Below are 54,286 nucleotides of genomic sequence, written 5' to 3' on the forward strand. Positions count from 1 at the left end.
GCCCCGCTGGGCTTCGATGGGCAGCCGATGAAGGCCCCGGCGGTGCTGGCGTCAACCCGTCGACGAAGCTCCCGCCGGACGGGGACGGTCGCGGTCGTGACCCCGTCTGCCGGGAGCTCCGGAACTGCGCGCGGCGCGGGTGCCCGACGGGCTCCCGCGCCGCTCACTCGGCGGTCGGACGGTTCAGCAGGGGAAGGTGCCGCTGTAGAGCGAGTGCCCGTAGGAGGAAGTCCCGGAGCCGAAGCCGTAGATGCCGTCGTCGCTCCAGACCGCCTCGCGGAAGCCGTTGACGCAGGTGGAGGTCGGCGCGAGCGCGAAGCCCTCCAGGTTGTCGACCGGCATGACGGCGGGGTTCGTGTAGGTCACGTCCGGGACGATCGCGCCCGAGGCGTTGACCTTCAGGAAGGTGTGCGTCTCGCCGCAGGTGTTGTCGCAGGTCGCCACGATGCGCTGGGTCCCGGCGTCGAAGGTCACGTCCATCACGGAGACCTTGCCGGTGGCGACCGTGCCGAAGGTGGTGAAGGTGCCGTCGGAGTTGAGGCCGTAGACGTGCAGCGTGCCGTCCCACTCGAGGCCGGCGAAGAACAGGCCCGCGCCGTGCAGCGGGTAGTTCGCCGGGTTGTAGGCGGCACCGGTGAGCGGGTCGACCCAGCCGTTCGCGGTCAGCCAGCTGTCGGGCACGTAGCCGACGCCCTCGAAGCCCAGGTTGGCGTCGTCCTTGCTGCCGGTGTCGAGCTGCGGGAACTGCGAGGTCATGTCCCACTGGTGGATCGGCGTGAGCGTCGAGCCGGTCGCGGCCGGGTCGAACTCCATGATCGTGTCCTTGGGGACGGTGTTGTTGCCGTTGTCGCGCTCGGAGGTCACGTAGACGTGGCCGTTGGCGCCGACGGTCAGCCCCTCGGAGTCGGGCTGGCCGGTGCCGCCCGCGAAGCGGATCTGCTTGCCGGTCGCGCTCCACGACGGGTCCGGGACCCACTTGCCGTTGCTCTTGACCAGCTTGTACAGCCAGTTCTTGTTCTTCGCGGCCCACAGCACGGACGGGTTCGCCGGGTCGAAGGCCAGGCCGCTCAGGTCACGGCCCTCGGGGCCGGTGGAGGTGGTGAACGCGCAGACGTTGTCGGCGATCGTGACGTCCAGGCCGCCCGGCCAGGCCAGGGTGCCGGCCGGGGTGGAACCCGTACCGCCGGGGGCCTCGGGGGTGCAGCCGCTGGTGAGCGCGCCGCCGCCGCCGAGCAGGTGGCCGGTCTGTCCGCCGCCACCGCCGCCACCGGCGCCCGTGCAGGAGTTGGCGCCGCCGGGCGTCGCGGTCACGGCGGTCCGGAACCAGCCGGTGCCGTTGGCGCAGCGCTCGTCCGAGGGCTTGGCGCCGCCCGTCGCCCAGGTCACCGAGTCCACGGTGGTGCCGTTGCCGTCGAGGAGCAGGACGGAGTCGTTGTCGCCCAGCCCGAGGGTGGAGTTGAAGGTGACGTAGCCGCCCGCGGGGATGCTGGTGGCGCTCGGGGAGGAGGACGAGATCGAGACCGGGGCGTGGGTGGTGTCGTTGTCGACGTACTTCCACGACCCGATGCCGACGGCGCTGGTGCCGCCGTTGTACAGCTCGACGGTGTCGGCGCCGTCCGAGGTGACCTCGTTGATCCGGATGCGGCTCGCCGCCGGGAGGGAGGACGGGCAGCCCGGGGCGTTGGCGCTGCCGAAGGTCGTCGCGGCGGTCGTGGTCACCCACGCGCCGGTGCCGTCGCCGCCGCAGCGGGCCATCGCGGGCTTCGCCGCGCCGGAGGCCCAGTCGACGCGGTCGACCACGGTGCCGTCGGCGGTGTAGATCACCAGCTTGTCCGAGTCACCCAGCCCCTTGGGGGAGTTGAAGGTGACGAAGCCGCCGGCGGCGATGGTGGTGGAGGACGGGCTGAACGACTGCGGGGAGAAGCCGTCGTCCGACATCTTCCAGCCGCTGATGCTCACGGCGGTCGAGCCGGTGTTGAAGAGCTCCACGGTGTCGTTGTTCGACGAGGTGACCTCGTTGATCCGAACGTTCTGGTAGCCGGCCGGGTCCGCGGCGGCCGCGGGCTGCGCGGCGACGAGCCCGGTGGCGACCAGTCCTGAGAACGTCAAAGCCGCGGCGCACACGGAGGCGACGCCGGCACGCGAGTGTGAGGTAGGCACGAGGCCGAACTCTGATGTCACAAGCTTGAAACGGCGTGTACGCCGGCTGAATGCCGTCTGCTGGGCACCGGAACGCCAGGCGTCCGCGGCCCCACCGGGGGTGGTCGGGGCCCCGCCGGGGGCGGTCCGCGGTCCGGAGCGGACCCTGGCCGCACGCCCGTTCGGTCGGCCTCTTACCATCGTGTCGCATTCTTCGACGGACGCTGCCGCCTGCCCGGCCCCGTGCCCGCCGTCCACCGCCCGACAGGACACAGCGACTCCACCGCACGGCGACGGGGTCGTGCACCGAGGAGGACCGTCCATGCAAGCCCGGAAGATCGGCGCTGCCGCCGCCGCGACGGCGGTGGCCCTGCTGGCCGCCCGCGACCTCACCCAGAAGAGGCACGCGCTGCTCCGGAACTTCCCGGTGGTCGGGCACGCCCGCTACCTGCTGGAGCGGATCGGGCCGGAGCTGCGGCAGTACATCGTGACCTCCAACGAGGAGGAGCGCCCGTTCAGCCGGGACCAGCGCACCTGGATCTACGCGTCGGCGAAGGAGCAGAACAACTACTTCGGCTTCGGGACGGAGCTCGACGTCGAGCACGTGCAGGGGCACGCCTACCTGAAGCAGCGGACCTTCGCCGGCGCCCTGCCCGACACCCACGACCCGCAGGCCCCGCTGCCCTCGGCCAAGGTGCTGGGCGGGCCGCGCGGCCGCGCCCGGGCGTTCCGGCCGGCGAGCGTGGTGAACATCTCGGCGATGAGCTTCGGCTCGCTCTCCGGCGCGGCCGTCACGGCCCTCAACAAGGGGGCGGCGCTCGCGGGCACGCTGCACAACACCGGCGAGGGCGGCCTCTCGCCGTACCACCGCAACGGCGGCGACCTCGTCCTCCAGCTCGGCACCTCGTACTTCGGGTGCCGCAACGAGGACGGCAGCTTCAACCTCGACAAGCTCAAGGAGGTCGTCGCCGGCGCCCCGGTCAGGGCGATCGAGATCAAGCTCTCCCAGGGCGCCAAGCCGGGGCTCGGCGGGATGCTGCCGGGTGCCAAGGTGACCCCGGAGATCGCCGCGATCCGCGGCATCCCCGTCGGCGAGGACTGCGCCTCCCCGTCGCGGCACAGCGCCTTCGGCGACGTCGACTCGATGCTCGACTTCGTCGAGCTGCTCGCCACCGAGACCGGCCTGCCGGTCGGCGTCAAGAGCGCGGTGGGCGAGGCGGGTTTCTGGCAGGAGCTGGCCACGCTGATGGCGCGCGGTGACCGCGGGGTCGACTTCGTCACGGTCGACGGCGGGGAGGGCGGCACCGGCGCGGCGCCGCGGATGTTCGCCGACTCCGTGTCGCTGCCCTTCCGGATGGGCTTCTCCCGGGTCTACGGGACCTTCGCCGAGCTGGGGCTCACCGACGAGCTGACCTTCATCGGCTCCGGCAAGCTCGGCCTGCCCGAGAACGCCGCCGTGGCCTTCGCCCTGGGCGTCGACATGATCAACGTGGCCCGTGAGGCGATGCTGTCGATCGGCTGCATCCAGGCGCAGAAGTGCCACACCGACAAGTGCCCCACCGGCATCGCGACCCAGAACCCGTGGCTGGCCCGCGGCCTCGACCCGGCCTCCAAGGCCACCCGGGCCGCCGTCTACCTGCGCACCCTGCGCAAGGAGCTGCTGAAGGTCTCGGGGGCCGTCGGCGTGGCCCACCCGGCGCTCATCACGCCCGACGACGTCGAGATCATGAACGGCGACTACGAGGCCCGCACCCTGGCCGGCGTCTACGGCTACAAGGAGGGCTGGGGCGAGCTCGGCCCGGACCTCCGGGACGCGATCACGGCCCTGGTCACCGGCGGTCCCGCCGTCTGACGCACCGCCCGGGGCGCCGCCCCGGCACCCCGGCATCGAGCGCGAGGGTGGCGAGGGTGCTGGCGGCGAGGGCCGCCGCTGCGAGCGTCCTGCGGGTGGTCATGGTCGTGGTTCCCTTCGTCGGGCGTGCCGGGCTGGTGCGGTGAATCCAGGGAATCCCGGGCCGTTCGGGCCGGTCGAGTGATTCGATGGATTTCGGATGCCGGTGCGGAGGGGGTACGGCCCGTGATACGGATCAGCCTGGGCGCCGAGGGTCTGGGGAGCGTCAGGTTCGCGGTGTCCCCGCTGGATTCGGCGAAGGACCTGCTCTACGCCTTCGGGCGGACGCCGAAGGTGCTCAGCGCCGAGTGGCGGGCCCGGGCCGGGGAGGCGCTGGCACAGGAGCGGCTCGGGTTGCTGGGCGTGGTGGGCGGCGGCGGGCCGTGCGGCTACGCCCCGGACTTCCTGCGGCCGGAGTCGCAGGGCTTCGAGACGAGCCTCGACGCGGCCCTGCACCGGGTCGTCACCACCCCGCCGGAACGGATCGGCTACGAGCTGGGGCTGGCCGTCAACGGCCATGCGTGGGACCCGGATTCGGACCGGCCGTCGCCGCGGCTGCTGCACCGGGCCCTCGAACGCGGGGAGCAGTACCTGGCGCACCGCCTCGCGGACGAGATGACGCAGTTCTGGCGCGCGGCCCTCGCGCCGTCCTGGCCCGGCATCCGGGCCCGGCTGGAGGCGGACGTCAGCGCCCGGGCCACCGACATCGCGCACCACGGGCTCGCCGCCACCCTCAACCGGCTGGCCCCGAACCTGGCGTGGCGCGACGGCGAACTGACGGTCCGGCTCCGCCCGGGCAGTCCGCACGGCCTGACGCTGCGGGCCGACGCGGTGATCCTGGTGCCGAGCGTCTTCGCCAACCAGGCGATCTTCTGCGCGGGTGAGCCGCCGGGCGCGCCCGCACCCCGCACCCCGCTGATCGTCTATCCCGCGGCCCCCGCGGACTGCCTGGCGCCGTCGGGCGGGGCGAGGCTCATCGGCGCGACGAGGGCGCGGATCCTGGCCGAGCTCGGCCACCCCCGGTCCACCGCGGAGCTCGCCCAGCGGCTGTACCTGAGCCCGGCGACGGTCTCCTACCACCTGCAGATCCTGCACCGGGCCGGGCTGGTCACCCGCAGGCGCCACTCCCACCACGTGCTCTACCAGCGCCTCAAGGGGACACCGGGGCTCGGCGGAGACCTGATCTGACGTCAGGACGGGCCGGAGGCAACGGTCCCGTCGGTGTGCGCGTCGTTCGCCGGAACGGGCCAGCCTGCCCGCAATTGGTCCAGACCTATTGACCCGGCCTTGCGGCCCCTCCTACGATCCGGTCCGGCACAGCCCCACATGTCCCCCCACCTCACCCAGAGCCGGGCGTCACGCCCCCACGCGTCGGTCATGTCCATGACGCTCGGCGGGAAGGGAGCACAGCATGTTCCGTCGGAGGTCGCGCACTCCACGCCCGTCGGGCGGGTTCCACCCCGGTCCGGACCTCGTCCGCCCCGACGGCGCCCAGGCCGGCGCCGAGCCGCCCGGGGCTCCCAGCCCGCACCGGGCGGGCGTCGAGCACGGCGCGCGGGCGAACCGCAGCGCCGGCCGCACCGGGCCCGGGCCGACCGTCCTCCGGCGCACCCTCGCCGGGGTGAGCGCCGCCGCCGTCGTCGCCGCGGGCCTCGCCGTGGCCGGTACCGTCACGGCCGGTGCCGCCACCCCCAACCTGCTGGCCAACCCCGGCTTCGAGACCGGACTCTCCGACTGGACCTGCACCGGCGGGTCCGGCGCGGCCGTCACGTCGCCCGTCCACTCCGGGGCCTCCGCGCTCAGGGCCACGCCGTCCGGCCAGGACAGCGCCCAGTGCACCCAGACCGTCAGCGTGCAGCCCAACTCCCAGTACACGCTGAGCGCCTACGTCCAGGGCAGCTACGTCTACCTGGGCGCCACCGGCACCGGCCTGTCGGGCGCCCAGTCGACCTGGACGCCGAACAGCGCGACGTACGGACAGCTCAGCGTCGGCTTCACCACCGGGGCGAGCACCACCTCCGTCACCGTCTACCTGCACGGCTGGTACGGGCAGCCCGCGTACTACGCGGACGACGTGTCGCTCACCGGCCCCGGCGGCAGCACCCCCACGCCGACCGCCACACCGACCACGGCGCCGCCCACCACGGCCCCGCCGACGACCGCCCCGCCCACCACGGCGCCGCCCACCACGGCCCCGCCCACCACCGCCCCGCCCACCACCACGCCGCCCGGTGGTGACACCTGCCCGACCAAGCCCAAGCCGTCCGGCAAGGTCCTGCAGGGGTACTGGGAGAACTGGGACGGCGCCGCGAACGGCGTCCACCCCGGCATGGGCTGGGTCCCCATCACGGACAGCCGGATGGCCGCGCACGGCTACAACGTCATCAACGCCGCCTTCCCGGTGATCCTCTCCGACGGCACCGTCCTGTGGCAGGACGGCATGGACGCCAACGTCAAGGTCTCGACCCCCGCCGAGATGTGCCAGGCCAAGGCGGCCGGGGCGACCGTCCTGATGTCGATCGGCGGAGCCGCCGCGGGCATCGACCTGAGCTCCAGCACCGTCGCCGACAGGTTCGTGGCGACCGTCGTCCCGATCCTGAAGAAGTACAACTTCGACGGCATCGACATCGACATCGAGACCGGCCTGTCCGGGAGCGGCAACATCAACACGCTCTCCGCCTCCCAGGCCAACCTGGTGCGCATCATCGACGGCGTGCTCGCCCAGATGCCGGCGGGCTTCGGCCTGACGATGGCCCCCGAGACGGCCTACGTCACCGGCGGCAGCGTCACCTACGGCTCGATCTGGGGCGCCTACCTGCCGATCATCAAGAAGTACGCCGACAACGGGCAGCTGTGGTGGCTGAACATGCAGTACTACAACGGCAGCATGTACGGCTGCTCCGGCGACTCCTACCAGGCCGGCACCGTGCAGGGCTTCACCGTGCAGACCACCTGCCTGAACAACGGCCTCACCATCCAGGGCACCACCGTCAAGGTGCCCTACGACAAGCAGGTTCCCGGCCTGCCGGCCCAACCCGGCGCCGGTGGCGGCTACATGGCGCCGGGCCTGGTCAGCCAGTCGTGGAACGCCTTCAGCGGCTCGCTGAAGGGGCTGATGACCTGGTCGATCAACTGGGACGGTTCGAAGGGCTGGAGCTTCGGCGACAACGTCAAGGCCCTCCAGGGCCGTTGACCTCCCGGCGGCCTCCCGGACGCCTCCCGCCCGGCATCCACGCCGCGCCGGCCTGACGCAGGGCTCGCCCGGCGCCGCGCCGGCCTGACGCCGGGCTCCGCGGCCCCCGGTCGGCCGGAGCGGAGCCCGGCGGCGATCAGGGCCCGTCCGGCGGCCGACCCTCGGAGCCGAGGCCGTCGAACACGGCCCGCCGGCCCGCCGTGCGGAGGCGGGTGGCGTCCACGGTGCGGGGGAGCAGCGGTTCGAGGGTGCGCCAGGCGTCGGTGTGCAGGCGGTCGGCGTGGTCCTCGCTCGCGGCGACGGCGCCGCAGTCGAGCAGGGTGGTGCGGGCCGCCCGGACGTCGGCCTCGGTCGCGTCGCCGCCGCGGACGGCGGCCCACAGGGCCTCGGCCGTGGGGCGGGGGAGCAGCGTGACGGCGTGGGCGAGCGGCAGGGTGACCTTGCCGTTGCGCAGGTCCTCCGCCACCCGCTTCGTCGGGGTGCCGTTCCGGTCGGTGACGCCGCACAGGTCGGCCACGTCGTCGGTGATCTGGTAGGCGGTGCCGAGGGCCGTCCCCCACTGCAGCAGCGCCCGTTCCAGAGCCGGACCGGCGCCGGCGGTGAGCGCGGCGATCCGGCAGCAGGCGCCGACCAGGGCACCGGTCTTCAGCCGGTGGGTGGCCAGCACCAGTTCCAGCAGCGGGCGGTTGTCACCGGTGGCGACGGCCTGCTCCAGCTCGCGGCCGTGGCCCTGGATGTCGAGGGCCTGCCCGGCGTGGGCCGCCCGCAGCGCGGCGAGGATGATCTCGCGTGTCCGCCCCCGCAGTTCGGGATCGTCGGGGGCGCAGAGGCCGATGGCGTGGTCGAAGGCGAAGTAGGCGCAGGTGCCCGCGGTCAGGGCGGCCGGCAGACCGTAGACCTCGTGCGCGGCGGGCCTCGCGCGGCGCGTCGTCGAGCCGTCCTGGACGTCGTCCACCACCAGGGAGCCGGTGTGGGCGAGTTCCAGGGCCGCCGCCAGTACGCCGAAGCGCTCGCCGTCGCCGCCGAGCAGCTCGATGATCCGCGTCAGCAGTGCGGGGCGCCAGCGCTTCCCGCCGGCCTCGACCACGTGCCGGACGGGTGCGGCCAGGGCCCGGTGCAGGCGTCGGTCGAGGGCCTGTTCGGTCTCGGCGGACAGGTCGCCGACGTGTCCGCCGGGCAGCCACACGTCCAGGCCGCCGGGCGCGGGAGGGTAGAGCCGGTCCAGGTGGCGTTCGACCCCGCGCTCGCGCTCGGGCTCGGACGGGGGCTCGGACGGGGGCCGGGGCTCCGGGGAATGGGGTCGGGGGAGCAGCGGAGCGCCGCCCGGACGGGCGTTCACCGGGGCGGGACCGGGTTCACGGCTCGGGGCGCACGGTCCGGGCACGGGCGGCTCGGGGCCCTCGGCGAATGCCATAACCATGCGCACACCTTAGGGTCGGCCGCGGGGCGGGCCGCGGACGAGACGGCGGGGCGGCGCGGCGTCCGGGCCGAGGTGTTCGCGGTTGCTCTCGTCCGGTGGCGAACCTCCCTTCTCCGAAGGATGGTTGACCGTGCGGGGCGGGCGGCGGAGGTGTTCCCGCCACCGCTTCCACGGACGGTCTAGACAGTCGGGGAATCCTCGGGCTCGCCGCGCACGACGACGACCGGACAGCGCGCGTGGTGGACGCAGTGCTGGCTGACCGAGCCGAGGAGGGCTTCGGTGAAGCCGCCGTGCCCGCGGTTGCCGACGACGAGCAACTGCGCGTCGGCGGCGGCGGTGAGGAGGGCGGTGGCGGGATGGGCCTGGACGACGTGCTGCCGGACCTCGACCTCCGGTGCTTCGATCCCGGCCTGAGCCACGGAATCGGCCAGGGCTTGCCGGGCGTTGGCTTCGAAGTCGAAGGTCTGGAGGACGGGCGAGGGCCAACCGTACCCGACCGGGTACTGCCACGCGATCACCGCGTCCACCGAGGCGTCGGTGAGCCGGGCCTGTCGGACAGCCCACGCCAACGCCGCTCTGGCGGACGGGGAACCGTCCACTCCTACGACGATGCGAAACGCTCGACCTGCTTCCTCACTCATCGGACAACTCCACGGGATTCGGCTCCCCTCCTCGGCGACCGAGGGGGAGCATCGGTGGGTCTCGGGCCGCCCGGGCAGGCCTGGCAGCCCTCGTCCCCGGTGTCGGCCCGCGAGCCGTCGAAGGCCACCCCGCCGCCCGGGGATCACGAGGAGACGGGAACCAGGCCGCCCGAGATCCGGGGACACGGCGACATGCGGCTCTCCTATTGGTACCGCATGGCCGTTGATTCGGAGGGCAAGGACACCGCGGCGCGGCCGGACGTGGTACGGACCGAGGTGGGCACGGACGCTCGTGAGGGGACGTGCCTGCCGCGGCCGGGCACGGCGTCAGCCGGGTTCGGCGAGCAGGCCCTTCCACCGTTCCGCGATGGACGCCCAGGTGGAGGATGGGGAGGTCGCGGTCCGCCGGGCGGCATGTGTCGAACGGTCCCGGAACGCGGCGTCGGTGAGCACCGCGACGAGAGCGGCCGCGTGGTCGGCGGCAGTCGAGAGCCCGTAGCCGTCCACGGCGCCCGCCGCACAGCGCACGAAGGTGGCGGATCCGCCCCAGATCTCACGGAGCGCCGGGTGGTCGGGCATGATCTGCGCGGCGCCGGTCGCGGCGTGTTCCAGCGACACGAGGCCCCAGCCCTCGGCCGACGAGGTGTTCAGCCCGACCTCCGCGCTGTTGTAGTAGAGGTTGAGGGTGGCGTCGTCGGCCGGTGGGCGGTCGGGGACGACGAGGTGGTCGCCGAGGCCCAGCGCACGCGCTCGATCATGCTGACCGGCGCCGTGGGTGAGGACGAGTCGGGCTTCCGGGACGCGGGTGAACGCCGCGGCACAGGCTCGTAGCGTCACGTCGAGACGTTTGCGGGGCGTGTCGCGGTTGGCGTTGAGGATCAAGGGGCCGTCGTCGGGAAGGCCGAGCAGTTGCCGTGCACGGGAAGTCCGCCCCGGAGACGTGCCGGCCTCATCACCCCCGGGCGACCCCAAGGGGCCGAAGACGTTCGGGTCGACGCCGTGCGGGAGAACGCTGAGGCGCGGGCGGTGGGCCCGGGGAGGGTGTCGCCGAAGCCGCTCGGTGATCCAGCGGTGAGCGGTCCGCGTGTAGCAGACCAGGTCGTCCGCCAGGGCGAGACCGTCCACTGTCTCGTCGCAGACCGCCTCGTGTTCGAGTGGAAGGTACAGCACGATCCGGGTCCGCGGGCACTGCTCGCGTATCAGCCGAGCATGGTGCCCCAGTACCGCGGCGTCGTGACAGGCGAGAACGACGTCAGGATCCTGCCGGCGCAGGACGTCCGGCAGCTCCACCGTTCCGAAGGGGTCGCTGATGCGTTCCGGCGCGAGGCACCGGACTCCGGGGAGTTCCAGCCGGGTGCGCGTGTTCATGTGGAAGTAGGACGTCTCGAAGGTGTCGGCCAACAGGGGGGCCAGGGTGCGCAGGACCCGGGCGTACCCGGACGTCCGCGCGCCCTGGCCTACGAGCAGCAGTCGCACGGTGCGGCCTCAGCCCAGTGCCGGTGAGTAGATGCCGTGCAGCGCTTCCCGGTAGAGGTACACGTCGGCCTGACTGGCGACCGGCTGAGACCAGTCCCGGCGCACGACCTCGACCGCGTCATCGCGTTCGCCGCCGAAGACTCCGACGAACGTGAAGACACAGGGGTGTTCCATCCAACTGACGGAATTGCCGCTCTGGCTGCCCGGATCGCAGGTGTCGATCCAGTGGTCGAGGACCTTCCCGGAGCCCGCCGTCCGCAGTTGACGGACGGCGTCGTCGGTCGGAGGCATGTTGCTGCTCCATCCGTAGGTCACCAGCAGGACGACGTCGCCGGCCTTCTGGTGCGCCTTGATGTCCGTGGCAACCTGCTTCCAGAGGTCGACGTAGGCGTCGAACCACACCCGTTCCCTGCGGAGGGAGTAGTAGCGGTCCAGCCGAATCCCGTCGGCGGCCAGAGGGTCCGAGCCGGACAGTACGACCAGTTGTACGCCGGCAGGCGAGTCCGGGGGTGCGTCGGGTTCCACGGCGGTCCCGTTGACCACGACGACCGGCGGTCGGGGCCGGGACCGGTCCACGTCCGGCCAGTGCAGCTCGCGGGACCAGCTCCCGATGCGCGCGCTGGGACGCATGACGCGGGAGTAGCCCTGCCAGGCGTCCTGGACCGCCTGGGCGCGGTCGGGGTCGTCCACCAGCTCCCAGATGCCGGCGAGCTTGAAGTCGAAGAGTGCGGGCTGGACCGCCAGGCTCTCGGTCCACTGGCTCACCAGTTCGGCGCTCTCCTTGCCTCCGGTCCAGGGATCGAGGCCCCCGAGCTTGCTGATCAGTACCTGGTCACCCCCCATGCACCGGATGCTCGCCACGGACTCCTGGCGATACGCCTTCCACGTGGCGGACGCCTCCATGGCGGCGTCCACGCTGCCGGTCGCCACCTTGTTGAAATGCGCGCTCAGCGCCGCTTTCAGCGTGATCGAGGTGAGGTGCTCCGACTTCGCGACCTGATTGCAGAGGGTCAGCCTGCCGCCCAGGGTCGCGGATCGGACGTAGAAGGGGCCGTAGCGGGCGAAGAAGGTGTAGAAGGTCGATCTGGTGGCCTCGGTGAAACCCGCCGGGAGCTTCTCCACGTCCCGGACGAAGTCATCACTGAGCGCGGCTTTCGCAGCATCGGGATTGGTCTCCAGAAGGGCCATTCGAAGGGCCTGCCTCCAGTAGCAGTAGTAGCTCTCCGTCGATGATTTTCTGGAGAAATCGAAGTCTGCCTTCACTTCTCCGGAGAACGCACCGTAAGACGCACTCAGGCCGGCGTGTGCGGAGATCTGCTCCTGAATGTCCTCGCGGTCCTCGCCGACGATTTTGAGAATCTCGCTGTCGTGGCTTTCCACACCCTCGACGTAATCGGGAACCTGATATTCGTTGCCGTTGAGGACGAAGGTGTGCGTCTGTGCCTTGGCGGGATTCGCCAGCGGTCGCGTCAGGCCGTAGGCATCGTACGTGCCATACACGTTGAAGCCCTGGCCGATCGCCTTTGCCTGTGACAGGGTGCCGGCGGTCGACAGTGCGGATCCCTGGATATCGCTGATTCCTGAGGTCTCTTCCATGATCTTCTCCTCGGTGTCGCGAGTGGCCGCCCGGCGCGCACGCGGCGGAGTCCGGGCAAGCGCAGCAGGGCCTTTCCATCGCGACTTGATCGAGCCCATGCGGATAGTCTCAGATTAGTTCGACCACGGTCTTACGCCATTTGGGCTACTCCATTCGAATGACGTCTCGGCGATGTTCCCGAGGCGTGTTCGCCCGTCAATCCAGGCGTCGATCCAGGCCGTCCGGCCGATGTCGCCGGTCGAGATCTCGGGATTTCCCGCCAGCCGTGCTCCCGGTCATTCCGTCCGGTGTGGGACGGCCGGCTCTGCTGCACTGGCCGCGCTCCGGTCGGCGGGCGAGCATGGCGGTTGCGAGGGCGGCCGGTGCGGTACCCGACCTGCGCCGGCCGCCCGGACCGAACCGAAGGAATCGACCGCAAGGAGAGCGGAATGGCTGGCCACTTCATCCTCAACAACATCGTGAGGAGCGATCTCGACGACGCCCAGACGCACAGCGCGACCTGGGGGAATATCCAGCACGCCGAGGTGGGCTGGACCGAGCAGAGCCGGAAGGTCCTGGTTCGGGCGCTCAACAGTCAGTCGATCCCCGGCGATCCCGAACCGCACAACCGCGCGGGCCTGCCGCCCCACCGCTACCTGCAATGGGACAAGACGAATGGAGACCCCGACGCGATCGCGCGGTGGCTGAGTGGCCTCAGGGCGGACTGGGTCGACAAGACGAAGCTGCTCCGGCCGACCGGTGACGGGCTGGGACTGACCGGCCTCTGCAGCGACGCGAAGGCGGCGTGGGCGGCCGGGAAGATCAACGGGGCCATCAGCGCGCAGTTCGCCCAGGGCCACTCGCTCATCCTTGAGATCTACCACCTGGGCGGCAAGGAGATGGCGTGACGCGGTGGGCCCCCGCGCCGCTGGTCAGCGGCTTCGCTACGCCGTGACGAGCACGGCGACCCCCGTGACCCGGTCCGCGGCAAGGTCCGCGAGGGCGGCGTCCGCCCGCTGCAGCGGGTAGCGGGTCACCCGGACGACCGGGCGGGTCCGGGCAGCCTCCGCCAGGAAGGCCGAGCCGTCGGCACGGGTGTTGGCGGTGACGCTGCGCAGCGTGCGTTCCTGGAACAGGTGCCTCTGGTAGTTCATCGCCGGGATGTCGCTGAGGTGGATGCCGGCGACGGAGAGCGTGCCGCCACGGTCCAACGCGGCCAGAGCGACCGGCACGAGTTCGCCGACCGGGGCGAACAGGATGGCGGCGTCCAGCGGTTCCGGGGGCGGGTCGTACGAGTCGCCGGCGAATTCGGCGCCCAGCTCCAGGGCCAGGCGTCGCGCTGGTGCGGCACGGGTGAACACCGCCACCCGTGCGCCCCGGGCGAGGGCGAGTTGGGCGGTCAGGTGTGCGGACGCCCCGAAACCGTAGACGCCCAGCAGGCCGCCGGCGGGGAGCTCGGCCCGTTCGAGGGCCCGGTAGCCGATGATCCCGGCACACAACAGCGGGGCCAGCTCCTCGGCCGGCGGGCCCTCGGGCAGACGGTAGGCGAATCGTGCGGCAGCGGTCAGGTGGCCGGCGTAGCCCCCGTGCCGGTCCCAGCCGGTGTAGCGCGAGTCCGGGCAGAGGTTCTCCCGGCCGCTGCGGCAGTAGGGGCAGGAGCCACAGGTCCGGGCGAGCCAGGCGACGCCGGCCCGGCTCCCGACGGTGAACCCGTCGACCGCGGTGCCGACCGCGCGAACGACCCCGACCACCTCGTGGCCCGGAGTGCACCCCGCGATCCTGGGGGCGAGGTCCCCCTCCGCGAGGTGCAGGTCGGTGCGGCACACCCCGCAGGCCTCCACCTCGACGAGGATCTCGTCCGGCCCGGGAGGGGAGAGCGGACGCCGCTCCCACCGCAGTGGCCCGGGCCGCGCCACGCCGATCGGGCCCGGGCGGGCCACCACCCAGGCCCCGGTGTCGGTGGGGACTGCTTCTGACGTGCTCATCGCGGCCTCCCGCGCGAACCTGCCGGACATCCCGACGCCGCTCCGGCTCCGACGCCGGTCTGCGGCGCGGTGCCTCAGCCGGCCGCCGTACGGTCGTTGGCGGCGGAGTCGGCGAGGCCGGCCCGGAGGAGCTGGTGACCGAGGTCGATCAGTGCGCGGGCGGCGGCGAACTCGTCGCCGATCTCCGGCACGGGCGGGTCGTGAGGGCTGCGCCGGGAGGCGGTACGGGCCTCGAGGACGTTCTCACCGGTGTTCAGCACGGCGTGCACCTTCGTGGCGTCGCCCTCCTCGAAGAGGTCGATTCGCAGGGTCCACTGTTTGGTGCGCACCGGCACCGTGGCGTTGGCGGTCATGTCCGAACCTCCTGGGTCGGGTGGTCCCGGGGCGGCCCCGGGACCGGCGGATGGTGATCAACTGCCCCGTGCGGCCTCGACCGTGCCGTCCACGTCCTGGTCGACGAGGTGATGACCGGCCGGCGGGCGGTGACGGGCCCTGGTGGTCGGAGGGTCCGCCCCCGTGCCGGCCGGTCGGACGGCGTACTCCCGCAGCGTGCTGTGCGAGAACGGCGTCACCAGGTCGAAGAGCCGCTCGACGATGTCGCGCAACAGGTCGTCGACGGTCAGGACACCGACGGGGCGGCCGTCCTGGACGACGGGGAGGCGACGGACGAACGTGCGGCGGAACGTCCGGTAGACGGTGTCGAGGTCGTCCGTGGTGTTCACGGTGATCACCGGTGTGGTCAGCAGCTCGGCCACCGGCCGTCCGAGGTGCTTGCCGTGGGCCAGCCCGCGGACCGCGAGGTCGCGGTCCGTCACGATGCCCTGTAGTCGGCCACTGTCGGTGACGAGGACGCAGTCGACGCCCTCCTCCTCCATCCGCAGGGCCACCTCGAACGCCGTCGCCGTGACGTCGGCCGTGACGGGGGGTGCGGTCATCAGGTCCGAGGCTTTCATGGCGGGTAGTCCTCTCCGGCGCCGTGCAGCGGGACTCGTCACCGCGGGCAGGCGTTTCCAGCGCGTCGTTGACCGTGCGGTGGACGGCCGCCCCTCCGCCCGTCCAGGCCCGGCCGCTTGCACCGGGCCTCTGCTTCCAGGGGACCGCCGGGTGCACCCGAACGGGCAGGGCCGTTCGGCCCGCCACTGGGCCCCGTCGGGCCGGGCGATCGGCTGGGGCGGACAGCGGTCAGGTGCACTGCTACTCCACCGAGCCGGCGAGCGACGGGCCGTCGGGGCGGATGATCCGGCCGGTGATCACGGTGGGCTTGATGCGCATCCAGACGTCCCGCCTTCCGCCGGCCCAGGGATCGGGGTCGGCGTGCTGCCGGAACCACTGGGCGGCGTCCTGGTCGGAGACGACCGAGAGGGTGCCGTTGAGCAGTACGCTCCAGCCGGTGGCGAACGCCTCGTCCAGCCGGTCGACCTCGAAGGCGACCTCATCGCCCGCGGCTCCGGCGAGGGCGCCGCCGGCCGCGGTGCGGCAGACGACGGTCGCGTCCAGCACGCGGTAGTTGACCGGCAGTGCCGCCAGGCCGCCTGGTGCCCTCAACACGACCCGGCCGACGCCGCCGGGAACGAGCTTCGCCCAGCAGGCGGCGCGGTCCAGCTCCTCCACCTGCACGCTGGCGTTGGCCGGGGCCGCGCCGGCCGGTACGCCGCGGCCGCCGCCCAGCAGGTCGGTGACCGTGGTGTCGAGCGCGTCGGCGAGCCGTGTGAGGGTGCCGACACCGACCGGGACCGGGTTCGTCTCCAGATGCTCCAGGAAGCCCGGGTCCAGCCGGGCCCGGTCCGCCACCTGCTTGCGGGTCAGCCCGAGTTCGGTGCGGCGGTGGGTGACCCGGCGTGAGAGGTCGCCTGGGTCGACCGGCCGGTTCTCGTGGGTGTTCCTCATGACGACCTCCGTGGTCGGGCCCCCCGGGGGGACAGTTCGGACGGGCGGCGGCACGGGCGATCAGGCCGCCGCCTCGGCGGCGGCCACGGCGCGTTTGACAGCGGCGAAGCTGTCCGGGGTGACGGAGATGGAGTCGACACCGGCCTGCACCAGGAAGCGGGTGAAGTCCGGGTCGTTGCTCGGGCGTTGGCCGCAGAGGCCGACGTGGCGGCCGGCCGCGTGGGCGGTGGCGACCAGGGACTCGATGCTGCGGGTGACGGCCGGGTCACGTTCGTCGAAGAGGTGTGCGAGCCGGGCGGAGTCGCGGTCGACGCCGAGGGTGAGCTGGGTGAGGTCGTTGCTGCCGATCGAGAAGCCGTCGAAGCGTTCGGCGAACTGGCCGGCGAGCAGGATGTTGGCCGGGATCTCGGCCATGACGTACACCCGCAGACCGTTCGCGCCGCGCGTGAGACCGTTGTCGGCCATCACCGCGAGGACCTGGTCGGCCTCCTGAGGGGTGCGGCAGAACGGGATCATCACCACGATGTTGGTCAGTCCTCGCTCGTCCCGGGCCTGGCGCAGGGCCCGGCACTCCAGGGCGAACCCCTCCCGGTAGCCGGGGTCGTAGTAGCGGCTCGCGCCGCGCCAGCCGATCATCGGGTTGGCCTCGACCGGTTCGAAGGCCGTGCCGCCGACCAGTCGGGCGTACTCGTTCGTCTTGAAGTCGCTGGTGCGCACCACGACGGGGTCCGGCCAGCGGGAGGCGGCGATCCGGGCGACGCCGTGCGCCAGGCGGTCGACGAAGTACTCGGTCCGGTCGGGGTAGCCGTAGGTCAGCTCGTCGACCAGCCGGCGGTCCTCGGCCGAGAGCCGCTCGGGGTGCACCAGGGCCATCGGGTGGACGCGCGCCTGGTGGGCGACCACGAACTCGGTGCGGGCCAGCCCGACGCCGTCCGCGGGCAGCCGCCACCACCGGAAGGCCGCGCCGGGGTCCGCCAGGTTGAGCATGACCTTGGTCCGGGTGGCCGGGAGCGAGCCGAGGTCGGTCTCGGTCGCCTCGAAGGGGACCGGACCGCCGTAGACGTGGCCGTCGGCGCCCTCCGCGCAGGAGACCGTCACCACCTGTCCGTCGGCGAGGACGGCGGTGGCCGATCCGGTGCCGACGACGGCCGGCACGCCCAGTTCGCGGCTGACGATCGCCGCGTGCGAGGTGCGCCCGCCGTGGTCGGTGACGATGGCGGAGGCCCGCTTCATCAGCGGCTCCCAGTCCGGGTCGGTGATCTCCGTGACCAGGACGGCGCCCTGCGGGAAGCGTTCCAGACCGACCGGTTCGGCCAGCGCGCACACCGGCCCGGCACCGATCGCCTCGCCGACGGCGATGCCGTCCACCAGCCGCTCACCCGTCCCGGTCAGCCGGAACCGGCGCAGCACCCCACCGCCGCTGCGGGACTGCACCGTCTCCGGCCGGGCCTGGACGAGGTACAGCTCACCGCTGATGCCGTCCTTCGCCCACTCCAGGTCCATCGGGCAGCCGTAGTGTTCCTCGACCGCCACCGCCCACTCGGCCAGTGTGCGGATGTCGCCGAGGCCGAGCACCCGGCGCGCCTGCTCATCGGCGTCGGTGTCGACGGTCCGGGTCGAACCCCGGTCGTCGTACACCGCCTTGCAGCGCTTGGCGCCGAGCCGGACGTTCAGCACCGGGTCGAGGCGGTGATCCTTGAGCAGCGGTTTGAACACGGTGTACTCGTCCGGGTCCACCTGGCCGCTGACCACCGTCTCGCCCAGCCCCCACGCGGCGCTGACGACCACCACCCCCGGGAATCCGCTCTCGGTGTCGAGGGTGAAGATCACGCCCGCGCCCGCGAGGTCGGAGCGCACCATCGACTGGATGCCGACCGACAGCGCCAGGGACAGGTGGTCGAAGCCCATCCGCTCGCGGTAATCGATGGCCCGGTCGGTGAAGAGCGAGGCGTAGCAGCGTCGGCAGGCCTCCAGGAGGGCGGTGGCGCCCCGGACGTTCAGGAAGGTCTCCTGCTGGCCCGCGAAGCTCGCCTCGGGCAGATCCTCCGCCGTCGCGCTGCTGCGCACGGCGACGTCCGGGTCCTGCCTCCCGGTCTCGTGGGAGAGCCGCCCGTACGCCTCCACCACCTCGTGCTCGAGCGCGGGCGGAAGGGGCGCGGCCAGGACGGCGGACCGGATGGCAGCGCCGACCTCGGACAGGGGGGTTCCGCCGTGCAGCCGGTCGACCTGGACGGCGATCAGCTCCCGCAGGCCTCCGGTCGTGACCAGTTCGCGGTAGGCGTCGGCAGTGGTGGCGAAGCCGTCCGGCACCCGGACCCCTGCGGGGCCCAGCGCGGTGATCAGTTCGCCCAGCGAGGCATTCTTCCCGCCGACCAGGCCGACGTCCTCGCGGCGCAGGTCGTGGAAGCGGATGACACGGCGCATGGCTGCCTCCGGGCGCGCTCGCAGGGTGCTGCTCGGCACGGGACACGCCGAGCACTCCGTCCCTGCCACTGTCCCTCCGGGCGGCCCGGGTTGCGCAGGGGCGTTCGCCCTGCGGCAGGGGCCCGCTCGGCCGCCGGTCGTGGGCCGTTCGGCCCACCTCGACGGCGGCGGACGACGAGCCGCGACCGGTCGGGCACCTCCCCGGGAGAGGGGATCAGCAGGGCCGGTGGCCCGGCGACGGCGCGCGGACTCCTCCAGCGGTGGCCGGTCGTGGGCGCCCGGCCCCTGTGGGGTGGCGGGTGCCCGGGGATGTCCGTGCGGGCGGGTTCCCGGGGGCACTATCCTCAGGCCCATGTCGAACCCTGATCAGCTGCTCGTCGACATCGCCACGATGGTGGAGTCCGAGCGCAGCAACCAGATGCCGCTGACCGTCGTCGTCCCGGGTGCCGTCATCACCGGCCGGCTTGCTCCGGAGAGCCTGTGGCACGAGCGGGTCGCCGAGGTACTCGCCGCCTCGGACTTCCTGAAGCCCTTCGCGGCCCTGTTCACGGCGCCCGCCACCGGCGACGGCGCCGCAGCCCGGCCGACCCACCTGCACCTGCACGTCGCCCGCATCCTGCAAGGAAGTTACGGTCTGCCGCACACCGGGGGCATGTACCGCATCGCCATCGCCGACATCAGCAGTTGGACGGTGGGAGACCTCAGCTACTCCGACCAGTGAGACCCCGCCCGGGCCGGCGCCGCGCCGGTCCGGGCGGTACCGGCCCGCCCGGGTCGGACCGGGGCGGTCGGGTCGAGGCAGGGACCGGGGGCGGTTCCGTCAGGGCCGGGCGGTGGCGTCCGGCGGACTGTCCGGCCACACCTCGAAGGCCTGCGCGATCCCCGTCGGCGGTCCGGCGCGGAAACGGGCGCGGATCAGCGCCGCCACCTTGACCACGGCGTCGGCCCTGCCGCCGAGCTCCACCCGCACCGGCTCGGCCCCGGCAGCCGCGCGCGCGACCGGTGGCGCGGCCTCCTCGGCCGGCGTCGACGTGTCCACCTGCCAGCGGGTGCGGACGACCTGGTCGGCGGGCGAGACGTAGTCCCCCGCGGTGCCGAGACCGGGGACGACGATCAGCCGGAACGACTGCCCCACCGTGTCGGCGACCACGTTCGCCCCGGCCGTCCCGCCGGAGATCGACATGTGCACGATGGCGCTCGGCTCCCGTGTGGCACTGGCACCGGTCATGGCTCTCCTCCGAGGTCGGGTCGTCCTTCCCCAGGGTCTGCCCGGGCCGGTGCTCCCGCATCTCCTCGGCACGCGGGTGGCGGACCGGTTCGGCGGTGGCGGGGTGGTGGCACGAGGGTGGCGCCGCGGCGGTGCGGCGGCGGCGTCGGTGTCGGCGCGGTGGCGGGCCCCGCCTCACCCCGACGCGGCTCCCGGCCCGGGCGGCACGACGACCACGGGGATGTGGGCGTGGTGGACGATCTCGGTGCTGGTCGAGCCGAGTGACAGCCGCCCCCAGAGGCCGGCGCCGCGGGAACCCACCACGAGCAGCCCGGCGTCCCGGCTCTCGTCCAGCAGGACCTGCGCGGGCCGGCCGCGCTCGCAGCGCACCTCGATCTCCACGTACGGCTCGCCGACCTGCTGCCGCAGGCGCTCGACCGAGTCCGTCACGTCGCGGGCGACCGCGTCCTGCACGTGCGGCGCGGGCTCGCCGCCCGATCCCCAGCCCGTCACGGCCCGGCCCCCGGGCTCCGAGTGTCCGCCGCCGTAGGCGCAGACGGCCCGCACGCCGACCCCGCGCAGCTGCGCCTCGCGGAGGGCGAAGAGCACGGCCCGGTGGGCGGGCTCCGACCCGTCGGTACCGACGACGACCGGACCGGCGGGACCTGACGCGGGAGTGGTGTTCACGGCGACCTCCAGGACGGACGGGTGCCCTACGGCGGTCCGGTGGCGCCCGGCGGGTTCCGGGGCCGGTCCGCTGACTTTCATGATCCTCCGAGGAACGCGCCGCGGCACGTCCGCCGTCGTCCGGACCGCCCGTGGGATCCCCGCCCGGGGCACCGGGCGGGTCAGACCAGGCCGGCGCCCCAGGCGCGGGCGCGCTCGCGTTCGCCGGCGCGCAGCGGACCGTCGTTGCCGTCGACGATGAAGCCCTCGGGTGCGACGACCAGGTCGTAGTGGTGGTGGGAGAGCCGGCGCGCGATGCCCTCGGCGGCTCCGCCGGCGCGGGGCATGTCGACCCGGGTGTCGAAGGCGGCGGCGTGGGTGCCGGATCCGGTCCGCGGCAGGTCGTGGAGCCAGTGACGCAGCCCTGGGCCCTCCGCGGTCTCCCGGGCCTCGGCGGCGGCCGCGTCGGCACCCGGTTTGTGGCTCTCCGCGGCCGCGGCCATCCGGCGGCTGATCCCGGACGACATCCCGTGCATGTGGGTCGGTCCGCCGACCACCAGGAGGTCGGCCGTCCGGGTCGTCCCGTGCCCGGCCTCCGTCAGCGGGAGGCACTGGACGGACGCCGTGGGATCGGCCTGGTGGACGCCCTCGGCGACGGCCTCGGCGATCTCGCGCGTGTTGCCGTACATGCTCTCGTACACGATCACGGTGTGCATGGTGTCCACCTCTCGTCACCTCCAGGCTCGCGCGGAGGGCGTCGGCCGGCCGGGGCCGTTCGGCCCGCGTCGGAGGGCCGGACGGCTCCGTCACCGGTGCGGGACGATCGCGACCGGGCAGTGGACGTGGTGGATCGCGGCGTGGGCCACCGGGCCGAGGTGGGCGCCGAGCGGCCGGTGCCGGATCCGGTGGCCGAGGACCACCAGCCGGGCCGCGGCCGCGGCGGCGACGAGTTCGATCGTGGCCGTGCCGCGGACCAGGTCGGCCGTCACGTCCAGGTCGGGGAAGCGCTCCCGCCAGGGCCGGAGGGCCTCGGCGAGGCCGGTGCGCTCGGCCGCCGAGAGGTCGTCCTCCAGGCCGCCGATGGCGTCGAAGGCCATGTACTCGCTGCCCGCCGGCGGCGACCACACGTGCAGCACCCGCACCGGTGCGCGGCGCAGGGCCGCGGCCGAGAAGGCGAAGGCGAGCATCTCGTCGGCCGGGTGTTCCAGGTCGAGGCCCGCCAGCACGGGGCCGCCCGTCGCTCCCCGGCCGTCCTCCTCGGCCCGGACCAGCACCACCGGGCGGGTGGTACGACCCAGCACCTCCCGGCCCACCGAACCGACCAGGAAGCCGTGCACCGTGCCGAGCCCGCGCGAGCCCAGCACCAGCAGGGCGGCGTCCCGGGCGGCGGTCTCCAGCGCCTCGGCGGGCTCGGTGCGGACCTCGCGGCAGGTGACGTCGACGCCGACGGCCACGGTGCGGAGCTCCGCGGCCCGGGCGGCGAGCTGCTCCCGGCTCCGGGCGTGCACCTCGTCGGAGCCGACGACGTCCCGCACGGGCCACGGCCAGGCCTGGAGGAGTTCGAGGGGGCACCCGCGCAGCCGTGCCTCGCGCGCGGCCCACTCGGAGGCGGCGCGGCTCTCGGGCGAGCCGTCGTACCCGACGACGACGGGACCAGCGTTCATCAGGACCTCCCGGGGACCGGGTCGAGGGGTCGGGCGCATCCGGACGGACCGCCCGGGCGCCCCATCGGAGGCTTCGCGCGTGACGCCGGGCTCAATCGGGCGCGGACGGCACCGTCACGACCGGGCAGTGCGCACGGTGCAGCAGGCCGTGCGGGACGGAGCCGAGCCGCATCCCGGTGAAACCGCCGTGGCCGCGGCGGCCGACGACGACGGCGAGGGCGTGTTCGGAGGCGTGCGCGAGCTCCTCGACCGGGTGCCCGCGCACCAGCTCGTGGGTCGTGCCGAGATCGGGGTGGCGCGCCCGGTGGCCCGCCGTGGTCTCGAAGAGCATCCTGCGCAGCGCCTGTTCGGCCGCGCTCTCGTCGAGGTTCGCGACCGGCGGGCGCTGCCAGACCCACAGGACGCGCAGCGCGGCGCCCCGTTCGACGGCGAGCTCGACGGCGAAGTCGACGGCGGCGGTCGAGGACGGGCTTCCGTCCACGCCCACCACGACGTAGGGCGGGTCCTGGGTGGTGTGCTCGGGGGCGCGGACGACGACGACGGGGCAGTGGGCCTGGGCGCTCACCGGGACGGCCACCGAGAACGTGCTGAGCATCTCCGCGGCGCGGCCGAGCCTTCGGGAGCCGAGCACGACCAGCGCGGCGTGACGGGACTCCCGGCACAGCGCGGGGGCCGGTACGTCCTCGGCCACGAAGCCGGTCACGCCGAGTCCGGGGTGCCGCTCCCGCACCGCGGCGGTGGCCCGCTCGAGCGCCTGCTCGGCGCGTTCGAGCACGTCCTTGCGGAAGTGCCCGTCGTCGGAGACCCGGGCCTCGCGGTACAGGGCCGGGACGGCGTGGACCAGACGGAGGGGCAGGCCCCGGCGGTCGGCCTCGTCGGCGGCCCAGTGCGCGGTCATCGGGCCGGTGTCGTCCGCGTCCACACCGAGGACGACGGGCCGGCGCGGGCCGGCGGAGCTCGCGGTGGTCATGGAAACCTCCTGGGGCCGGTGAAGGGGGCCCGGTTCTCACGCTAGGGCGGCCCGCCGATCCGCGCGAGGGCCGACCGGCCCGGGCCGGACAGGTGCGCAGGCCGGCGGGCGGGGCGTACCGTCGGACCGGGCGAGGCCCGGCGACCGGCCGGCCCGTCGACACCGGGGAGAGGTGGATGGAGACGCTCGTCTTCGACAGCACGAGTCTCGACGAGACCGAGGCGTTCCTGTCCTCGGCGTACACCCCGATGAGGATCGCCGGGCGGCCCGAGCACTCGGGCGCGCGGATCACCCGCCAGGCCGCCGGGGGCCTCCTGGTGGACCGGCTCGCCTTCGACTACACGATGGGCTACGACGCGCAGAGCCTCGGCCGGGTCTGCCTGGTCACCGTGCACTCCGGCGGATTCGCGGACACCACCGGCGGCCGGGAGGAGCGGTTCGGCCCGGGGGAGACGTTCCTGGTCGCCCCGCACGACCGCCCCTACCGCGGCGAGGTCCGCGGGGCCCGCTACACCCTGACCATGTTCGACCCGGCCCTGCTGACCGACGTCGCGGGCACCGGTGCCCGCTCCCGCGGGCCGGTGGAGCTGACCGGTCAACGCCCCGTCGACGCGGCGGCCAACGCGCGTCTCGGCGCCGCCGTCGCCTACCTGCGCGACCACGTCATGGCCGCCGCCGAGCCCGGGGTGGACCCGCTGGTCGCGGCCACCGCGGCCCGCCACATCGCCGCCGTCACCCTGGCCACCATGCCCAACACCACCCGGGGCGACGCACCGGAGGCGGTCGACCGCCGGGACGCCACCAGCGCCACCCTGCGCCGGGCCATGGCCTTCATCGACGCCAACGCCCACCGGGACATCGGCCTCGCCGACATCGCCGCGTCCGTCCCCGTCACCCCGCGCGCCGTGCAGTACGCCTTCGCCCGCCACGCCGGCACCACCCCGCTGGCCTACCTCAAGCGGGCCCGCCTCGCCGGGGCCCACCGGGAGCTGTGCGCGGGGGACCGGCACACCGCCACCGTCACCGGGATCGCCCAGCGCTGGGGCTTCGCCCACCCCGGCCGCTTCGCCGAGGCGTACCGCCGCCAGTACGGGGCCTCGCCCTCCACGACCCTCGGCGGCTCCTGAGCCGCCGGGGCCGCCGCCCGTACGTTTCGCTCTGGAGTCCACCCGGGGGCCGGTACTTCGCTCAGGGGGGCAGCGCGGGGGACGAAACAGGGACCAGCATCGAAGCACGGCCCACGGGCATTCCTGGAGGAAGGACGTCCGACCATGGAGACGGGCCTGCACACGGACCGGCGGCCGGCGCCCGCCGGCACCTGCGTCCTCGCCCTGACGGGGGAGGCCGACATGGACACCGCGCCCGTCCTGGCCCGGGCCCTGACCGCGGCCCTGGCCGGCACGCCCCGGCCCGACGTCCTGGTCGTGGACTGCGCGCGCCTGACCTTCTGCGCCTCCGCCGGTCTCAACGAGCTCCTCCGGGCCCGCCGGGCGGCCGAGGCGGCCGGCGTCGCGTTCCGCCTCGCCGCGCCCGGCCCGCAGGTCGTCCGGCTGCTGGACATCACCGGGACGGACGCCGTCTTCGAGATCGACCCCGCGCCGGTGCCGTCCGTCGCCGTCGCCCCGTAGCGCCGGGTGGGCGGGCGGCGGCGGGCGGCGTCGCGGACCGTGATCCGGTGCGGGAGGCATGAATTCCGCGAACCGGGTGAGAAGAGCGGCGCACCGATCTTCGAGTGACGCCGACGCAGAAGGACCGTGGCCATGGACGAGACCTCCCGCTTCCCCGCCCCCGTCGAGCACGCCCGGACGTGGAGCTCGCGCGCCGCCTGCCGTGCCGACGACGGCGAGGTCTTCCTCCGGCCGGTCAACGAGCCCGGACCGGAGGCGAGGGAACGGGAGGACGCGGCGAAGGAGGTCTGCGGCGGTTGCCGGGTGCGGGTGGAGTGCCGCCGCCACGCCCTGTCGACCCGCGAGCCGTACGGCGTCTGGGGCGGACTCACCGAGCGCGAGCGGTCCACGCTGCTGGCCCGCCCCCTGGCCGGGCGGGGCGCGGCCTGACCCCGCAGGCCCGTCGCCCGGTTGCCCGGCCGCCGTCGCCGGGCCCGGCCTTCCGGGAGGAGAATCGGCCCGATCCCCACCTGCCGGAGACCACCCGCCGGAGACCGCCGTGCGCCTGCTGCTGACCTCGGACACCCATCTGCCCACCCGGGTGCGTCACCTGCCCGCGGCCCTGCTCGACGACCTCGCCGAGGCGGACGTGGTGTTCCACGCCGGGGACTGGGTCGACACCGCCACGCTCGACCTGTTCGAGGCCCGTTCCGCCCGGCTGGTCGCCGTGTACGGCAACAACGACGGCCGGGCGCTGCGCGAACGCCTGCCCGAGGTCGCGCGGGTCGAACTGCAGGGCCTGCGGTTCGCCGTCGTGCACGAGACCGGGCCCGCGAAGGGGCGCGAACAGCGCTGCGAGGCCCGCTTCCCCGGCACGGACGTCCTGGTCTTCGGCCACAGCCACATCCCGTGGGACACCAGCGCCCCGGGCGGCCTGCGGCTGCTCAACCCCGGATCCCCCACCGACCGCCGCCGCCAGCCGGTGGCGACCTACCTCACCGCCCGCCTCGACGACGGCCGCCTCACCGAGGTCCACCTCCACCGCCTCCCGCGCCCGGCCTGACCCCGGTCCGGCGGCCCGGCGGCCCGCGGACCCGGGTGCGGGGACGCGGGCCCGGGTGCGGGGACGCGGGCCCGGGGACAGGCGCTAGCATCTGCGCCGGATCCATCCGCACGAGATCACGGGGGAATTGATGACCAATCAGATCGGTGACTGGCAGGAGATCGGGGCGCCGGGCGGGATCGAGGCGTACGTGCACCGCCCGTCGGGGGAGGTGCGCGGAGCGGTGGTGGTCTGCTCGGAGCTGTACGGGGTGAACGGCTACCTGCGCGGGATCTGCGCCGAGCTGGCGGCGCTCGGGTACGTCGCGGTGGCGCCCGACTTCTACTGGCGCAACGCCCGGCGCACCGAGCTGGGCTACAGCGCGCAGGAGCGCGAGGAGGGTCTCGTGCTGATGCGGGCGCTGGACCGCGACGAGCTGGTGGCGGACTCCGCGGTGGCCCTGGCCGCGGCCCGCGGGCTGGCGGGCGGGCGCGGGGTCGCGTTCGTGGGGACGAGCATGGGCGGTCACATCGCCGTCCGGGCGGCCACCGAGCTGCGCTTCGAACTGGCCGCCGTGTTCTACCCGGGCTGGATGCTCACCGCGGGCTTCCCCCTGGTCGGCCCGGTCCCGCCGCTGGAGACCGCCGGGCGCATCGCCGCCAACGGCGTGTTCCTGCTGGGCTTCAACGGCGACCGGGACCACATCCTGCCGCTGGAGGAGTGGAAGGCCGTCGAGGAGCGGCTGACGGAGGCCGGGGTCGCCCACCGGCTGGTCACCTACCCGGGCGCCGGCCACGGCTTCGCCGCCGACCGCCCGGCCGACCACGACGCGGCCGCCACCGCGGACGCCTGGCGCCGCGTCCAAGAGGCGCTCGCCGAGCACCTGTAGGCCGTCCGCCACGGCCCCCGCGGCGACCCGTGACGGGGGTCGCCGCGGGGGCCGTGGCGTGGCGCCGTCCGCGGTGAGGGCCGCGGGGTGCCGCGGTCAGAGCACCTTGTCGTACCCCTTGTCGTCGTCGGAGTCGTAGACCAGCTCCCCGGCGCCGTCGTAGCCCTTGACGTGCGGGGTGCGGGTCACCGCCCGGTCGAGGACGCCGGTGGCGGCGAACCAGCCGTGGTCGAGCGCCGCGTCCACGGCCGGCCCGTCGCCGTAGGAGACGGTCACCCGGGTGACGGAGGGGGCGAAGGTGCCGATGCTGCCCCAGCGGTACGGCAGCTTCCAGGCGTGGCCGTCGAGCATGGCCTGCCGGTACAGCTTGCCGCCGTTGACGTCCGGGTTCACCAGGCCGTCCGGGCCGCCGGCGCGCGGGTCGGCGGGGCCGGACTGCAGGCCGGCGGTCTTGCCGTCGGTCTGGTGGCAGATGATCCGGGTGGGGTGCGCGCCCTGGCTGACGGCGGCGACGGAGATGCCGTCCCCGGGGGAGTTGTCGTCCCCGGTGCTCCGGACGGCCAGCAGGATGCGGTAGTCGGCGATGGACCCGTAGTCCTGGGCCGGCAGGGTCTTCTGCGCGCCCGGGGTGCCCTGGGCGCCGGTCGGTGCCTGGGCCTGCCACCTGGCCTGCATCTGCCGGTCGTACTCTAGGCACTGCCCGAGCGCGGTGGCGGCCTGCTCGAAGGTGATGCCGTCGGTCAGCTGGGCGGCCGACGCCGGGGGCCGGGGTGCGGCCGCGCCGCCGGGCGTCGTGGCGGGCGGGGCGGACACCGCGGCGGGTGAGGCGGCGGCCGAGAGGGCCGCGCCGCCCGCGGCCGGGGCCACCTCCGCGGCCGGGCGGGCGTCCTCCTGCCCGCGGGCGGCGAGGACGCCGGCTCCCGAGAGCACGGTCACGGCCACCAGCCCGGCGGAGAGGGCGGTGGTGCGGCGCCGGCGGGCCGCGCGGCCCTGCCGCCGGATGGCCTCGTAGGGCGGTTCGCCGGGCGTGCGGTCAAGGACGGTGGTGACGAGCTGCTCGCGCAGCTCCGCCTCGAATTCCCGTTCGGTCATCGTCTTCCTCCAGGCGCAGCGGTGATCAGAGCGTCGAGCCCGGGCGTCGTCCGGCCCGGAACGGAGTCGTCGCGCGGGGTGCCCGGGCCGGCGGGCGCGGCGGCCAGGCCCGGGTGCGCCCGTAGTTTGGCCAGCCCCTTGGCGGCCTGGCTCTTGACGGTGCCGAGCGAGCAGCCCATCGTCTGGGCGACCTCCGCCTCGGTGCGGTCGTCCCAGTAGCGCAGCACCACCACGGCCCGCTGCCGGGTCGGCAGCGTGGCCAGGGCGTCCATCAGGGTCCGCCGCTGGTCGATCCGGGCGGCCGCGTCGCCGGGCACGGCGACCTCGGGCAGCGCGTCGGTGAGCCGTTCGGCGACCCGGCGCTTGCGGAACCGGTCGCTGTTGCAGGTCACCAGCACCCGCCGGACGTAGGCGTCCGGGTTGTCCGCCCGGCTGACCCGCCGCCAGGACCGGTAGGCCTTGGCCAGCGCGGTCTGGGTCAGGTCCTCGGCGTGGTGCCAGTCGCCGGTGAGCAGATAGGCGGTCCGTACCAGGTGCGCCCACCTGGTACGGGTGAAGGCCTGGAACTCGGCCTCTTCTTCTGTGTGCATCAGCACCCCCTCAGCCCACCAGACCACGCCCTCGCCGCGCGGGGTTGCCCGGGGTGCGGTGATTTCCCCGCCCCGTGGGTTCGGAGGAGTCGCCGGAAGGATGCGGCGCTCGTGGAGCTGGTCGGCACGCACAGCGGGGCGCACCGCCGTCGGCGGTGCGCCCCGGGTTTCCCGTGCCCTGTGGGGGCGGGCCCTTCAGCGGAACCGGGCCCCGGTGGGTGTCAGGCGTCGAAGTCGGTGCCGCGGCCGGTGGCCTCCCACTCCCGGAGCTCCTTGACGGCGGCGTCGTGGTGGTCGAGGAGCGCGTCGACGGCGTCGTTGCCGAGGGCGAGGCGCAGCGGGGTCCGCTCGGCGTCCAGGGCGGCGAGGATGGCGGCGGCGGCCTTGACCGGGTCGCCGGGCTGCTTTCCGTCGGCCGCGGGCAGCCCGGTCCGGACGGGGCCGACGACCGAGTCGTAGGCGGCGATCGGGGCGGTGTGCGCCAGGGCGCCCTGGCCGGCGAAGGAGGTGCGGAAGGCGCCGGGCTCGACGATCAGGACCTTGACGCCGAACTGCGCGACCTCCTGGGCGAGGGCCTCCGAGTACCCCTCCAGGGCGAACTTGGTGGCGGAGTAGGCGCCGACGCCGGGGAAGCTGAGGCGGCCGCCCATGCTGCTCATCTGGACGACGGCGCCGGTGCCCCGGGCGCGCATGTGCGGCAGGACGGCGCCGGTGAGTGCGGCGGGGCCGAAGAAGTGCAGCTCCATCAGGTCGCGCAGCTCGCGCTCGGTGTACTCCTCGACGGCGCCGACCAGGCCGCGCCCCGCGTTGTTCACCAGGACGTCGATGCGCCCGTACCGGAGCAGGGTGTCGGCGACCACGGCCGTGATCCGGGCGGGGTCGGTGACGTCCAGCCGGACGGGGAGCACCCGGTCGGGGTGGGCGGCGACCAGGTCGTCCAGCGTCTCGGGGCGGCGGGCGGCCGCCACCACGGTGTCGCCGGCGGCCAGCGCGGCCTCGGCGAGGGCCTGGCCGAAGCCGGAGTTGGCGCCGGTGATCAGCCAGACCCGGCCGTTCGTGGCGGCGGCCCGGTCGGTGGCCTGCTCGGTGCTCTGGTCGGCGTTCTGGCCGGTGGTGCCGGTCATCGTGGTTCTCCCCGTACGTCGTTGCGGTGATCGGTAGTTGACGACCTCTTTTATGCCAGGAAGGAGCGGTGCCCGTCCACGGGATCGGGTCGGTCGATCGATGACGACGCTTGCTGATCACCGGATGGACACGCGACCGAACCCGTCGGCCGCCCCAGCCCGTCCGTTCGGCCTCGCCCCGTCCGTTCGGCCTCGTCCGTCCGGGTGGGGAGCGGGATCGGGGATGCGCGGCCGTGCCCGCCGCCGCACCCAACGGCCCAAGCCGAGGTGCGGCACGCGCGCCCGGCCAGCAGGCTCGGAGACGGGCGCGCAGGGCGTCAGGAGCCGATCGAGGAGGCGTCCGTTGAGCAGCGTCGACACCCCGGGTGGATCCGCCGGCCGGGCCGGCGGCACCAGGACGGCCGGCGCCGTCAGGGCCGGAACCGGGGCGCACAAGATCACCTGGTTGACCCTGGCCCTGATGACGACCAGCTCGGTCGCGAGCCTGCGCGCGGCACCGACCATGGCCGTGTACGGCCTCGCCTGCGTCTTCCTCTACCTGCTGCCCGCCGTGGTGTTCCTGCTGCCGACCGCCCTGGTGTCGGCGGAGCTGGCCTCCGGCTGGAACGGCGGGGTCTACAACTGGGTGGCGCAGGGCCTCTCGAAGCCACTGGGCTTCCTGGCCGTGTGGTGCCAGTTCGCCATGACGATCTTCTACTACCCCAGCCTGCTCGCCTACGTCGCGAGCACCATCGCCTACGTGATCAACCCGAGCCTGGCCAGCAGCGGCGTCTACACCGCGATCGTCATCGTGGTGGTGTACTGGACCGGGGTCTGGGTCTCCTCGCGCGGCACCAACGCCGTTGCGGGGCTGGCCTCCTGGGGCCTGGTCATCGGCACCCTGGTCCCCGGGACGCTGCTGGTGGTGCTGGGAATGGTCTTCCTCGGGCAGGGCAACCCCTCCGCCGCGCCGATGGACGGATCGCACTTCTTCCCGCAGTGGACGGGCGTGGCCAGCCTGGTGCTGATCGTCAACAACTTCCTCAGCTACTCCGGCATGGAGATGAACGCCGTCCACGTCAACAAGCTGCGGAACCCGGCCCAGGAGTTCCCCAAGTCGATGTTCCTGGCCATGGGCATGGTGCTGCTGATCTTCATCCTGCCGGCCCTGGCGATCAGCTGGGTGATCCCCTCCGACCAGCTCAGCCTGACCGCCGGCGTCATGCAGGCCTTCGACGCCTTCTTCCAGTACTTCCACATCGGCTGGCTGGTGCCGATCGTCGCGGTCGGGCTGTGCGCCGCCTCCGTCGGCGGCATGCTCACCTGGCTGGCCGGGCCCTCCAAGGGGCTGCTGCTGATCTCGCGGCAGGAGGGCTACCTGCCGCCGTTCCTGCAGCGGCTCAACGCCCGGGGGGTCCAGCAGAACATCCTGGTCACCCAGGGCGTCGTCACCACCGCGATCGCCCTGCTGTACGCGCTGATCCCGAACGTCTCCAGCGTCTACTGGATCTTCTCGGTGATCACCACCCAGGTCTACCTGATCATGTACCTCCTGATGTTCCTGGCCGCGATCCAGCTGCGCCGCAAGCAGCCCGACCACCCGCGCGGCTACCGGGCACCGCTGCTCACCACGCTGTGCGTGGTCGGGTTCGTCGCCTCGGCGCTGGCCATGGTGATCGGCTTCGTGCCGTCCTCGCAGTTCGGCGGCGGCAGCGTCTGGTCCTACATCGGGATCGTCGCCGGCGGCCTGCTGCTGCTCGGCGTGGTGATCCCGTTCTCGTTCCTGAAGGCTCGCAAGCCGAGCTGGCGCCAACCCGACGCCGGCACCGGCGTGGGCGAGGAGGGAGTGGCATGAGCCCGACCCGGATGGCGTCCGAGCACCGCTGGATCTACATCGGCTCGATCGTGGTGCTCGTCGGCCTCGTGGTCGCCGGACTGCTGACCTACACCCAGCAGCGGGCCACCAACGAGGCCCACCGCAAGGCGAACCAGCTGAGCGACGCCCTGGTCGCCGACGGGTACCCCGCGCTCGACACCGGCAACACCGCCCTCGTGCTCGGGACCGACGGCGGCCCCGTCTGCACGGACCCCAACTCGGCCCTGAAGCAGGGCCTGTGGCGCGTCCACCTGGCCAACGGCGCCGGCGGCCCCGGCATGCGGCCGGTCGTCGTCGACGGCCGGGTCCTGCAGGCGGGCGCCGAGGTGATCAAGGTGTACTGCCCGGACAAGCTGGCGGGCTACCAGGAGCAGATCGACGCGCTCAAGACCTCGGACGTCATCAACGACTGAGTCGGCCGCCGGGGCGGGGCACCGCCGCCCCGGCGTGTGGGGGAACGGGGGAGGTTTGGCGGGCGGGCCGGGGAATCTTGTATGGTTCCTGGCGAATCATCCAGAGGGGTGGAGGGACCGGCCCTACGAAGCCCCGGCAACTCCCCGTTCGACCCGGCGTCCGAAGTACGCGCCGTGCCGTCCGGGGGCAGTGCCAACTCCGGCCTGTCGCCAACGTGGCGCGGGAAAGATGAGGAGACACGGTGCTCTCAGTGCTGTCCTTCGCCCGGGCGCTTCCCACCCCGGCCCTTTCGCGTACCCCCCTCGTGCCCGGCGCAGGCACTCCGCCGACTTCCCCGGCCCGTCCGCGCTGACCACCCCCCGCTCCCCGCGGGGAGCCCCCGTGAGCCCGCCCACCCGCCGCTCACGGGGCACGAGACTGGAGTACCCACCCATGGAGAACACGAGCGGCGTCGGCGTGCTCGACAAGGTCACCTCGATCCTCGGCACCCTGGAGGCCGGCCCCACCACCCTCGGCGGACTCGTCGCCGCCACCGGGCTGGCCAGGCCCACCGCCCACCGGCTCGCCGTCGCGCTGGAGCACCACCGCCTGGTCGGCCGGGACCTGCAGGGCCGGTTCGTCCTCGGCCCCCGGCTCGGCGAGCTCTCCTCCGCCGCCGGCGAGGACCGGCTGCTGGCCGCCGCCGGCTCCGTCCTGATCCACCTGCGCGACGTCACCGGCGAGAGCGCGCAGCTCTACCGCCGCCAGGGCGAGGTCCGGATCTGCGTGGCCGCCGCGGAGCGGCTCTCGGGCCTGCGCGACACCGTCCCCGTCGGCGTCACCCTCCCCATGAAGGCCGGCTCCGCCGCGCAGATCCTGCTCGCCTGGGAGGAGCCGGAGCGGCTCCACCGCGGCCTGCAGGGCGCCCGGTTCACCGCCACCGCCCTCAGCGGCGTGCGGCGCCGGGGCTGGGCGCAGTCCGCCGGTGAGCGCGAGCCCGGAGTCGTCTCCGTCTCCGCGCCCGTCCGGGGCCCGTCGAACCGGGTGGTGGCCGCCGTCTCCGTCTCCGGCCCGATCGAACGCCTCACCCGCCACCCCGGGACGCACGTCTCCCAGGCCGTCGTCGAGGCGGCGAACCGCCTGAGCGAGGCCCTGCGGCACGCCTGAGCGGGGGCGCGCCCGGCGGCGGTCCACGGTCCGCGAGGACCGGGGCCGCCCCCGGGGCTCTAGTAGGCTGGCCACCCCCCCCGGACCCGAGGGAGGCGCGATGCGCGTCGCACTCTTCGTCACCTGCGTCAACGACGTCCTGAACCCCGGTACGGGGCGCGCCGTCGTGACCCTGCTGGAGCGCCTCGGCGTGGACGTGGACTTCCCCGACGCCCAGACCTGCTGCGGCCAGCCGCAGTTCAACACCGGCTACCGCGCCGAGACCGTCCCGCTGGCCCGCCGTACCGCCGCCGCCTTCGCCGGCTACGACCACGTGGTGACCCCGTCCGGCTCCTGCGCGGCGATGGTCCGGGAGGGTTACCCCCGGCTCGGCGTGGACGGCCTCGGCGACCTGCCGGCCCGGGTGTACGAGCTCACCGAGTTCCTGGTCGACGTGCTGGGCGTCACCGACGTCGGCGCGTACTACCCGCACACCGTCACCTACCACCCGTCCTGCCACGGCCTGCGGACGCTCGGCCTCGGTGACCGCCCGCTGCGGCTGCTGCGCGCGGTGAGGGGCCTGACCCTGGTCGAGCTCCCCGGGGCCGAGGAGTGCTGCGGCTTCGGCGGCACGTTCGCGGTGAAGAACCCCGCCGTCTCCGCGGCCATGGGGGCGGACAAGGTCCGCAACGCCCTCGCGACCGGCGCCGACGTGCTCTGCGGGGCGGACAACTCCTGCCTGCTGCACCTCGGCGGCACGCTGCGGCGCCAGGGCTCCCCCCTGCGGACCGTCCACCTCGCCGAGATCCTCGCCGCCACCGAGGCCGACCCCGACGCCGACCCGCACCCCGCCACGGCCGCCGGGACCGGGACCGCCGCCGGGAACGCCACGGGGGCCGGGGCCGGGGCCGGGACCACGGCCGACCCGAGCGGAGCGGCGCGATGAGCGGCACCTACCTGGGCATGCCCGCCTTCCCGAAGGCCGCCGCCGTCTCCACCCGGGACACCCGGTTGCGCGCCAACCTCACCCGGGCCACGCACACCATCCGCGACAAGCGGGCCGCGGCCGTCGCCGAACTGTCCGACTGGGCGCAGCTGCGGCAGGCCGGCAAGGAGATCAAGGACCGCACCCTGCTCCGGCTCGACCACTACCTCCTCCAGGCGGAGGCCGCCGTCACCGCCGCCGGCGGCACCGTGCACTGGGCGGAGGACGCGGCCGAGGCCAACCGGATCGTCGCCGACCTCGTCAGGGCGACGGGCGAGCGGGAGGTGGTCAAGGTCAAGTCGATGGCCACCCAGGAGATCGGCCTCAACGAGGCGCTGGCCGCCGAGGACATCACCGCCTACGAGACCGATCTCGCCGAACTGATCGTGCAGTTGGGCGACGACCTGCCCTCGCACATCCTCGTCCCGGCCATCCACCGCAACCGCACCGAGATCCGCGACATCTTCCGGGAGGCGATGGGGCGCTGGGGGCGGCCCGCCCCCGAGGGGCTGACCGACCGGCCGGCGGATCTCGCGGAGGCGGCCAGACTGCACCTGCGGGAGAAGTTCCTGCGGGCCAAGGTGGCCGTCTCCGGCGCCAACTTCCTCGTCGCCGAGACCGGCAGCCTGGTCGTGGTCGAGTCGGAGGGCAACGGCCGGATGTGCCTGACCCTGCCCGAGACGCTGATCTCCGTCGTCGGCATCGAGAAGGTCGTCCCCACCTGGCGGGACCTGGAGGTGTTCCTGCAGCTGCTCCCGCGCTCCTCGACCGCCGAGCGGATGAACCCGTACACCTCGATCTGGACCGGCACCACCGAGGGCGACGGGCCGCGCGACTTCCACCTCGTCCTGCTCGACAACGGCCGCACCGACACCCTCGCCGACGAGGTCGGCCGCCAGGCCCTGCGCTGCATCCGCTGTTCGGCCTGTCTGAACGTGTGCCCGGTGTACGAGCGGGCCGGCGGCCACGCCTACGGCTCGCCCTACCCCGGCCCGATCGGCGCCATCCTCACGCCGCAACTGCGAGGGCTGCAGAGCGAGTTGGACGCATCGCTGCCGTACGCCTCCTCGCTCTGCGGGGCGTGCTACCAGGTGTGCCCGGTGGCGATCGACATCCCCGAGGTGCTGGTCCACCTCCGGGAGCGGGTGGCCGCACAGGGCCACGCGCACCGTGCCGAACGGGCCGCCGTCAGGGCGGCGACCTGGCTGCTCGACCACCCGGCCGCGTACAGTGCCGTCACCCGGGCCGCCGTGCGGACCAGGCGCCTGCACCCGCACCGGCTGCCGCTGCCCGGCCCGGTCGGGGCCTGGAGTGACAGCCGGGACCTGCCCGAGCTGCCCGACCAGACCTTCCGCGACTGGTGGAAGCAGCGCGACCGCGCGCGGGGGCACGACGGCCCGGAGGGGCACGACCGCCCGGAGGGGCACGACCGTACCGAGGGGGGAGACCAGCGATGACCGGCTCCCGTGAACGCGTCCTGGCCCGGATCCGGGCCGCCCTCGCCGACCGCCCCGATACCGCCCCGGATGTCCCCGAGGCCCCCGTGCGCCGGGACTACCTCACCGCACACGGCCCCGAGGACCCCGCGGCCCTGCTCGACCTGCTCGCCCGCAACCTCACCGACTACCGGGCCCACGTCCACCACAGCACCGCCGACGGCCTGCCGGAGCTGGTCGCCCGGCTGTTGCGCGAGCGCGGCAGCCGGTCGGTGGCCGTCCCCGCCGACCTGCCCGGCGCCTGGCTGTCGGCCCTCGACGCCACCCGACCCGTCGTCGAATCGGAAGAGTTGACGGCCGAACGGCTGGACGCCGTGGACAGCGTCCTCACCGGCTGCGCGCTGGCCGTCGCCGAGACCGGCACCATCGTGCTGGACGCCGGGCCCGCCCAGGGGCGGCGCGCCCTGACCCTCGTCCCGGACCACCACCTCTGCGTGGTCCGGGCGGACCAGGTCGTCGCCTCGCTGCCGCGCGCCCTGCCACGGCTCGACCCGACCCGGCCGCAGACCTGGATCTCCGGACCGTCCGCCACCAGCGACATCGAACTCGACCGCGTCGAGGGCGTCCACGGACCGCGGCGCCTGGACGTCCTCCTGGTGACGGAGCGTCCGCTCGCATAGCCCGGCAGGCGCACACCGCCGAGCGCACCCTGAGCGACGCCGACGCCTACCTCGCGTTCCTCACCACCCGGCCCGAGGTCGGCGCCGGGCCGGTCGCGGTGACCGGCTACTGCATCGGCGGCCTGCTGGCGATGCGCACCGCCGCCGCCCACCCCGGCCGGGTGGCCGCCGTCGCCGCGTTCCACGGCCCGGTGGGCGCCGCCGGGCCCGACCTCTTCTCCGAGCTCACCGCCCAGGTCCACCTCGGCCACGCCGAAGGCGACATGACGCCCGAGGCACTCGCCGAGCTCAACCAGGCCCTGGACGCCGCAGGTGTCGGCCGCACCTCGGAGATCTACCCCGGCACCGTCCACGGCTTCACCATGTCGGACACCGACGCCTTCGACTCCGCCGCACTGCAGCGGCACTGGGACCGCCTGCTGCCCCTCCTCGGCCGCACCCTGGGCAACGGCTGAGGTTCCGGAGCCGGTGAGGGCGGGTGCGGCCCGCCCTCACCGGCTGTGACGTGGAACGTCTCCGCCCGATCGCCCCAGGCCTGGTCAGTGCGCTCAGGATGTTCCGGGTCCGGCCGTGGCTGCGCACCACCTCGCGGACGTCCACGGGTCTGTCGGTCGTCACACATGACGTGCACAATCGGCCACATGACCACTGCCGCAGGCGCGCCGCCCACGCACAACAAGCCTGCCGACCTCGCCCTGGGCTTCCTGACGGGCGGTGTGATCGGGGCGTCGCTGACCGCTTTCATCAGCGGCTGCGTCGTCGGGAAGACGCTGCTGATCGTCCTGGGGCTCGCTTTGCCCACGGCTTACGGTCTGGCCTTCGTCCTCGCCACGCAGCCCCGCCGCGCCCGTGAGGCGGCCGTCGTGCCGCGCACGGCGCTCGCGCTGATCGAGGACCGGGAGGTTTCCGGCAGCGAGGCCAGCGACGTACCGGTGCGCTTCGAGCTGAGCGTCGTGCCGGACGACGCGCCCGCGTTCCGCGTCGAGCTCCGGCAGGACGTCAATCGCGTCGAGCTCGCCGACTACCGGCCGCGCGGCGTCGTGGTCGTCGAGTACCCGCCGGACCGGCCGTGGAAGGGGCGGCTCGTGCGGCGGCCGACGCCGCAGTGGGAGGAACGGGCGGCCGGGGCCCTCCTCGACTCGGTGCCAGGACCGGTGCTGAAGGCCGAGGAGCAGACGGGCTGCGCGGGCGGTCTCCTCACCCTGCTCGGCCTGCTGCTCGGCGTGGCCGCCGTGCTCGTGCCGTTCCGCGCCGACCTGTTCGACTCCCGCGAGGATGCGCGCGCCACCTCCGAACCGGCCGTCTCCACCACGTCGTTCGACATCACGTCCACGTCGTCCACCTCGACGTCCACGACCACCGTGACGTCGGCCACCGGCACGGTCAGCCTCGGCCCGGGCCGGTCGATGCTCGGCCAGGGCGAACTCCGCAGGGCCGTCGAGTCGTTGACCCAGGGTGCGGACAAGGGGCAGGCGCTCACCCTCGTCGTGCAGGACCGCCTGCTGACCGTCGTCTTCGCCCCCACCGGAATGCCGACCCCCGGCTTCGACCCGCGCTCCCTGCCCTACGATCGCATCCCCGGCCTCGTCGAGAAGGCCAGGAGCACCCCCGGCGTCGGGGCCCCGCGGAGCTGGCAGCTGACCGCCGACGGCGTCACCGGCGGGCTCACCCTCCGGATCACGGCGACCGGCGACCGGGGATCGACGACGCTGGAGGCGGACGGCCAGGGCAACGTGCGCTGAAACGAAGGAAGTCGACGGAAGGAGGAAAGGCGCTCATGGGGTGGGACGAGTTCCTGAAGCTGTGGTGCGGGGTGTGGGGTGTGGCCGCGTTGGTCGGCTACGGCAGGTCCCTGGCCGGAGTGACCAAGGCCCAGCGGACGGTCCGGCTCACCGGGCGGATCGACCGGGTGCGGGAACCCCGGCACGGCGGATCCCGGGACGGCGGGATATCCGTCGTCGTCTCCTACCGTGACGAGGCCACCGGGCAGGAGGTCACCGTGACCAACGACGGCGACCGCGGCGAGATGATCACCGCGGCCTGGGAGGGCCGGGAGGTCGGGATCAACCACCCGCGCGGCAGGCCGCACGCCTACCGGTTCACCAACCGCCCCGAGGAGCCCGGTCGAGGACTGGGCTGGCCGGCGTTCGCGGTGTTCCTGGTCTACGCCGGGCTCGTCGTCCTCGCCGCGGTCGACTGGGCGTGGCCGTGGGCACTGATCGGCTTCGCCGCACCGCTGGCGGTCGTCGGGGTCGCCCACCTGCCGGGAGCGGTACGCGACAAGAACGCCCGTCTCCGCAGACTGGCCGCGATGGACGCCGTGCCGGGCCGGGTCGTCGCCGTCCTCAAGGACGTCAGCGTCGACGAGGACGACGGCCACACCAGGACCACCATCACCCCGGTGGTGTCCTTCACCACCCGGAGCGGCACGGCCGTCACGGCCCACTGCACCTCCCACCTCGCCGACCCCGCCCGCGCGTACGGCCGGGACGTCACCGTCCACCACACCCTCGCCGACCCGGCCGAGTTCACCCTCGACGTGGAGGCGGAAAGCCGCTCGGAGGGACGGGAGTTGGCGTACCACGTGCTGGCGGTCGTCGTCCTGGCGGCGACCGCGGCGGTGGGTGTCGCACTGCTCTGAGGGTCGGGGCGGCGCGTCAGCCGACCGTGCGACCGCGGGCGGAGGAACGGAGGTGCGCCTCCGCGGCCGCGCGGGTGTAGAAGCGCCTGATCCGGTCCGAGGAGCCGGGCGCGCGGACGTACTGGTGCCGGTCGAGGTCCCACAGGGCCCAGCACTCCAGCAGGAGGAAGTGCGGGCTCGTGGCGTCGATCGCACGGACCTCCAACCGGACGCCGTGGCCGGCCGGTTCGGCTCGGTCGCTCATCGACGCGCCACCTGGACGAACCCGCCGGCCTTCTCGACCAGAGCGGAGAAGTCGTCGTACTCGCCGTCGATGGGGGAGACGGCCGCCTTCGACGGGACCAGGACCGCCCCGGCGCCGCCGTCTCTGACCGTCTGCAGCGCGGCCAGCAGCAGGGGGCGCTGCTCCGGGCACCGGTCCGTCTCGTCGTCCACGACGGTCAGGGACACCTCCCAGCCGAAGGCGAGCGCGTGGTCCTCGCAGCTCCGCATCTCCAACTCCGGGAAGGAGGCGGTGGACTTGGCCAGGTAGATCACCACCCGGAACCGCTCGATCCCTTCGCGGGCCTGCGCGGCCGACGGAACACTGTGCAGCACCAACGTTCGCTCCTCTGTGTAGTGAAACGACTACCGGGAGCGCCCACTGTCCTCTACGCTCGGAAGTCCTTCAACCTGTCGGATCTGCTCGGAGAGGTGCCGTGAACAAGGTCGAGCTGAACCCCGACTCCGGCCCTGCGGCGAAGTTCGGCGTGTTCCTGCGTGGGCTGCGCGAGGAACGGGGGTGGACGCAGGAAGATCTCGCAGTCGCCATCGGCTACTCGCCGACCCACGTGTCGGCCGTGGAAACCGGTCGCCGACCCCCAACCCCTCGACTCGCACGTGAACTTGACAAAGCGTTCGGGCTGGACCGCGTGTTCGTCCGCAAGGCGCTCGACGTCAAGGACTCGGCGCTGCTCGCAGGCTTCCCGGAGTACGTGGCGCAGGAGGCAAGGGCTGCGGAGGTGCGGCTGTTCACGCTGGGCATCGTGCCCGGAGCGCTTCAGACCATGGACTACGCAAAAGCCGTCGCCGCAGGGGCAGTGCGTCGAGCCAGCATCACGCCTGAGCAGGCCGACGAGCGACTTGCTGTTCTGGCGAGCCGACAAGCAAAGCTGCGCCGGCACCCGCAGCCACTGATCCACGCAGTGCTGGACGAGAGTTGCATCCGGCGGCCGATTGGTGGACCAGGAATCATGGCTGGGCAGTTGGAGGCGTTGACCGCCTTCGCCGATCTGCCGCACACGGTCCTGCAGGTCGCACCACTCGCGATAGGAGAGGACCGGGCGTTCGACCTGCCGGTGTACATCCTCACATTCCCGGACCGGTCTCTGATGTCCTATGCCGAGAGCGCACAGCAGGGAAACCTCGAACGAGACAGCAGCGCGGTTGTGCCGATGCTCACGGACTACTATCAGTTGCAGGCCATGGCGCTGTCGCAGGCGGATTCCGTGGCTCTGATCAGGAAGCTAAGGGAGGAACTGCCGTGACCGCCAGCGAACCTGCGTGGTTCAAGTCCAGTTACAGCAGTAACGGTGGGGAATGCGTCGAGGTGGCGGGCAATCTGACTGCCGTCGACGCTGTGCCCGTCCGTGACAGCAAGGACCCTCATGGCCCGGCCCTGGTGTTCCCCGTGGAGGCGTGGTCGGCCTTCGTGTCGGCCGTGCGGGGCGGGGAGTTCGGCGCACTCTGACCGCAGTGACGAGCTGCCCCGGCCCGCCCGGGCCGGGGCGGCGCACGGCTCTGGCTCTGCCGAAGCCGTGGCCCCGATCAAGGGAGAGGCACTGCCGTGACCTCCAGCGAACCTGCTTGGTTCACCTCCTCCTACAGCAGTAACGGCGGGAACTGCGTAGAGGTGGCGGGCAATCTGGCGGCCGTCGACGCTGTGCCCGTCCGAGACTCGAAGGATCCCGGCGGCCCTGTGCTGGTTTTCCCGGTGAAGTCCTGGGCGAACTTCGTATCCGCCGTGCGGGGCGGCGACTTCTGCGCTGTCTGAACCGAACGAGCAATCCAGCTCGCTCGGCCAACACCGGGGTGATGCGCCGTGCAGTCTCCCGAGCAGCGAGTCGAGAGTTCATCCGGCAGGTTCGGAGAGGTTTTGAGGATGGATGACCTGGCAGGCGCCGCATGGCGCACGAGTAGTTACAGCGTCCAGGAAGGGCAATGCGTGGAGGTCGCGGACGGGTTCCTCGACCGAGTGCCCGTCCGTGACAGCAAGGACCCTCATGGCCCGGCCCTGGTGTTCCCCGTGGAGGCGTGGTTGGCCTTCGTCTCGGCCGTGCGGGGTGGGGAGTTCGGCGTGCTCTGACCGCAGTGACGAGCCGCCCCGGCCCGCCCGGGCCGGGGCGGCGCATGGCTGGCTTCCGCTGAAGCCGGCTGATCGCCCCCGCTCCGCGCGGGAAGTCGGTGTGGTCGACTTCCTGTGCGCGTGGCCTTTGTCGAAGGAGATGGGTTGACGTGACTGCCAGCGATCCTGTTTGGTTCACTTCCTCCTACAGCAGCAACGGTGGAGAGTGTGTTGAGGTGGCGGGCAATCTGACTGCCGCCGATGCTGTGCCCGTTCGAGACTCGAAGAACCCGAATGGCCCGGCCCTGGTCTTTCCTGTCGAGGCTTGGGCGGACTTCGTCTCGGCCGTGCGGGGTGGGGAGTTCGGCGTGCTCTGACGGGTCCGGGCGTGTCCCGGTGGTGCCGGGGCGTCAGGGTGTTCCAAGCTCCCCGTCGGAGTCTCAAGGGCTGGGCGATGTGCCGGGCCGATTCCCTGCACACGCAGGGGCCGCGGCAGGTGCGGACTGTGCGCGCTGTAGGCAGAGCGCCTTCCCCGTACCGGAAGCGTGCGGGCCGAACCCGTGGGGGCTCGTCGGCCGTGGTACCGGCTGAGGCCGGTCGGCGGCCGCATGAGGACGGACGCGGGAGGGCGAGGATGGCCTGGTACCAGGGGCCGAGCCGGATCACGGTGACGGCGGTGGACGGCCGGTGGCCGCAGCGGGCGGTGGTGACCGTGCGGGGCGCCGCGCCGGTGGAGCTCGCCGGTGACGTGGGCGCCGTGCACGTCGTCGACGCGGAGAGCTGGCACCTGGAGCTGGAGCACCGCCACCAGGGTGAATGGTGCCCCAACATTCGTGCCTTTCAAGGGCGTTGGCAGGAGACCCTGGGTGTGCCGACACAGGTCGTGTTCAGCCGCAACCGGGATGTGCCCGGCGACCGCCAGGACCGCAACCTGGTGCTCCGGATCGAACGGATCGGCGCGGGTGCGGCCGAGCGCCCCGTCGCACCCGCTGCCCCCGTCGCCCGGCCCACGGCCGCCGCGCACCGGGCGGCGGCGGCCTCGGCGGTCCCCGGAGCGGTGCGGACCTCGGCCGGGGGGTCGGCCGCGCGCGTGGGCGGGGCGGCCCGCGTGGTGACCGGCGGGACGGCCTCGTCGGGCGGTTGAGCGCCGGGGTGGCCGGAGGTCGGGGCCTGGACTTCATGGACACCTGTCCAGCTATGATGGACACCTGTCCATTAAGTTCGGGAGTTGATGATGCGCGTGACCGCCGACGTCCTGGTGGCCCTGGTGGCCGCCCTGCACGGGTACTTCCTGGTGCTGGAGATGTTCCTGTGGGAACGGAGGCCGGGCCGGGAACTCTCCGGCTTCGACGCCGAACTCGCCCGCACCACCGCACCGCTCGCCGCCAACCAAGGCCTCTACAACGGCTTCCTGGCCGCCGGACTGGTCTGGGGGCTCATCGCCGGGGGCTCGACCGGGCACCAGGTGCAGGTCTTCTTCCTGTGCTGCGTGGTGGTGGCGGGCCTGTACGGCGGTGCCACCGCCAACCGCCGCATCCTGGCCGCCCAGGCGCTGCCCGGGGCGCTCGCGCTCGGCGCCGTCCTGCTCGCCGGATGAGCCCCGTCCAGGAGCACGGCCCCGCCCAGGAGCACGGCCCTGCCCAGGAGCAGGGCTCGGCCCCGGCCCCCGCGCCCGCCCAGGACCCGAGGGCCGAGCGCACCCGGGCCGCCCTGCGCCGGGCCCTGCTGGAGGAGTGCGCCGAGCGCTCGCTCGCGGAGCTGAACGTCGCCGCGCTGGTGCGCCGGGCCGGGGTCGGCCGGGCCACCTTCTACGTCCACTACGCCGACCTGGAGTCGCTCGCCGTGGACGCCTGCGCGGACATCGTCCGCGAGGCCGTGGACGCCCTGCACGCCTGGCGCGGCCTGCCCGACCCGGCCTCCCCGCCGCCCGCGCTGACCGGCTTCTTCACCGAACTCCTCCCGCGGGCCCCGCTCTACCGGGCCCTGCTGGCGCCGGGCGGCGGCGGCCCGCTCGGTCTGGTGCTCACCCGCGACCTGCGCGAGCGCAGCCGCACCGAGCGGGCCCTCGCGGGCGCCCCGGAGCCGGAGCTGGTGGCCTCCGCGGTGGCCGGGACCTTCACCGGCGTCCTCGCCGACTGGCTGCACGGCCGGATCGAGGCGGACCCGGAGCGGATCGCCCACCAGGTCTGGCGGCTGCTGATCTCCCTCCACCGCACGCCGCAGCTCTGACCGTCGGAGGGGCCGGCGGGGTGCCGGCGGTGAGCGGGCCGGCGCCGGCCGACACCGGGCCGGGCACCGGTCGAGGCCCCCGGTGCCGGTCGAACTCCCGGCCGGGCCCCCGGCGCCGGCCTCCGGCGGCCGTGGTGGGAGTGTGGTGCCGGGGCGGACGGGGGAAGGCTCCCGCTGCCCGCCCCGCCGGCAGCAGCGCGACCGCCTCGTCCGATCGGATGGCCCTACGTGGACTCTCTCCTCCTCTCCCGCCGCGACCTCGACTTCCTGCTCCACGACTGGCTGGACGTCACGGCCCTCACCCGTCGCGCCCGGTTCGCCGAGCACGACCGGGACACCTTCGACGCCGTGCTGGAGCTCAGCGAGGCCGTCGCCACCCGGCACTTCGCCCCGCACAACAAGAAGGGCGACGCCGAGGAGCCCCGCTTCGACGGGGAGCGGGTGCACCTCATCCCGGAGGTGAAGGAGGCCCTGCGGGTCTACGCCGAGGCGGGCCTGGTCGGGGCGTCGATGGACCACGAGGTCGGCGGTCAGCAGCTGCCCGTCGTCGTCGCCAACGCCTGCCGGGCCTGGTTCCAGGCCGCCAACATCGCCACCGCCTCGTACCCGCTGCTCACCGTCGGCAACGCCAACCTGATCATGGCGCACGGCAGTCGGGAGCAGATCGACACCTACGTGCCGCCCATGGTCGAGGGCCGGTTCTTCGGCACCATGTGCCTGTCAGAGCCGCAGGCCGGGTCCTCGCTCGCCGACATCACCACCCGGGCGGTGCCGGCGGCCGACGGCACGTACCGCCTCACCGGCACCAAGATGTGGATCTCCGGCGGCGACCACGAGCTCAGCGAGAACATCGTCCACCTGGTGCTTGCGAAGATCCCCGGCGGTCCGGCGGGGGTGAAGGGCATCTCGCTGTTCATCGTGCCCAAGTTCCTGGTCCGGGCGGACGGCACCCCGGGGGAGCGCAACGACGTGGTGCTCGCCGGCCTCAACCACAAGATGGGCTACCGCGGTACCACCAACACGATGCTCAACTTCGGGGAGGGCCGGTACACCCCCGGCGGCGTTTCCGGTGCCGTGGGCCACCTGGTGGGCGAGGCGCACCACGGGCTGGCCTACATGTTCCACATGATGAACGAGGCCCGCGTCGGCGTCGGCCAGGGCGCCACGGCGCTCGGCTACACCGGCTACCTGCACGCCCTCGACTACGCCCGCACCCGCCCGCAGGGCCGCCCGCTCACCGGCCGGGACCCGAACGCCCCGCAGGTGCCGATCATCGAGCACCCGGACGTGCGGCGGATGCTGCTCGCGCAGAAGAGCTACGTGGAGGGGGCGCTCGCGCTCGGCCTGTACTGCAGTCGTCTGCTCGACGAGGAGGGCACCGCCGAGGACGAGGCCGAGCGGGCCCGCGCCCACCTGCTGCTCGACGTGCTGACGCCGGTCGCCAAGAGTTGGCCCTCGCAGTGGTGCCTGGCCGCCAACGACCTCGCCATCCAGGTGCACGGCGGCTACGGCTACACCCGCGAGTACGACGTCGAGCAGTTCTACCGGGACAACCGGCTCAACCCCATCCACGAGGGCACCCACGGCATCCACGGCTTGGACCTGCTCGGCCGCAAGGTCGTCATGGACGGCGGCGAGGGTCTGCGGCTGCTCCTCGACACGCTGGCCGCGACCACCCGCAGGGCGACGGCCGCCGGCGGCGAGGCGGCCGGGCTGGCCGCCCTCCTGGACGCCGCCGCGGAGCGGATCGCGCGGACCACCGCCACCCTCTGGTCGACGGGGGACCCGGGGACGGCGCTGGCCAACGCCACCGTCTACCTGGAGGCCGTCGGCCACGTCGTGCTGGCCTGGATCTGGCTGGAGCAGTTCCTCGCGCTGGGCGAGGGCACGGACGCCTTCCACGAGGGCAAGCGGCAGGCGGCCCGGTACTTCTTCCGATACGAACTCCCGCGGACCAGGCCTCAGTTCGACCTGCTGGACAGCCTTGACCGGACCGCGGCGGACTGCCGTCCGGAGTGGTTCTGACCGGCGAGGCCTCGCCCCCGGGTCGCGGACGGGTCGACGGGCTGACGGGCTGAGGGGGCCGGCGGCCTGCCGACCCGAGCCTCCCGGCCACCGGCGGGTCGTGACCGTGCGACGGGCGCCTCCCGATCTCGTCACCGTCCTGTCACACCCGGCCGCCCGGGGAACCGGCCGTGCAACGGCGGTGTGTACGGGGCGGGTGCTGGCGTCGGACCGGCACCGCTCCGTCCCTCAAGGAGGCGTCATGCAGGTCACGCAGCACGGGAAGAAGGCCCGAAGAGCCGCGGCCGCCGTGGTCTCGGCTGCCGCGGCAGCCCTGGTGATCACGGCCTGCGGGCCCGGGAACGACGAGCCCGCGGGCTCCGCGGCCCCGTCCGCGGCGGTCCCGGTCACGGCGGCCCCGGCCTCCCCGGCCGCGTCGGGTGCGGCGACCCCGGCCCCGGCCCCGACCAAGGGCGGCGCGCCGTCCGGCGGCACCGCCTCCGCCACCTCCGCCGGTGCGACGGCGCCGGCCTGCGCGGCCGGAGACCTGAAGGGCGAGGCCCACCAGGCGAAGCAGCGCCCCCCGGGCACGGGTATCGGGGCGGCGGTCGTCGCGTTCACCAACTCCTCCGCGCAGCCGTGCACCCTGCAGGGTTTCCCGACGGTGGCCGGTGCGGCCAACGGCTCCCCGGACCGCAACGCCCCGCTCGCGGTGACGCACAGCGGCACCGCCGCACCCGTCCGGCTGGCGCCGGGTGGGAAGGCCTGGGTGAAGCTGACCTTCGTCCAGGTCCAGGGCGAGGCCGACGGCTACTGCACTTCGGGCGCCACGCCGGTCGTCTACCCCACGCTCGTGCTGGGCCTGCCGGGCGCCGGCGCGCACCAGGTCGCCCTGGACGACGGCCTCTTCGCCGAGTGCGACAACAAGGTGACCACCACCGCGCTGCTGGCCACCAGCCCGTCCTGACACCTGACGGAGGATCCGCCCGGCGGCCGGCCCGCCGGCCGCCGGCCCGGGACGGACCCCGGGCCCGGCCCCGGGCTCAGGCCGGCTGTGCGTTCAGTCCGTCAGCCCGGCGGTGGCCCGCGGGCCGGGGCGGAGATGGGTCTGGGCGGGGCGGGGGAGGACGGCGGCCGGTGCGGTGCCGCGGAAGCCCCGGGCGAGGAGCCAGACGGCGAACGAGACCTCCCAGGCGAAGACCGGGAGCGCTGCCAGCTTCCCTGCGGTGGAGAGCTGTCCGTAGAGGCCGAACTGGACGGCGACGGCGGAGGCGGTGATCAGCGGCCCGCCGACCATCCCCAGCAGGGTGATCGCGCGGGGCACGGCTCCGCTGCGGTGCACGAGCGCCGCCAGCAGCAGGGTGTTGACGCCGAGGATCAGGTTGGGGCCGAGCAGGAAGGTCCAGTCGTGGACCGCGACGAGCGCTCTGGCCGCCGCGGCGTAGGACGCGGCTCCCTCGCCGTGGGCCGCCGAGACGTCCCGACGGAGCGTCACCACGGCGAGCAGGCTGACCAGGCCGAGGAGGATGAACGCGGCCTCCAGCAGCCGGACGCAGACGTAGCCGAGGGCGAGGCCCTCGTGCTGCCGTCGGATCACCGGGAAGAGCATGAACCCGGTGCCCGCCACGGCGAGGACCAGGACCACCTCGCACAGCGCCCCGAGCAGCACCCGGCCGTCGGCGCCCGCGCCCAGGACGTAGTCGGCGCTGCCGAGCACCGGCCGGTACAGCAGGACTCCGGCGACGGCGGCCACCTCGGTCACCAGGAACAGCACCCCCGCCGCCACGCCGTCGCGCCGGTCCGCGCTCGCCATCGGCCGGTCCGTAGTCATCCGGATCCTCCCCTGCTCCTCTGAGGTGTACGGCGTACACCTGTCGCTCAGGGTAGGCGTACGCCGTACACTCGTCAAGGTGAACAAGCCAGCAGACGGAACGCGGCGCACGCCGCTCAGCCGGGAGCGGGTCCTGCGCGCGGCGGTGGCCTTCGCCGACGCCGAGGGCACGGACGCACTGAGCATGCGCAGGCTCGCCCAGGAACTGGGTGTGGTGCCGATGGCGCTCTACAAGCACGTCGCCAACAAGGACGAACTCCTCGACGGCATGGTGGACCTGGTGGTCGGCGAGATCGGCCCGCCCGGCGAGGGCGGCTGGCAGCACGTGGTGCGCGAGCGGATCCTCTCCGCGCGCCGCACCCTGCGCGGGCATCCGTGGGCGGCCCGGGTGGTCGAGTCGCGGCCCGCCCCGACCCCCGCGCTGCTCGGCTACCTCGACTCCATGGCCGGCCTGTTCCGGGCTGGCGGCTTCTCCGTCGACCTCACGCACCACGCGATGCACGCGATGGGCAGTCGGCTGCTGGGCTTCAGTCAGGAGCTGTTCGACGACACCGCGGCCCCGCCGGACCCGGCGGTGCTGGCGCAGCTCGCCCGCGCCTACCCGCACATCGCCGAGCTGGCGGGGTCGGCCGGGCACGACGCCGGTTCGGCGGTCGGGGGTTGCGACGACCAGGCGGAGTTCGAGTTCGCGCTCGACCTGTTGCTGGACGGGCTCGAACGGCTGCGGGCGGGAGGGTGGCGGTAGCGGGACGAGCCCCCGGAGGTGGCGCCGGGGCGGCCCCGGGGGCCGGGGATCGTTCCGCGGAGGTCGTGCGCAGTCCCTTGACGGATTAAGTAATGATACTTAACTTCATCCTCGCGCCCCACCTCCCCGGTTCGCCCCCCACGCCCCCTCGGAGCCGTCCGTGTCCTCAGGCTTCACCCGAAGAATCGGCCTCTTCCGGGCCGTCACGATCAACATGAGCCAGATGTGCGGCATCGGGCCGTTCGTGACGATCCCGCTGATGGTCGTGGCCTTCGGCGGTCCGCAGGCCGTCATCGGCTGGATCGCCGGCGCGCTGCTGGCCCTCGTCGACGGCCTGGTCTGGGCCGAACTCGGCGCCTCCCTGCCCGGCGCCGGCGGCACCTACGTCTACCTGCGCGAGGCCTTCCAGTACCGCACCGGGCGGCTGATGCCGTTCCTGTTCGTCTGGACGGCGATGCTCTTCATCCCGCTGATCATGTCCACCGGCGTGCAGGGCCTGGTGCAGTACCTGGCCTACCTGTGGCCCGGCATGTCGACCCTCCAGGGGGACGTCGTCGGCGTCGCGGTGCTCGCCCTGGTCGTGCTGCTGCTGTGGCGCCGGGTCGAGGCCATCGGCACGATCACCGTCGCCATGTGGGTCGTGATGATCGTCTCGGTCGGTGCGGTGATCACCGCATCCTTCACCGACTTCGACCCCGCACGGGCCTTCACCTGGCCCGCCCACGCCGTCGAGGTCACCCACGGCCAGTTCTGGACCGGCTTCGCCGCCGGCCTGACCATCGGCATCTACGACTACCTCGGCTACAACACCGCCTCCTACCTGGGCGCCGAGATCCGGGACCCCGGCCGCGTCATGCCGCGCGCGATCATCTACTCGATCACCGCCATCATGGGCATCTACCTGCTGATGCAGATCGGCGTCCTCGGCGTCGTCGACTGGCGGGACATGCTGGACCCGGACAACGCGGCCGCCAAGTCGGTCGCCTCCGCGGTCCTCGAACGGACCTGGGGCAAGGGCGCGGCCGACACCGTGACGGTCCTGATCCTGATCACCGCCTTCGCCTCCGTCCTCACCGGCCTGCTCGGCGGCTCCCGGGTGCCCTACGACGCGGCCCGGGACGGGATGTTCTTCCGCTCCTTCGCCCGACTGCACCCCCGGCACGGCTTCCCGGTGCTCGGCCTGGTCGCCATGGGCACCGTCACCGCCGCCGGCTTCCTCTTCGCGCGGCACATCGGCAGCAGCGCCGAACACCCGCCGCTGAGCGTCCTGATCGCCCTGCTGACCAGCGTCATGGTGATCGTCCAGGCGCTCGCCCAGATCGCCGCGGTCACCGTGCTCCGCAGACGGCAGCCGGAACTCGCCCGCCCCTACCGGATGGTGCTCTACCCGCTGCCGAGCATCGTCGCCGCCGTCGGCTGGCTGGTCATCTACGGATACGCGGACAAGGCCAACGAGGGCGTCCACCCCGTCGAGTGGTCGCTGGCCTGGGTCGCCCTCGGCGGTCTCGCCTACCTGGTCTGGTCGAGGGTCGAGGGCGCCTGGCCGTTCGGGCCCAGGGAGATCCGGGAGGAGTACCTGGACGCCCAACGGGCCGACCCGCCCGCGACCCGCGTCGGACGATGACCGGGGCCGCCCCGGACGGGGCGCCGGCTCGATCCGTCCGGGCCTGCGGCCGCCGGGCGGCGTGGCCGGTGGCAGGAGCGGCCGGTGGGAGGCGTACGGGCTCGGCGGAACACGCCGTCAGCGCCCGCCCAGCTCCGGGTAGTAGTCGCGCTGGTACGTCGACAGGTCGGAGACGGCCAGTTCACCCGCACCCCAGCAGATCGGGCACACCTTCGTCGTGCGGCATTCCCCGCACCGCCGCTTCCGGCCGGCTTCGCCGGGCAACCACCCGCGGCCACCGCACCGGGGGCACCGGCAGTGGCCGTCGCACTCGTAGCAGAGGACGTAGCCGGGTGTGAGGGTCTCCTGCGTCCGCAGGGGTTCCCGCTGCTCCACCGGCTCCGACCCCCGGACCGGCTCCGACTCCCGGACCGGTAGTGGCTGCCGAACCGGCTCCGGCTCCCCGATCGGCTCCGGGTCCCGGAACGGCTCCGGCTCTCCGATCGGCTCCGGGTCCTGGACGGGTTGCGGCGGGTCCGGCTGTGGCGGGTCCGGTTGCGGCGGGCACAGCGCCAGTGCGGGCGTCCGGCCGCGGAAGACCACGGCGAGGGTGTCCTCGCTCGTCAGGATGCGGATGACGCTGCCGTCCCGCCGGGCGAGGAGTACGGTCCACAGCCTCCCGTCGTCGTCCTCCTCCGACTCCGTGACGTCCCAACCGGCCGTGCGGAGCAGGAAGGTCGCACGGGCGGCCGTCCCGGCGGCGGTACTGGTCGTCGGACGCTTGCCCTGGTAGTCCGTCGCGTAGTGGTGGCGCGGCGGCTCGCCCCCGTCGGCGACCTTCGGTTCGTCGAGGGTCAGCCGGCGGAGGTGGACGCGAACGGTCAGATCGGTGATCAGTGCGACCAGTTGTCCGCGCAGCGACCGGCCCAGCCGGTCCAGTTCGGCACGCGCCGTCGAAGTCTCGTCCATGTCGGCCCCCCGGCCCCGGAACGTATCACGGGGCCGGCTCCCGTGGCCGGTGCCGCTGCCCGGTGGTGGGCCGGCGGCACCGGGCAGCGGTGGCGCGGGGGTCAGGCCGTGGGCCGGGTCTCGGGGAGGCCGGGGATGTCGGCGGCGCTGGCCAGGACGTGGGTGTGCGGGTGCCCCTCGAAGTCGGCGCGGGTGAGCTCCCCGGTGAGGACGCCGACGACCACGCCGGCCCCGGCGTTGCTGCCGGCCTCGACGTCGACGACGGTGTCGCCGGCGGCCAGCACCCGGCTGGTGGCGACGACCCCGGTCTTCTCCATCGCACGGTGGATCATGTACGGCGCAGGGCGCCCGCGCGGGACCTCGTCCGAGGTCACGACCGCGTCGAGGTTGCCGCCCTCGCCGGTTGACCAGCCGAGCGACTCCAGCAGCGGGTACGCCACGTCATCGCTGAAACCGGTGGTGAGGGCGACCTTGATGCCGCGTCGGCGCAGCTCGGCCAGCGCGGCCTCGACGCCCGGTATCGCCTGCGGGGGAGTGGCCCGGTAGGCCTCGCGCAGGTACTGCGCGAAGGCGGCGTAGCTCTCCTCCACGAGCTCCGGGGTGGGGGTGCCGCCGCCGAGGCGGACCAGGGCGGCGATGGCCTCGCGCTTGTCGGTGCCCATCCAGGTCTGGAGGTCGGCCTCGGCGACGGCCACGCCGGTCCGCTCGACGGCGGTGCGCAGCGCCCGGTAGACGGCGCCGGACTCGTTGACGGTGGTGCCGGCCATGTCCAGTGCGGCGAGCTCGATCACGGTGTCAGTCCTCTTCGGTGCGGTAGCGGCCGACGACGGTGCGGCCTTCGATGGTGTTCTCGATGGTGAAGGTGGCCATGGCGGGCAGGTAGCGGTCGTCGGCGTCCTCCAGCGGCACACCGCTGCTCGACGTGGTGAGCCGCCGCACCCGCAGCAGCGGGGCGCCCGCGGGGATCCGCAGGAGCTCGGCGTCCTGCGGCTCGGCCGCGACGGCGTCGATGGTGTGCCGGGCGTGGTGCAGGTCGACGCCGCGGCGCAGCAGTTCCGCGTAGACGGATCCGGAGTCCGGGTCGAAGTCGAACAGGACGCGGCCCACCTCGTGGACGAAGGCGGAGCGCTCCAGCATGGCCGGGACGCCGTCCAGGAGCCGGAGCCGGACGAGTTCGACGACGGGTGCGCCCTCGGCGAGGCCGAGCCGGGCCGCCGTCTCCGGGGAGGCCCGGCGGCGGGCGACCTCGACGGTGCTCTGCCCCGGCTCGCGGCCGATGCCGTGGGCCCACTGGGTGAAGGACAGGAAGGTGGCGAACGGCTGGGAGGGGGCGGTGCGCCGGGCGACGGGCGGCTTCCCGCGCCCGCCGACGAGGCCGCCCTCGCTGCGCAGCATGGCCAGGGCCTGGCGGACCGGCCCCCGGGAGGTGCCGAACTCGGCGCAGAGCTGCGACTCGCTGGGCACCGGCTCGCCCTCCGGCCACTCGCCGGACTCGATGCGGCGCCGGAACTCGGCGCCGAGCCGCTGGTGGAGGGGGAGCTCCTCACTTGTCTTCACAAGTTGACTATGGCACTCGGTCCGGAACTTCTCAAGGCGGGCCCACCTGGGTGTTCGCCGGGTGGACAGCCGTCTCCGCTGGTCGTCGAACGGGTGAACAGGCGGTAACTTGTACAGACATCTCTTGACGTCGACGCCGATGAGACCGGAATCTGGAGCCATGAGCAGCAGCACCCCACCCACCGCCGCCCCCGCCGCCCCCCGCCTGACCGCCCCCCGCGCGACCGCGCCCGGCACGCCCGGACGCAGCGACGTGGTGATCGTCGGCGCCGGCATCATCGGCCTGGCCCACGCCTTCGAGGCGCTGCGCAACGGGCTGTCCGTGACGGTCGTCGACCGTGACCGGCAGCCGGTCGGCGCCTCCGTCCGCAACTTCGGCCACTGCTGCATCAGCGCCCAGGACGGCGAGCTGCTCGCGCTCGCCCAGCGCTCCCGGCCCGGCTGGCTGCGCGCCGCCGCGGCCGCCGGCATCTGGGCCGAGGAGGCCGGCACCCTGGTGGTGGCCCGGTCGGCGACCGAGGCGGCCGTCCTGGAGGAGCTGCACGCCGAGCGCGGCGGCGACGCCGTCCGACTGTGCACCGCCGCGGAGACCGCCGCGGCACTCGGCCGCGCCCCCGGCGCCGACGGCGACCTGGTGGGCGGCGCCGTCCTGCCCGCCGACCTGCGGGTGAACCCGCGCGAGGCGGCGCCCGGCCTGGCCCGCTGGGTGGCCGGGCAGCCGCGGGGCCGGATCCTGTGGGGCACCGCCGTCACCGGCGTCGAGACCGGCACGGTGCACACCACCCGCGGCCCCGTCCACGGCGACCGCATCCTGGTCTGCGTCGGCCACGACCTGGACTACCTGTTCCCCGACGTCGCCGAGGACCACGGCATCGAGCGCTGCCGCCTCACCATGGCGCGGGCCGAGGCCCCGGCGGCCTTCCGCACCGACTCCGCGGTGCTCACGGCGACCTCCATGCTCCGCTACGACGCCTTCACCGCCCGGCCGTCCGCCGCCGGGCTGAAGGCCGAGGTGCTGGGGCACAGCGCCGAACTGCTGGAGATCGGCGCCAACGTGATGTTCACCCGGCTCCCGGACGGCACCCTGCTGGTCGGCGACTCGCACCACTACGACGCCACCACCCCGCCGTTCATCGACGAGCGCACCTTCGAACTGCTCACCGCCGCGGTCGCCGGGGTCCTCGGCGTGCCGGGCCTGCGGATCCTCGAGCGCTGGCAGGGCGTCTACGCCAGCAGCCCGCGCGGCCCGCTGCTGGTGCGCGACCTGGCGCCAGGCGTGCGCGCCGTCTCCGTCACCTCGGGCATCGGGATGACGCTGTCCTTCGGCCTGGCGGCGGCCACCTTCGACGGGACCCTCGCCGCGACCGCCTGAGCCGGGCGAGCCCGGGGCCGGGCGGCGACGGGGCCGCGATGGGGCCGCAGTAGGGGCCGCGGTGGGGCCGTCAACCTGCCGGTCGGAGCCGGACCCTCAGCCGGGGCCGAGCGCCGCCAGCAGCTCCGGGCCCGACCACCGCCGCGCCGCGCCCGGACCGGCCCGCTCGGCCTCGCGGACCAGCTCGACCAGCCGGGCGTTGGCCGGCGCCGGCAGACCGTGGCGCCGGGCGAGGGCGATCACCTCGCCCTGGAGCGAGTCGATCTCGGTGGGGCGGCCGCGCTCCAGGTCCTCCCACATGGACGAGCGGGCCCGCTCGTCGATCCGCAGACCGGCCGCCGCCACCCGCCGGAAGAGCGCGTCGGGCAGCCCCAGCAGCCCGGGCGTCCAGCGCGGCGGCACCGGGCCGAGGCGGGCGGGCGCGACCCGGGCCGCCCGGAAGGCGGCCAGCGCCTCCCGCTGGCACCGGGCCAGGCAGGCCCGGTACGCCCGGGTGCCCAGCTGCTCGCGCAGCGGCAGGCCGGAGAGGGCGTTCACCGCGTTGTTCAGGTTCATCAGCAGCTTCGCGGCCTGCACCGCGGGCATGTCCGCGCGCAGCACCAGCCGGAGGCCGCCGGCCCGGGCCGCCGCCGCGAACGGCCGCGCCTCAGGGGCGTCCTCCAGCATCAGCGCACCGCCGCTGCCCTGGTGGACGGCGGCCGGCCCGCTGCGCAGCACGTTGTACGGGACCATCCCGGCGAGCACCCGGTGTCCCGGTAGCCCGGCCCGCAGTTCCGCGGTGTTGTGCAGGCCGTTCTGGAAGCTGATCACGGCCGCGCCGGGGGCCAGCCGGCCGGCCAGCTCGCGGGCGGCCGCCCGGGTGTCGGCGGACTTGACGGTCACCAGCACGTAGTCCGCCGTCGCGGCGGCGTCCGCGTCGGTGGCGACGGTCAGCCCGCGCACCTCCCGCCGCGCGCTGCCGGGCCCGGTCAGCGTCAGCCCGTCCCGCCCGACGGCCGCCATCGCGGCCGGCCGGCCGATCAGCGTGACGTCCG

General features: G+C 73.7%; 56 protein-coding genes, 3 pseudogenes and 1 riboswitch (1 of these 60 cut by a window edge). Of the genes and pseudogenes, 33 read left to right on the forward strand and 26 right to left on the reverse strand.

Annotated features, from left to right (window positions below; genetic code table 11):
• Window positions 1-183 precede the first annotated feature (183 nt).
• A complete protein-coding gene (locus AB0N04_RS25830) occupies window positions 184-2,109 on the reverse strand; it encodes a lamin tail domain-containing protein (protein WP_360221259.1) in 1,926 nt (641 codons plus the stop codon).
• A 352-nt stretch (window positions 2,110-2,461) separates the two neighbouring features.
• Here AB0N04_RS25830 and AB0N04_RS25835 point away from each other — a divergent pair, with 352 nt between their 5' ends.
• Entirely contained in the window at window positions 2,462-3,991 is a 1,530-nt protein-coding gene (locus AB0N04_RS25835; protein ID WP_360221256.1) for an FMN-binding glutamate synthase family protein, read from the forward strand.
• Here the strand turns inward: AB0N04_RS25835 and AB0N04_RS25840 are convergent.
• Window positions 3,969-4,094 carry a hypothetical protein gene (locus AB0N04_RS25840; protein WP_360221253.1) on the reverse strand — a complete coding sequence of 42 codons (126 nt, stop codon included), beginning with the start codon at window positions 4,092-4,094 and terminating at the stop codon, window positions 3,969-3,971. The genes AB0N04_RS25835 and AB0N04_RS25840 overlap by 23 nt on opposite strands.
• Window positions 4,095-4,216: 122 nt before the next feature.
• On the opposite strand from AB0N04_RS25840, the gene AB0N04_RS25845 reads away from it, so the two are divergent.
• From AB0N04_RS25845 to AB0N04_RS25855, 3 genes and pseudogenes are all read left to right on the forward strand, one after another.
• Window positions 4,217-5,218 (forward strand): helix-turn-helix domain-containing protein, encoded by a 1,002-nt coding sequence (locus tag AB0N04_RS25845; RefSeq protein WP_360221250.1) that lies wholly within the window; start codon window positions 4,217-4,219, stop codon window positions 5,216-5,218.
• A 223-nt stretch (window positions 5,219-5,441) separates the two neighbouring features.
• A pseudogene (locus AB0N04_RS25850) lies at window positions 5,442-6,062 on the forward strand (carbohydrate binding domain-containing protein); the annotation flags it as partial.
• Between the two features lie 204 nt (window positions 6,063-6,266).
• Window positions 6,267-7,223: pseudogene (locus AB0N04_RS25855) on the forward strand (chitinase); the annotation flags it as partial.
• Between the two features lie 136 nt (window positions 7,224-7,359).
• On the opposite strand, the gene AB0N04_RS25860 reads toward AB0N04_RS25855, so the two are convergent.
• The 4 genes from AB0N04_RS25860 to AB0N04_RS25875 all read right to left on the reverse strand — a co-directional run bounded on the left by AB0N04_RS25860 (window position 7,360) and on the right by AB0N04_RS25875 (window position 12,455).
• Window positions 7,360-8,643 (reverse strand): polyprenyl synthetase family protein, encoded by a 1,284-nt coding sequence (locus tag AB0N04_RS25860; RefSeq protein ID WP_360221247.1) that lies wholly within the window; start codon window positions 8,641-8,643, stop codon window positions 7,360-7,362.
• A gap of 179 nt (window positions 8,644-8,822) precedes the next feature.
• On the reverse strand, window positions 8,823-9,284 hold the full coding sequence (locus AB0N04_RS25865; protein ID WP_360221244.1) for a universal stress protein: 462 nt from the start codon (window positions 9,282-9,284) through the stop codon (window positions 8,823-8,825).
• A gap of 327 nt (window positions 9,285-9,611) precedes the next feature.
• Window positions 9,612-10,685 carry a glycosyltransferase family 4 protein gene (locus tag AB0N04_RS25870; RefSeq protein ID WP_363365363.1) on the reverse strand — a complete coding sequence of 358 codons (1,074 nt, stop codon included), beginning with the start codon at window positions 10,683-10,685 and terminating at the stop codon, window positions 9,612-9,614.
• Between the two features lie 84 nt (window positions 10,686-10,769).
• Window positions 10,770-12,455 carry an MAC/perforin domain-containing protein gene (locus AB0N04_RS25875; protein ID WP_360221238.1) on the reverse strand — a complete coding sequence of 562 codons (1,686 nt, stop codon included), beginning with the start codon at window positions 12,453-12,455 and terminating at the stop codon, window positions 10,770-10,772.
• Between the two features lie 330 nt (window positions 12,456-12,785).
• Here AB0N04_RS25875 and AB0N04_RS25880 point away from each other — a divergent pair, with 330 nt between their 5' ends.
• Entirely contained in the window at window positions 12,786-13,244 is a 459-nt protein-coding gene (locus tag AB0N04_RS25880; protein ID WP_360221235.1) for a hypothetical protein, read from the forward strand.
• Window positions 13,245-13,280: 36 nt separating this feature from the next.
• Here the strand turns inward: AB0N04_RS25880 and AB0N04_RS25885 are convergent, their stop codons facing one another.
• From AB0N04_RS25885 to ppsA, 5 genes are all read right to left on the reverse strand, one after another.
• Window positions 13,281-14,321 carry a zinc-dependent alcohol dehydrogenase family protein gene (locus tag AB0N04_RS25885; protein WP_360221232.1) on the reverse strand — a complete coding sequence of 347 codons (1,041 nt, stop codon included), beginning with the start codon at window positions 14,319-14,321 and terminating at the stop codon, window positions 13,281-13,283.
• Between the two features lie 74 nt (window positions 14,322-14,395).
• Window positions 14,396-14,674 (reverse strand): dsRBD fold-containing protein, encoded by a 279-nt coding sequence (locus AB0N04_RS25890; protein ID WP_360221229.1) that lies wholly within the window; start codon window positions 14,672-14,674, stop codon window positions 14,396-14,398.
• A 57-nt stretch (window positions 14,675-14,731) separates the two neighbouring features.
• Window positions 14,732-15,256 carry a CBS domain-containing protein gene (locus AB0N04_RS25895; protein WP_360221226.1) on the reverse strand — a complete coding sequence of 175 codons (525 nt, stop codon included), beginning with the start codon at window positions 15,254-15,256 and terminating at the stop codon, window positions 14,732-14,734.
• Between the two features lie 259 nt (window positions 15,257-15,515).
• Window positions 15,516-16,208, reverse strand: coding sequence for a pyridoxamine 5'-phosphate oxidase family protein (locus AB0N04_RS25900; protein WP_360221223.1), 693 nt, complete (start codon window positions 16,206-16,208; stop codon window positions 15,516-15,518).
• A gap of 60 nt (window positions 16,209-16,268) precedes the next feature.
• The gene (ppsA, locus tag AB0N04_RS25905) at window positions 16,269-18,632 is read right to left on the reverse strand and encodes a phosphoenolpyruvate synthase (protein WP_360221220.1); all 2,364 of its coding nucleotides are present in this window, start codon (window positions 18,630-18,632) and stop codon (window positions 16,269-16,271) included.
• Between the two features lie 352 nt (window positions 18,633-18,984).
• Here ppsA and AB0N04_RS25910 point away from each other — a divergent pair, with 352 nt between their 5' ends.
• Window positions 18,985-19,353 carry a hypothetical protein gene (locus AB0N04_RS25910; RefSeq protein ID WP_360221217.1) on the forward strand — a complete coding sequence of 123 codons (369 nt, stop codon included), beginning with the start codon at window positions 18,985-18,987 and terminating at the stop codon, window positions 19,351-19,353.
• Between the two features lie 99 nt (window positions 19,354-19,452).
• On the opposite strand, the gene AB0N04_RS25915 is transcribed toward AB0N04_RS25910, so the two are convergent.
• The 5 genes from AB0N04_RS25915 to AB0N04_RS25935 form a co-directional block, all read right to left on the reverse strand.
• Complete coding sequence (locus tag AB0N04_RS25915; protein ID WP_360221214.1) at window positions 19,453-19,860, reverse strand: hypothetical protein; 408 nt, start codon at window positions 19,858-19,860, stop codon at window positions 19,453-19,455.
• 174 nt (window positions 19,861-20,034) lie between these two features.
• Entirely contained in the window at window positions 20,035-20,526 is a 492-nt protein-coding gene (locus AB0N04_RS25920) for a universal stress protein (protein ID WP_360221211.1), read from the reverse strand.
• A 161-nt stretch (window positions 20,527-20,687) separates the two neighbouring features.
• Window positions 20,688-21,221 carry a flavodoxin domain-containing protein gene (locus AB0N04_RS25925; RefSeq protein ID WP_360221208.1) on the reverse strand — a complete coding sequence of 178 codons (534 nt, stop codon included), beginning with the start codon at window positions 21,219-21,221 and terminating at the stop codon, window positions 20,688-20,690.
• A 90-nt stretch (window positions 21,222-21,311) separates the two neighbouring features.
• Window positions 21,312-22,169 (reverse strand): universal stress protein, encoded by an 858-nt coding sequence (locus AB0N04_RS25930; RefSeq protein ID WP_360221205.1) that lies wholly within the window; start codon window positions 22,167-22,169, stop codon window positions 21,312-21,314.
• Between the two features lie 91 nt (window positions 22,170-22,260).
• Window positions 22,261-23,139 (reverse strand): universal stress protein, encoded by an 879-nt coding sequence (locus AB0N04_RS25935; RefSeq protein ID WP_360221202.1) that lies wholly within the window; start codon window positions 23,137-23,139, stop codon window positions 22,261-22,263.
• Window positions 23,140-23,315: 176 nt separating this feature from the next.
• Between AB0N04_RS25935 and AB0N04_RS25940 the strand changes: the two genes are divergently transcribed.
• The 5 genes from AB0N04_RS25940 to AB0N04_RS25960 all read left to right on the forward strand — a co-directional run bounded on the left by AB0N04_RS25940 (window position 23,316) and on the right by AB0N04_RS25960 (window position 26,677).
• Window positions 23,316-24,266 (forward strand): AraC family transcriptional regulator, encoded by a 951-nt coding sequence (locus AB0N04_RS25940; protein WP_360221199.1) that lies wholly within the window; start codon window positions 23,316-23,318, stop codon window positions 24,264-24,266.
• 144 nt (window positions 24,267-24,410) lie between these two features.
• On the forward strand, window positions 24,411-24,767 hold the full coding sequence (locus AB0N04_RS25945; RefSeq protein WP_360221196.1) for an STAS domain-containing protein: 357 nt from the start codon (window positions 24,411-24,413) through the stop codon (window positions 24,765-24,767).
• 132 nt (window positions 24,768-24,899) lie between these two features.
• Window positions 24,900-25,196, forward strand: a complete 297-nt coding sequence (locus AB0N04_RS25950) for a WhiB family transcriptional regulator (RefSeq protein ID WP_360221193.1) — start codon at window positions 24,900-24,902, stop codon at window positions 25,194-25,196.
• Window positions 25,197-25,305: 109 nt separating this feature from the next.
• Window positions 25,306-25,809 carry a metallophosphoesterase gene (locus AB0N04_RS25955; protein ID WP_360221190.1) on the forward strand — a complete coding sequence of 168 codons (504 nt, stop codon included), beginning with the start codon at window positions 25,306-25,308 and terminating at the stop codon, window positions 25,807-25,809.
• A gap of 130 nt (window positions 25,810-25,939) precedes the next feature.
• Window positions 25,940-26,677 carry a dienelactone hydrolase family protein gene (locus AB0N04_RS25960; protein ID WP_363365371.1) on the forward strand — a complete coding sequence of 246 codons (738 nt, stop codon included), beginning with the start codon at window positions 25,940-25,942 and terminating at the stop codon, window positions 26,675-26,677.
• A 96-nt stretch (window positions 26,678-26,773) separates the two neighbouring features.
• On the opposite strand, the gene AB0N04_RS25965 is transcribed toward AB0N04_RS25960, so the two are convergent.
• The 3 genes from AB0N04_RS25965 to AB0N04_RS25975 all read right to left on the reverse strand — a co-directional run bounded on the left by AB0N04_RS25965 (window position 26,774) and on the right by AB0N04_RS25975 (window position 29,483).
• Complete coding sequence (locus tag AB0N04_RS25965) at window positions 26,774-27,769, reverse strand: hypothetical protein (protein WP_360214634.1); 996 nt, start codon at window positions 27,767-27,769, stop codon at window positions 26,774-26,776.
• Window positions 27,766-28,359, reverse strand: coding sequence for a SigE family RNA polymerase sigma factor (locus tag AB0N04_RS25970; RefSeq protein WP_360214636.1), 594 nt, complete (start codon window positions 28,357-28,359; stop codon window positions 27,766-27,768). Before AB0N04_RS25970 ends, AB0N04_RS25965 begins: the two co-directional genes overlap by 4 nt.
• Window positions 28,360-28,580: 221 nt before the next feature.
• Window positions 28,581-29,483, reverse strand: a complete 903-nt coding sequence (locus AB0N04_RS25975; protein WP_360214638.1) for an oxidoreductase — start codon at window positions 29,481-29,483, stop codon at window positions 28,581-28,583.
• A gap of 436 nt (window positions 29,484-29,919) precedes the next feature.
• Here AB0N04_RS25975 and AB0N04_RS25980 point away from each other — a divergent pair, with 436 nt between their 5' ends.
• From AB0N04_RS25980 to AB0N04_RS26020, 9 genes and pseudogenes are all read left to right on the forward strand, one after another.
• Entirely contained in the window at window positions 29,920-31,317 is a 1,398-nt protein-coding gene (locus AB0N04_RS25980) for an APC family permease (protein WP_360214757.1), read from the forward strand.
• Complete coding sequence (locus AB0N04_RS25985; RefSeq protein ID WP_360214640.1) at window positions 31,314-31,751, forward strand: hypothetical protein; 438 nt, start codon at window positions 31,314-31,316, stop codon at window positions 31,749-31,751. Before AB0N04_RS25980 ends, AB0N04_RS25985 begins: the two co-directional genes overlap by 4 nt.
• Before the next feature lie 93 nt (window positions 31,752-31,844).
• A riboswitch (SAM riboswitch) is annotated at window positions 31,845-31,987 on the forward strand.
• Between the two features lie 197 nt (window positions 31,988-32,184).
• Window positions 32,185-32,898, forward strand: a complete 714-nt coding sequence (locus AB0N04_RS25990) for an IclR family transcriptional regulator (RefSeq protein WP_360214642.1) — start codon at window positions 32,185-32,187, stop codon at window positions 32,896-32,898.
• A 100-nt stretch (window positions 32,899-32,998) separates the two neighbouring features.
• Window positions 32,999-33,823: a (Fe-S)-binding protein gene (locus AB0N04_RS25995; protein ID WP_360214644.1), complete on the forward strand. Its 825-nt coding sequence runs from the start codon at window positions 32,999-33,001 to the stop codon at window positions 33,821-33,823.
• Window positions 33,820-35,319, forward strand: coding sequence for a lactate utilization protein B (locus AB0N04_RS26000; protein WP_360214646.1), 1,500 nt, complete (start codon window positions 33,820-33,822; stop codon window positions 35,317-35,319). Before AB0N04_RS25995 ends, AB0N04_RS26000 begins: the two co-directional genes overlap by 4 nt.
• Window positions 35,316-35,978: a lactate utilization protein C gene (locus AB0N04_RS26005; RefSeq protein ID WP_360214648.1), complete on the forward strand. Its 663-nt coding sequence runs from the start codon at window positions 35,316-35,318 to the stop codon at window positions 35,976-35,978. Before AB0N04_RS26000 ends, AB0N04_RS26005 begins: the two co-directional genes overlap by 4 nt.
• A 5-nt stretch (window positions 35,979-35,983) precedes the next feature.
• Window positions 35,984-36,433 (forward strand): annotated as a pseudogene (locus AB0N04_RS26010) (dienelactone hydrolase family protein); the annotation flags it as partial.
• Window positions 36,434-36,619: 186 nt separating this feature from the next.
• Window positions 36,620-37,720, forward strand: a complete 1,101-nt coding sequence (locus AB0N04_RS26015; RefSeq protein WP_360214650.1) for a hypothetical protein — start codon at window positions 36,620-36,622, stop codon at window positions 37,718-37,720.
• Window positions 37,721-37,755: 35 nt separating this feature from the next.
• Complete coding sequence (locus tag AB0N04_RS26020; protein WP_360214652.1) at window positions 37,756-38,619, forward strand: DUF3592 domain-containing protein; 864 nt, start codon at window positions 37,756-37,758, stop codon at window positions 38,617-38,619.
• Between the two features lie 16 nt (window positions 38,620-38,635).
• Here AB0N04_RS26020 and AB0N04_RS26025 read toward each other — a convergent pair whose 3' ends face one another.
• On the reverse strand, window positions 38,636-38,863 hold the full coding sequence (locus tag AB0N04_RS26025; RefSeq protein ID WP_360214654.1) for a hypothetical protein: 228 nt from the start codon (window positions 38,861-38,863) through the stop codon (window positions 38,636-38,638).
• Window positions 38,860-39,216 (reverse strand): hypothetical protein, encoded by a 357-nt coding sequence (locus tag AB0N04_RS26030; protein WP_360214656.1) that lies wholly within the window; start codon window positions 39,214-39,216, stop codon window positions 38,860-38,862. The genes AB0N04_RS26025 and AB0N04_RS26030 overlap by 4 nt, the downstream gene beginning before the upstream one ends.
• Window positions 39,217-39,317: 101 nt before the next feature.
• On the opposite strand from AB0N04_RS26030, the gene AB0N04_RS26035 reads away from it, so the two are divergent.
• The 10 genes from AB0N04_RS26035 to AB0N04_RS26080 all read left to right on the forward strand — a co-directional run bounded on the left by AB0N04_RS26035 (window position 39,318) and on the right by AB0N04_RS26080 (window position 46,142).
• Window positions 39,318-40,145, forward strand: a complete 828-nt coding sequence (locus AB0N04_RS26035; RefSeq protein ID WP_360214658.1) for a helix-turn-helix transcriptional regulator — start codon at window positions 39,318-39,320, stop codon at window positions 40,143-40,145.
• On the forward strand, window positions 40,142-40,348 hold the full coding sequence (locus AB0N04_RS26040; protein ID WP_360214660.1) for a DUF397 domain-containing protein: 207 nt from the start codon (window positions 40,142-40,144) through the stop codon (window positions 40,346-40,348). Before AB0N04_RS26035 ends, AB0N04_RS26040 begins: the two co-directional genes overlap by 4 nt.
• 96 nt (window positions 40,349-40,444) lie before the next feature.
• A complete protein-coding gene (locus AB0N04_RS26045; protein WP_360214662.1) occupies window positions 40,445-40,651 on the forward strand; it encodes a DUF397 domain-containing protein in 207 nt (68 codons plus the stop codon).
• Window positions 40,652-40,759: 108 nt separating this feature from the next.
• A complete protein-coding gene (locus tag AB0N04_RS26050; protein WP_360214664.1) occupies window positions 40,760-40,963 on the forward strand; it encodes a DUF397 domain-containing protein in 204 nt (67 codons plus the stop codon).
• Between the two features lie 149 nt (window positions 40,964-41,112).
• Window positions 41,113-41,319 (forward strand): DUF397 domain-containing protein, encoded by a 207-nt coding sequence (locus AB0N04_RS26055; RefSeq protein WP_360214666.1) that lies wholly within the window; start codon window positions 41,113-41,115, stop codon window positions 41,317-41,319.
• Window positions 41,320-41,576: 257 nt separating this feature from the next.
• Entirely contained in the window at window positions 41,577-42,086 is a 510-nt protein-coding gene (locus AB0N04_RS26060; RefSeq protein ID WP_360214668.1) for a hypothetical protein, read from the forward strand.
• A gap of 90 nt (window positions 42,087-42,176) precedes the next feature.
• Window positions 42,177-42,539, forward strand: a complete 363-nt coding sequence (locus tag AB0N04_RS26065) for a DUF1304 domain-containing protein (RefSeq protein WP_360214760.1) — start codon at window positions 42,177-42,179, stop codon at window positions 42,537-42,539.
• Window positions 42,536-43,171 carry a TetR/AcrR family transcriptional regulator gene (locus tag AB0N04_RS26070; protein WP_360214670.1) on the forward strand — a complete coding sequence of 212 codons (636 nt, stop codon included), beginning with the start codon at window positions 42,536-42,538 and terminating at the stop codon, window positions 43,169-43,171. Before AB0N04_RS26065 ends, AB0N04_RS26070 begins: the two co-directional genes overlap by 4 nt.
• Before the next feature lie 228 nt (window positions 43,172-43,399).
• A complete protein-coding gene (locus AB0N04_RS26075; protein ID WP_360214672.1) occupies window positions 43,400-45,196 on the forward strand; it encodes an acyl-CoA dehydrogenase in 1,797 nt (598 codons plus the stop codon).
• A 241-nt stretch (window positions 45,197-45,437) separates the two neighbouring features.
• Window positions 45,438-46,142, forward strand: a complete 705-nt coding sequence (locus AB0N04_RS26080) for a DUF4232 domain-containing protein (RefSeq protein WP_360214674.1) — start codon at window positions 45,438-45,440, stop codon at window positions 46,140-46,142.
• Window positions 46,143-46,235: 93 nt separating this feature from the next.
• Here the strand turns inward: AB0N04_RS26080 and AB0N04_RS26085 are convergent, their stop codons facing one another.
• On the reverse strand, window positions 46,236-47,006 hold the full coding sequence (locus AB0N04_RS26085) for a DUF4386 domain-containing protein (protein ID WP_360214676.1): 771 nt from the start codon (window positions 47,004-47,006) through the stop codon (window positions 46,236-46,238).
• Between the two features lie 79 nt (window positions 47,007-47,085).
• Here AB0N04_RS26085 and AB0N04_RS26090 point away from each other — a divergent pair, with 79 nt between their 5' ends.
• Window positions 47,086-47,751 carry a TetR/AcrR family transcriptional regulator gene (locus tag AB0N04_RS26090; protein WP_360214678.1) on the forward strand — a complete coding sequence of 222 codons (666 nt, stop codon included), beginning with the start codon at window positions 47,086-47,088 and terminating at the stop codon, window positions 47,749-47,751.
• Window positions 47,752-47,911: 160 nt separating this feature from the next.
• Window positions 47,912-49,375, forward strand: a complete 1,464-nt coding sequence (locus AB0N04_RS26095) for an APC family permease (RefSeq protein WP_360214680.1) — start codon at window positions 47,912-47,914, stop codon at window positions 49,373-49,375.
• 117 nt (window positions 49,376-49,492) lie between these two features.
• On the opposite strand, the gene AB0N04_RS26100 is transcribed toward AB0N04_RS26095, so the two are convergent.
• From AB0N04_RS26100 to AB0N04_RS26110, 3 genes are all read right to left on the reverse strand, one after another.
• Window positions 49,493-50,323: a hypothetical protein gene (locus tag AB0N04_RS26100; RefSeq protein WP_360214682.1), complete on the reverse strand. Its 831-nt coding sequence runs from the start codon at window positions 50,321-50,323 to the stop codon at window positions 49,493-49,495.
• Between the two features lie 101 nt (window positions 50,324-50,424).
• Window positions 50,425-51,114: a phosphonatase-like hydrolase gene (locus AB0N04_RS26105; protein WP_360214684.1), complete on the reverse strand. Its 690-nt coding sequence runs from the start codon at window positions 51,112-51,114 to the stop codon at window positions 50,425-50,427.
• Between the two features lie 4 nt (window positions 51,115-51,118).
• Window positions 51,119-51,880, reverse strand: coding sequence for a GntR family transcriptional regulator (locus AB0N04_RS26110; RefSeq protein ID WP_360214686.1), 762 nt, complete (start codon window positions 51,878-51,880; stop codon window positions 51,119-51,121).
• A 160-nt stretch (window positions 51,881-52,040) separates the two neighbouring features.
• Here AB0N04_RS26110 and AB0N04_RS26115 point away from each other — a divergent pair, with 160 nt between their 5' ends.
• Complete coding sequence (locus AB0N04_RS26115) at window positions 52,041-53,252, forward strand: TIGR03364 family FAD-dependent oxidoreductase (protein WP_360214688.1); 1,212 nt, start codon at window positions 52,041-52,043, stop codon at window positions 53,250-53,252.
• Window positions 53,253-53,348: 96 nt separating this feature from the next.
• On the opposite strand, the gene AB0N04_RS26120 is transcribed toward AB0N04_RS26115, so the two are convergent.
• Window positions 53,349-54,286: the 3' portion of a 2-dehydropantoate 2-reductase gene (locus AB0N04_RS26120; protein WP_360214690.1), read on the reverse strand. 91 nt of this gene lie beyond the right edge of the window; the window shows 938 of its 1,029 coding nt (coding positions 92-1,029); the start codon falls outside the window, past its right edge — the gene reads right to left on this strand; the stop codon is at window positions 53,349-53,351.

It is taken from the genome of Kitasatospora sp. NPDC051702 (assembly GCF_040681575.1).
Taxonomy (GTDB): domain Bacteria; phylum Actinomycetota; class Actinomycetes; order Streptomycetales; family Streptomycetaceae; genus Kitasatospora.

Excerpts from the sequence above, each read along its gene's own strand:
- ppsA (WP_360221220.1), bottom strand. The coding sequence starts at position 18,632 with ATGCGCCGTGTCATCCGCTTCCACGACCTGCGCCGCGAGGACGTCGGC.
- AB0N04_RS26115 (WP_360214688.1), top strand. The coding sequence starts at position 52,041 with ATGAGCAGCAGCACCCCACCCACCGCCGCCCCCGCCGCCCCCCGCCTG.
- AB0N04_RS25935 (WP_360221202.1), bottom strand. The coding sequence starts at position 23,139 with ATGACCACCGCGAGCTCCGCCGGCCCGCGCCGGCCCGTCGTCCTCGGT.
- AB0N04_RS26000 (WP_360214646.1), top strand. The coding sequence starts at position 33,820 with ATGAGCGGCACCTACCTGGGCATGCCCGCCTTCCCGAAGGCCGCCGCC.
- AB0N04_RS25875 (WP_360221238.1), bottom strand. The coding sequence starts at position 12,455 with ATGGGCTCGATCAAGTCGCGATGGAAAGGCCCTGCTGCGCTTGCCCGG.
- AB0N04_RS26025 (WP_360214654.1), bottom strand. The coding sequence starts at position 38,863 with ATGAGCGACCGAGCCGAACCGGCCGGCCACGGCGTCCGGTTGGAGGTC.
- AB0N04_RS25840 (WP_360221253.1), bottom strand. The coding sequence starts at position 4,094 with ATGACCACCCGCAGGACGCTCGCAGCGGCGGCCCTCGCCGCCAGCACC.
- AB0N04_RS25940 (WP_360221199.1), top strand. The coding sequence starts at position 23,316 with ATGGAGACGCTCGTCTTCGACAGCACGAGTCTCGACGAGACCGAGGCG.
- AB0N04_RS25945 (WP_360221196.1), top strand. The coding sequence starts at position 24,411 with ATGGAGACGGGCCTGCACACGGACCGGCGGCCGGCGCCCGCCGGCACC.
- AB0N04_RS25835 (WP_360221256.1), top strand. The coding sequence starts at position 2,462 with ATGCAAGCCCGGAAGATCGGCGCTGCCGCCGCCGCGACGGCGGTGGCC.
- AB0N04_RS25970 (WP_360214636.1), bottom strand. The coding sequence starts at position 28,359 with ATGCACACAGAAGAAGAGGCCGAGTTCCAGGCCTTCACCCGTACCAGG.
- AB0N04_RS25960 (WP_363365371.1), top strand. The coding sequence starts at position 25,940 with ATGACCAATCAGATCGGTGACTGGCAGGAGATCGGGGCGCCGGGCGGG.
- AB0N04_RS25950 (WP_360221193.1), top strand. The coding sequence starts at position 24,900 with ATGGACGAGACCTCCCGCTTCCCCGCCCCCGTCGAGCACGCCCGGACG.
- AB0N04_RS25865 (WP_360221244.1), bottom strand. The coding sequence starts at position 9,284 with ATGAGTGAGGAAGCAGGTCGAGCGTTTCGCATCGTCGTAGGAGTGGAC.
- AB0N04_RS25995 (WP_360214644.1), top strand. The coding sequence starts at position 32,999 with ATGCGCGTCGCACTCTTCGTCACCTGCGTCAACGACGTCCTGAACCCC.
- AB0N04_RS25885 (WP_360221232.1), bottom strand. The coding sequence starts at position 14,321 with ATGAGCACGTCAGAAGCAGTCCCCACCGACACCGGGGCCTGGGTGGTG.
- AB0N04_RS26050 (WP_360214664.1), top strand. The coding sequence starts at position 40,760 with ATGGATGACCTGGCAGGCGCCGCATGGCGCACGAGTAGTTACAGCGTC.
- AB0N04_RS25975 (WP_360214638.1), bottom strand. The coding sequence starts at position 29,483 with ATGACCGGCACCACCGGCCAGAACGCCGACCAGAGCACCGAGCAGGCC.
- AB0N04_RS26080 (WP_360214674.1), top strand. The coding sequence starts at position 45,438 with ATGCAGGTCACGCAGCACGGGAAGAAGGCCCGAAGAGCCGCGGCCGCC.
- AB0N04_RS25985 (WP_360214640.1), top strand. The coding sequence starts at position 31,314 with ATGAGCCCGACCCGGATGGCGTCCGAGCACCGCTGGATCTACATCGGC.
- AB0N04_RS25860 (WP_360221247.1), bottom strand. The coding sequence starts at position 8,643 with ATGGTTATGGCATTCGCCGAGGGCCCCGAGCCGCCCGTGCCCGGACCG.
- AB0N04_RS25965 (WP_360214634.1), bottom strand. The coding sequence starts at position 27,769 with ATGACCGAACGGGAATTCGAGGCGGAGCTGCGCGAGCAGCTCGTCACC.
- AB0N04_RS26065 (WP_360214760.1), top strand. The coding sequence starts at position 42,177 with ATGCGCGTGACCGCCGACGTCCTGGTGGCCCTGGTGGCCGCCCTGCAC.
- AB0N04_RS25900 (WP_360221223.1), bottom strand. The coding sequence starts at position 16,208 with ATGAGGAACACCCACGAGAACCGGCCGGTCGACCCAGGCGACCTCTCA.
- AB0N04_RS25930 (WP_360221205.1), bottom strand. The coding sequence starts at position 22,169 with ATGAACGCTGGTCCCGTCGTCGTCGGGTACGACGGCTCGCCCGAGAGC.
- AB0N04_RS26060 (WP_360214668.1), top strand. The coding sequence starts at position 41,577 with ATGGCCTGGTACCAGGGGCCGAGCCGGATCACGGTGACGGCGGTGGAC.
- AB0N04_RS26020 (WP_360214652.1), top strand. The coding sequence starts at position 37,756 with ATGGGGTGGGACGAGTTCCTGAAGCTGTGGTGCGGGGTGTGGGGTGTG.
- AB0N04_RS26015 (WP_360214650.1), top strand. The coding sequence starts at position 36,620 with ATGACCACTGCCGCAGGCGCGCCGCCCACGCACAACAAGCCTGCCGAC.
- AB0N04_RS25895 (WP_360221226.1), bottom strand. The coding sequence starts at position 15,256 with ATGACCGCACCCCCCGTCACGGCCGACGTCACGGCGACGGCGTTCGAG.
- AB0N04_RS26005 (WP_360214648.1), top strand. The coding sequence starts at position 35,316 with ATGACCGGCTCCCGTGAACGCGTCCTGGCCCGGATCCGGGCCGCCCTC.
- AB0N04_RS25915 (WP_360221214.1), bottom strand. The coding sequence starts at position 19,860 with ATGACCGGTGCCAGTGCCACACGGGAGCCGAGCGCCATCGTGCACATG.
- AB0N04_RS25910 (WP_360221217.1), top strand. The coding sequence starts at position 18,985 with ATGTCGAACCCTGATCAGCTGCTCGTCGACATCGCCACGATGGTGGAG.
- AB0N04_RS25925 (WP_360221208.1), bottom strand. The coding sequence starts at position 21,221 with ATGCACACCGTGATCGTGTACGAGAGCATGTACGGCAACACGCGCGAG.
- AB0N04_RS26070 (WP_360214670.1), top strand. The coding sequence starts at position 42,536 with ATGAGCCCCGTCCAGGAGCACGGCCCCGCCCAGGAGCACGGCCCTGCC.
- AB0N04_RS25880 (WP_360221235.1), top strand. The coding sequence starts at position 12,786 with ATGGCTGGCCACTTCATCCTCAACAACATCGTGAGGAGCGATCTCGAC.
- AB0N04_RS26100 (WP_360214682.1), bottom strand. The coding sequence starts at position 50,323 with ATGGACGAGACTTCGACGGCGCGTGCCGAACTGGACCGGCTGGGCCGG.
- AB0N04_RS25990 (WP_360214642.1), top strand. The coding sequence starts at position 32,185 with ATGGAGAACACGAGCGGCGTCGGCGTGCTCGACAAGGTCACCTCGATC.
- AB0N04_RS25890 (WP_360221229.1), bottom strand. The coding sequence starts at position 14,674 with ATGACCGCCAACGCCACGGTGCCGGTGCGCACCAAACAGTGGACCCTG.
- AB0N04_RS26085 (WP_360214676.1), bottom strand. The coding sequence starts at position 47,006 with ATGACTACGGACCGGCCGATGGCGAGCGCGGACCGGCGCGACGGCGTG.